The 57,250-nt window shown below is 67.4% G+C and carries 50 protein-coding genes (2 of these 50 only partly in view); 23 read left to right on the plus strand and 27 right to left on the minus strand.

What is annotated here, in order from left to right; genetic code table 11:
- Positions 1–294, minus strand: the 5' portion of a protein-coding gene (locus AB0M15_RS19510) for a DoxX family protein (protein ID WP_363820450.1). 165 nt of this gene lie to the left of the window's left edge; 294 of the gene's 459 nt are visible here — the first part of the coding sequence; it begins with the start codon at positions 292–294; its stop codon lies off the left edge, out of view.
- A 154-nt stretch (positions 295–448) separates the two neighbouring features.
- Between AB0M15_RS19510 and AB0M15_RS19515 the strand changes: the two genes are divergently transcribed.
- Both AB0M15_RS19515 and thrS read left to right on the plus strand, forming a co-directional pair.
- Positions 449–1,297, plus strand: a complete 849-nt coding sequence (locus tag AB0M15_RS19515; protein ID WP_363820453.1) for an acyl-CoA thioesterase II — start codon at positions 449–451, stop codon at positions 1,295–1,297.
- Between the two features lie 167 nt (positions 1,298–1,464).
- Complete coding sequence (thrS, locus tag AB0M15_RS19520; protein ID WP_363820456.1) at positions 1,465–2,709, plus strand: threonine--tRNA ligase; 1,245 nt, start codon at positions 1,465–1,467, stop codon at positions 2,707–2,709.
- A 106-nt stretch (positions 2,710–2,815) separates the two neighbouring features.
- Here the strand turns inward: thrS and AB0M15_RS19525 are convergent, their stop codons facing one another.
- From AB0M15_RS19525 to AB0M15_RS19540, 4 genes are read right to left on the minus strand one after another with little or no spacing between them, the layout of a single operon-like run.
- Positions 2,816–3,664 (minus strand): MaoC/PaaZ C-terminal domain-containing protein, encoded by an 849-nt coding sequence (locus AB0M15_RS19525; RefSeq protein WP_363820458.1) that lies wholly within the window; start codon positions 3,662–3,664, stop codon positions 2,816–2,818.
- Between the two features lies 1 nt (position 3,665).
- Positions 3,666–5,009, minus strand: a complete 1,344-nt coding sequence (locus tag AB0M15_RS19530; protein WP_363820460.1) for a 3-oxoacyl-ACP reductase — start codon at positions 5,007–5,009, stop codon at positions 3,666–3,668.
- Positions 5,010–5,022: 13 nt separating this feature from the next.
- A complete protein-coding gene (locus AB0M15_RS19535; RefSeq protein WP_363820462.1) occupies positions 5,023–6,303 on the minus strand; it encodes an acetyl-CoA C-acetyltransferase in 1,281 nt (426 codons plus the stop codon).
- A complete protein-coding gene (locus AB0M15_RS19540; RefSeq protein WP_363820465.1) occupies positions 6,300–7,073 on the minus strand; it encodes a TetR/AcrR family transcriptional regulator in 774 nt (257 codons plus the stop codon). The genes AB0M15_RS19535 and AB0M15_RS19540 overlap by 4 nt, the downstream gene beginning before the upstream one ends.
- A 111-nt stretch (positions 7,074–7,184) precedes the next feature.
- Here AB0M15_RS19540 and AB0M15_RS19545 point away from each other — a divergent pair, with 111 nt between their 5' ends.
- Together AB0M15_RS19545 and AB0M15_RS19550 are read left to right on the plus strand one after the other, a co-directional pair.
- Positions 7,185–8,519, plus strand: coding sequence for an acyl-CoA dehydrogenase family protein (locus AB0M15_RS19545; RefSeq protein WP_363820467.1), 1,335 nt, complete (start codon positions 7,185–7,187; stop codon positions 8,517–8,519).
- A 354-nt stretch (positions 8,520–8,873) separates the two neighbouring features.
- Positions 8,874–10,166 carry an ATP-binding protein gene (locus AB0M15_RS19550; protein WP_363820470.1) on the plus strand — a complete coding sequence of 431 codons (1,293 nt, stop codon included), beginning with the start codon at positions 8,874–8,876 and terminating at the stop codon, positions 10,164–10,166.
- On the opposite strand, the gene AB0M15_RS19555 is transcribed toward AB0M15_RS19550, so the two are convergent.
- The 3 genes from AB0M15_RS19555 to AB0M15_RS19565 form a co-directional block, all read right to left on the minus strand.
- Positions 10,163–10,300 carry a hypothetical protein gene (locus AB0M15_RS19555; RefSeq protein WP_363820473.1) on the minus strand — a complete coding sequence of 46 codons (138 nt, stop codon included), beginning with the start codon at positions 10,298–10,300 and terminating at the stop codon, positions 10,163–10,165. The two genes, AB0M15_RS19550 and AB0M15_RS19555, sit on opposite strands and share 4 nt — an antisense overlap.
- 161 nt (positions 10,301–10,461) lie before the next feature.
- Complete coding sequence (locus AB0M15_RS19560) at positions 10,462–10,734, minus strand: hypothetical protein (RefSeq protein WP_363820475.1); 273 nt, start codon at positions 10,732–10,734, stop codon at positions 10,462–10,464.
- A gap of 901 nt (positions 10,735–11,635) precedes the next feature.
- Positions 11,636–11,824, minus strand: coding sequence for a hypothetical protein (locus tag AB0M15_RS19565; protein WP_363820478.1), 189 nt, complete (start codon positions 11,822–11,824; stop codon positions 11,636–11,638).
- Positions 11,825–12,380: 556 nt separating this feature from the next.
- Between AB0M15_RS19565 and AB0M15_RS19570 the strand changes: the two genes are divergently transcribed.
- On the plus strand, positions 12,381–13,778 hold the full coding sequence (locus tag AB0M15_RS19570; protein ID WP_363820480.1) for an alkaline phosphatase D family protein: 1,398 nt from the start codon (positions 12,381–12,383) through the stop codon (positions 13,776–13,778).
- Positions 13,779–13,794: 16 nt separating this feature from the next.
- Positions 13,795–14,775: a hypothetical protein gene (locus AB0M15_RS19575; protein ID WP_363820482.1), complete on the plus strand. Its 981-nt coding sequence runs from the start codon at positions 13,795–13,797 to the stop codon at positions 14,773–14,775.
- Here the strand turns inward: AB0M15_RS19575 and AB0M15_RS19580 are convergent.
- Positions 14,747–15,583: a helix-turn-helix transcriptional regulator gene (locus tag AB0M15_RS19580; RefSeq protein WP_363820484.1), complete on the minus strand. Its 837-nt coding sequence runs from the start codon at positions 15,581–15,583 to the stop codon at positions 14,747–14,749. The genes AB0M15_RS19575 and AB0M15_RS19580 overlap by 29 nt on opposite strands.
- Before the next feature lie 10 nt (positions 15,584–15,593).
- Positions 15,594–16,370 carry a metalloregulator ArsR/SmtB family transcription factor gene (locus AB0M15_RS19585; RefSeq protein WP_363820487.1) on the minus strand — a complete coding sequence of 259 codons (777 nt, stop codon included), beginning with the start codon at positions 16,368–16,370 and terminating at the stop codon, positions 15,594–15,596.
- Positions 16,371–16,479: 109 nt separating this feature from the next.
- Here AB0M15_RS19585 and AB0M15_RS19590 point away from each other — a divergent pair, with 109 nt between their 5' ends.
- The 4 genes from AB0M15_RS19590 to AB0M15_RS19605 are packed head-to-tail and all read left to right on the plus strand — an operon-like array spanning position 16,480 to position 20,266.
- Positions 16,480–17,985, plus strand: a complete 1,506-nt coding sequence (locus AB0M15_RS19590; protein WP_363820491.1) for an SDR family oxidoreductase — start codon at positions 16,480–16,482, stop codon at positions 17,983–17,985.
- A 21-nt stretch (positions 17,986–18,006) separates the two neighbouring features.
- Positions 18,007–18,804: a GNAT family N-acetyltransferase gene (locus AB0M15_RS19595; RefSeq protein ID WP_363820494.1), complete on the plus strand. Its 798-nt coding sequence runs from the start codon at positions 18,007–18,009 to the stop codon at positions 18,802–18,804.
- Between the two features lie 13 nt (positions 18,805–18,817).
- Positions 18,818–19,558, plus strand: a complete 741-nt coding sequence (locus AB0M15_RS19600; protein ID WP_363820497.1) for an SDR family oxidoreductase — start codon at positions 18,818–18,820, stop codon at positions 19,556–19,558.
- Between the two features lie 3 nt (positions 19,559–19,561).
- Positions 19,562–20,266, plus strand: a complete 705-nt coding sequence (locus tag AB0M15_RS19605) for a MerR family transcriptional regulator (protein WP_363820500.1) — start codon at positions 19,562–19,564, stop codon at positions 20,264–20,266.
- Here the strand turns inward: AB0M15_RS19605 and AB0M15_RS19610 are convergent.
- Positions 20,249–21,802: an adenylate/guanylate cyclase domain-containing protein gene (locus AB0M15_RS19610; protein WP_363820502.1), complete on the minus strand. Its 1,554-nt coding sequence runs from the start codon at positions 21,800–21,802 to the stop codon at positions 20,249–20,251. The two genes, AB0M15_RS19605 and AB0M15_RS19610, sit on opposite strands and share 18 nt — an antisense overlap.
- 143 nt (positions 21,803–21,945) lie before the next feature.
- Between AB0M15_RS19610 and AB0M15_RS19615 the strand changes: the two genes are divergently transcribed.
- The 4 genes from AB0M15_RS19615 (at position 21,946) to AB0M15_RS19630 (ending at position 26,401) form a co-directional block, all read left to right on the plus strand.
- A complete protein-coding gene (locus AB0M15_RS19615; RefSeq protein WP_363820505.1) occupies positions 21,946–23,718 on the plus strand; it encodes a M1 family metallopeptidase in 1,773 nt (590 codons plus the stop codon).
- A gap of 25 nt (positions 23,719–23,743) precedes the next feature.
- Entirely contained in the window at positions 23,744–24,967 is a 1,224-nt protein-coding gene (locus AB0M15_RS19620) for a histidine kinase (RefSeq protein WP_363820508.1), read from the plus strand.
- Between the two features lie 5 nt (positions 24,968–24,972).
- Positions 24,973–25,635, plus strand: coding sequence for a response regulator transcription factor (locus tag AB0M15_RS19625; protein WP_363820511.1), 663 nt, complete (start codon positions 24,973–24,975; stop codon positions 25,633–25,635).
- A gap of 79 nt (positions 25,636–25,714) precedes the next feature.
- Complete coding sequence (locus AB0M15_RS19630; protein WP_363820514.1) at positions 25,715–26,401, plus strand: GntR family transcriptional regulator; 687 nt, start codon at positions 25,715–25,717, stop codon at positions 26,399–26,401.
- Here AB0M15_RS19630 and AB0M15_RS19635 read toward each other — a convergent pair.
- The 11 genes from AB0M15_RS19635 to AB0M15_RS19685 form a co-directional block, all read right to left on the minus strand.
- Entirely contained in the window at positions 26,398–28,167 is a 1,770-nt protein-coding gene (locus tag AB0M15_RS19635; protein ID WP_363820517.1) for a gamma-glutamyltransferase family protein, read from the minus strand. The genes AB0M15_RS19630 and AB0M15_RS19635 overlap by 4 nt on opposite strands.
- Positions 28,164–29,213 (minus strand): oligopeptide/dipeptide ABC transporter ATP-binding protein, encoded by a 1,050-nt coding sequence (locus AB0M15_RS19640; protein WP_363820520.1) that lies wholly within the window; start codon positions 29,211–29,213, stop codon positions 28,164–28,166. Before AB0M15_RS19640 ends, AB0M15_RS19635 begins: the two co-directional genes overlap by 4 nt.
- On the minus strand, positions 29,210–30,169 hold the full coding sequence (locus AB0M15_RS19645) for an ABC transporter ATP-binding protein (protein ID WP_363820523.1): 960 nt from the start codon (positions 30,167–30,169) through the stop codon (positions 29,210–29,212). The genes AB0M15_RS19640 and AB0M15_RS19645 overlap by 4 nt, the downstream gene beginning before the upstream one ends.
- Positions 30,166–31,047 (minus strand): ABC transporter permease, encoded by an 882-nt coding sequence (locus AB0M15_RS19650; protein ID WP_363820526.1) that lies wholly within the window; start codon positions 31,045–31,047, stop codon positions 30,166–30,168. Before AB0M15_RS19650 ends, AB0M15_RS19645 begins: the two co-directional genes overlap by 4 nt.
- Complete coding sequence (locus tag AB0M15_RS19655; protein ID WP_363820529.1) at positions 31,047–32,000, minus strand: ABC transporter permease; 954 nt, start codon at positions 31,998–32,000, stop codon at positions 31,047–31,049. Before AB0M15_RS19655 ends, AB0M15_RS19650 begins: the two co-directional genes overlap by 1 nt.
- 1 nt (position 32,001) lies before the next feature.
- The gene (locus AB0M15_RS19660) at positions 32,002–33,711 is read right to left on the minus strand and encodes an ABC transporter substrate-binding protein (RefSeq protein WP_363820531.1); all 1,710 of its coding nucleotides are present in this window, start codon (positions 33,709–33,711) and stop codon (positions 32,002–32,004) included.
- Positions 33,712–33,923: 212 nt separating this feature from the next.
- Positions 33,924–34,799 (minus strand): hypothetical protein, encoded by an 876-nt coding sequence (locus AB0M15_RS19665; protein ID WP_363820533.1) that lies wholly within the window; start codon positions 34,797–34,799, stop codon positions 33,924–33,926.
- Entirely contained in the window at positions 34,796–35,290 is a 495-nt protein-coding gene (locus tag AB0M15_RS19670; RefSeq protein WP_363820537.1) for a SigE family RNA polymerase sigma factor, read from the minus strand. The genes AB0M15_RS19665 and AB0M15_RS19670 overlap by 4 nt, the downstream gene beginning before the upstream one ends.
- Before the next feature lie 83 nt (positions 35,291–35,373).
- Positions 35,374–36,588 carry an SWIM zinc finger family protein gene (locus AB0M15_RS19675; RefSeq protein WP_363820539.1) on the minus strand — a complete coding sequence of 405 codons (1,215 nt, stop codon included), beginning with the start codon at positions 36,586–36,588 and terminating at the stop codon, positions 35,374–35,376.
- Positions 36,585–39,470: a DEAD/DEAH box helicase gene (locus tag AB0M15_RS19680; RefSeq protein WP_363820546.1), complete on the minus strand. Its 2,886-nt coding sequence runs from the start codon at positions 39,468–39,470 to the stop codon at positions 36,585–36,587. The genes AB0M15_RS19675 and AB0M15_RS19680 overlap by 4 nt, the downstream gene beginning before the upstream one ends.
- 33 nt (positions 39,471–39,503) lie before the next feature.
- Positions 39,504–41,378 (minus strand): ABC transporter ATP-binding protein, encoded by a 1,875-nt coding sequence (locus AB0M15_RS19685; RefSeq protein WP_363822276.1) that lies wholly within the window; start codon positions 41,376–41,378, stop codon positions 39,504–39,506.
- A 223-nt stretch (positions 41,379–41,601) separates the two neighbouring features.
- On the opposite strand from AB0M15_RS19685, the gene AB0M15_RS19690 reads away from it, so the two are divergent.
- Genes AB0M15_RS19690 through AB0M15_RS19700 form a run of 3 tightly spaced genes read left to right on the plus strand, consistent with a single transcriptional unit; the run spans position 41,602 to position 46,012 of the window.
- On the plus strand, positions 41,602–42,204 hold the full coding sequence (locus tag AB0M15_RS19690) for a helix-turn-helix domain-containing protein (RefSeq protein ID WP_363820549.1): 603 nt from the start codon (positions 41,602–41,604) through the stop codon (positions 42,202–42,204).
- On the plus strand, positions 42,204–43,937 hold the full coding sequence (locus tag AB0M15_RS19695; protein WP_363820553.1) for an ABC transporter ATP-binding protein: 1,734 nt from the start codon (positions 42,204–42,206) through the stop codon (positions 43,935–43,937). Before AB0M15_RS19690 ends, AB0M15_RS19695 begins: the two co-directional genes overlap by 1 nt.
- Positions 43,934–46,012, plus strand: coding sequence for an ABC transporter ATP-binding protein (locus AB0M15_RS19700; protein WP_363820555.1), 2,079 nt, complete (start codon positions 43,934–43,936; stop codon positions 46,010–46,012). The genes AB0M15_RS19695 and AB0M15_RS19700 overlap by 4 nt, the downstream gene beginning before the upstream one ends.
- 70 nt (positions 46,013–46,082) lie before the next feature.
- Here the strand turns inward: AB0M15_RS19700 and AB0M15_RS19705 are convergent, their stop codons facing one another.
- Positions 46,083–47,282: a M20 family metallopeptidase gene (locus AB0M15_RS19705; RefSeq protein WP_363820558.1), complete on the minus strand. Its 1,200-nt coding sequence runs from the start codon at positions 47,280–47,282 to the stop codon at positions 46,083–46,085.
- A complete protein-coding gene (locus AB0M15_RS19710) occupies positions 47,279–48,205 on the minus strand; it encodes a 5'-3' exonuclease H3TH domain-containing protein (protein ID WP_363822279.1) in 927 nt (308 codons plus the stop codon). The genes AB0M15_RS19705 and AB0M15_RS19710 overlap by 4 nt, the downstream gene beginning before the upstream one ends.
- A 103-nt stretch (positions 48,206–48,308) precedes the next feature.
- Here AB0M15_RS19710 and AB0M15_RS19715 point away from each other — a divergent pair, with 103 nt between their 5' ends.
- Complete coding sequence (locus AB0M15_RS19715; RefSeq protein WP_343971963.1) at positions 48,309–48,749, plus strand: Lrp/AsnC family transcriptional regulator; 441 nt, start codon at positions 48,309–48,311, stop codon at positions 48,747–48,749.
- Here AB0M15_RS19715 and AB0M15_RS19720 read toward each other — a convergent pair.
- Positions 48,746–49,375 (minus strand): methyltransferase domain-containing protein, encoded by a 630-nt coding sequence (locus AB0M15_RS19720; RefSeq protein ID WP_363820561.1) that lies wholly within the window; start codon positions 49,373–49,375, stop codon positions 48,746–48,748. The two genes, AB0M15_RS19715 and AB0M15_RS19720, sit on opposite strands and share 4 nt — an antisense overlap.
- 10 nt (positions 49,376–49,385) lie before the next feature.
- Positions 49,386–49,712 (minus strand): DUF4288 domain-containing protein, encoded by a 327-nt coding sequence (locus AB0M15_RS19725; RefSeq protein ID WP_363820564.1) that lies wholly within the window; start codon positions 49,710–49,712, stop codon positions 49,386–49,388.
- Positions 49,713–49,812: 100 nt separating this feature from the next.
- On the opposite strand from AB0M15_RS19725, the gene AB0M15_RS19730 reads away from it, so the two are divergent.
- Positions 49,813–50,838 carry an NAD(P)-dependent alcohol dehydrogenase gene (locus tag AB0M15_RS19730; protein ID WP_363820566.1) on the plus strand — a complete coding sequence of 342 codons (1,026 nt, stop codon included), beginning with the start codon at positions 49,813–49,815 and terminating at the stop codon, positions 50,836–50,838.
- A gap of 54 nt (positions 50,839–50,892) precedes the next feature.
- Here AB0M15_RS19730 and AB0M15_RS19735 read toward each other — a convergent pair whose 3' ends face one another.
- Positions 50,893–52,362, minus strand: coding sequence for a lysine 2,3-aminomutase (locus AB0M15_RS19735; RefSeq protein WP_363820568.1), 1,470 nt, complete (start codon positions 52,360–52,362; stop codon positions 50,893–50,895).
- Positions 52,363–52,506: 144 nt separating this feature from the next.
- Between AB0M15_RS19735 and AB0M15_RS19740 the strand changes: the two genes are divergently transcribed.
- The 4 genes in view from AB0M15_RS19740 to AB0M15_RS19755 are tightly spaced (at most 4 nt apart) and all read left to right on the plus strand, a layout consistent with a single transcriptional unit that may run on beyond the window.
- Complete coding sequence (locus AB0M15_RS19740) at positions 52,507–53,613, plus strand: L-erythro-3,5-diaminohexanoate dehydrogenase (RefSeq protein WP_363820570.1); 1,107 nt, start codon at positions 52,507–52,509, stop codon at positions 53,611–53,613.
- A 4-nt stretch (positions 53,614–53,617) separates the two neighbouring features.
- Positions 53,618–55,219, plus strand: a complete 1,602-nt coding sequence (locus AB0M15_RS19745) for an amidohydrolase (RefSeq protein ID WP_363820573.1) — start codon at positions 53,618–53,620, stop codon at positions 55,217–55,219.
- Positions 55,207–56,784, plus strand: a complete 1,578-nt coding sequence (locus AB0M15_RS19750; RefSeq protein ID WP_363820577.1) for a lysine 5,6-aminomutase subunit alpha — start codon at positions 55,207–55,209, stop codon at positions 56,782–56,784. Before AB0M15_RS19745 ends, AB0M15_RS19750 begins: the two co-directional genes overlap by 13 nt.
- On the plus strand, positions 56,781–57,250 hold the 5' portion of the coding sequence (locus tag AB0M15_RS19755; protein ID WP_363820582.1) for an OAM dimerization domain-containing protein. The gene runs 289 nt beyond the window's last position; 470 of the gene's 759 nt are visible here — the first part of the coding sequence; its start codon is at positions 56,781–56,783; the stop codon falls past the right edge of the window. The genes AB0M15_RS19750 and AB0M15_RS19755 overlap by 4 nt, the downstream gene beginning before the upstream one ends.

Consider the following 57,250-nt stretch of genomic DNA (forward strand, 5'->3'; position numbering starts at 1 on the left):
CAGGAACGCGCCGGCCATGTCGATTGCCAGCAGGACCCCGGCGACGGTCGTCAGTACGCCGAGCACCAGGGCTGCGCCGCCGATGAGTTCGACGGCGGCTGCGTAGTACGCGGAGAGCGTGGGAGCCGGTACACCCATCTGATCGAAGCCGGCCGCGGTGCCGTCGAGGCCGTTGGTGCGGAACTTCTGCCAGCCGTGGGCGATGAAGACGACGCCGAGGCCGACGCGGGCGATCAGCAGGACGAGGTCGCGGGCTGCGTGGACGGGCCGGGTCAGCGTGCGGAGGGGGCTCACAGCTACTCCTGTCAGTCGTACGTTTGATGGTTGAGTGCTCATCAACTTACAAGCAGCGACCGAAAGCTCACCGAAAACACCCGAGTGAGGGGCGACACACGACGCCAACCCAAGGGGCTGCCGGTACCTCCGGCAGAAGCTGTCAGGATGAGGCATGCCCGAGTCCCTGGAGGATCTGGTCGAGCTGCTCGACCTGGAGAAGATCGACGCCGACCTGTTCCGCGGCCGGCAGCCGCAGACGTCAGCCCAGCGGGTGTTCGGTGGGCAGGTGCTCGGCCAGGCACTCGCCGCCGCGAGCCGTACGGTCGGCGAGGACCGCATCGTGCACTCCCTGCACGGGTACTTCCTCCGCCCGGGCGACACGTCGGTACCGATCGAATACCACCCCGAGCTGATCCGCGACGGCCGCTCGTTCAGCAGCCGGCGGGTGGTCGCGACGCAGCGCGGCAAGACGATCTTCTACATGTCCGCGTCGTTCCAGGTGCCCGAGCCGGGGCTGGATCACGCCGACAAGATGCCGGACGACCTGGTACCACCGGAGGAGGCGCCGACGCTGGCGTCGGTCTTCGAGGCGGCGAGCGGGCGCAAGGCCGAGGACTGGAACAAGGAGTGGGCGGCGCTCGACGTCCGGCTGGCCGGTCTCACCGGGCGGCAGTTCTGGATCCGGGCCTCGGGCAAGCTGGCCGACGATCAGGCCTTGCATGCTTGCGTTCTGGCCTACGCGAGTGACCTGACGTTGCTCGGGGCAAGCTTGTTGCCGCACGGCATCATCATCGGCGACCGGCGGATCCAGCCGGCCTCGATCGACCATGCGCTGTGGTTCCACCGGCCGTTCCGCGCGGACGAGTGGCTGCTCTACGACCAGGCGTCACCGTCGGCGTCGGGTGCTCGTGGGTTCGCGACCGGGCGGCTGTTCAGCCAGGACGGACGGCTGGTCGCGTCGGTCGCGCAGGAGGGGCTGATCCGGCCGATCGGTCTCGAATTGGACGATGAAGAAGCTTGAGCCATCTGCTAGCGTTGTCGGTATGAATCAGCGCGCGGTGGTGACGACGACGCCGAGGTACGTCCCGGCGCGCTGACAGCTGACTGTCGATTTTCCGAAGCCCCGGGCGAGTGCCCGGGGCTTCGCCATGTGGACACTCGCCTCATCACCCGAGGAGTGCACATCCCATGAACAACCAAGCCAAGTACGACCACCGCAAGCTCGGCCGCGAACTCGGCCTGTTCGACTCCGACCCGCTGATCGGCGCAGGTCTGCCGTACTGGCTCCCGGCCGGCGCCGCGATCCGGCAGGCCTTGGAGCGGTACATCGCCGACGTCGAGCGAAGAGCCGGCTACCAGCAGGTCTACTCGCCTGTACTGGGCAAGCGCGAGCTCTACGAGATCTCCGGCCACTGGTCGAAGTACAGCGAGGACATGTACCCGCCGATGTCCATCGGCGACGAGGAGGTCGTACTCCGGCCGAGCCTCTGCCCGCATCACGCCCTGATGTTCAGATCCCGATCCCACAGCTACCGCGAGCTGCCGCTGCGGATGTCCGAGCTCGGCGGTCAGTACCGCTCCGAGCTGTCCGGCGTGCTCGGCGGGCTGACCAGAGTCCGGGCGATGCAACTCAACGACGGGCACATCTTCTGCATGCTGGAGCAGGTCGCCGACGAGGCGCTGGCAGCGCTCGAACTCATCAAGCAGGCGCATCACGACCTCGGCATCAGCGCGTCGGGCTATGTCCTCTCATTGCCCGCTTCGGATGCTCGGTTTGGCGACCCGTCCAGCAAGTACGTCGGCTCGGCGGAGAGCTGGGCGCTGGCGGCCGACCTGTTGCGTGATGTGCTGGACAAGTCCGGACTGGAGTACTCCGAGGAGCCGGGCGAGGCGGCCTTCTACGGGCCGAAGATCGACATCCAGATCGTCGATTCGGCCGGGCGGGAGTCGACCCTTTCGACCATTCAAGTCGACTTCCACCAGCCGGATGCGTTCGGGCTGGAGTACATCGGTGCCGACGGCAACAAGCATCGGCCGGTGATGGTGCATCGGGCGATCGTCGGCAGCATCGAGCGGGCCGTTGCGCATCTGATCGAGGTGCACGGCGGCGCGTTCCCCGCTAGGCTCGCGCCGGTGCAACTCGTGGTACTGCCGATCTCGGATGACGAGGAGAAGGCAGCTCTGGAGGTCGCACGGCGGGCGAGGGATCGCGGGCTCCGGGTGGAGGTCGCGCATGCCGACGAGGGGTCGCTGGGTGCGCGGATCCGGGAGAACCGGCTGGCGCCGTACCAGGCCGTGATCGGCGCGCGTGAGGTCGAGGCGGGTGCCCTCGCCATCCGTCTCCGAGACGGACAACAGTTGCCCCCAGCCCCGGCCGGCGAGGCTCTGGACCGGCTGGCTGCCGAGTGTGACCCACTCCGGCGTGAGGGATGACTGTCCCGACCGACAGGACATAGTCGCTAACTCGGCCGATCGCCGCGCTCACGGAGGCGGTGGCCGGCCGCTATTTGACCACTATGTCCTGTCGGTCGGGACACGCTCAGCGGGGTTGGAGCTGGCCGATCAGGTGGGTGGTGGTCTGCTCCTGGTTGTAGATGGCGAAGTCGCCCAAGCGGCTGTGGGCGAAGGTGACTCGGGACGGGAGCAGGAGCGGTTTGCGGAAGTCGACGCGGACTGTGTAGGCGTCGGGGAGCCCGCCGGACCGCTGGATGGAGGCCAGGGAAGCAGCCTTGGCCCACATCCCGTGCGCGATCTGGCGGGGGAACCCGAAGGCCTGTGCGGAGAGCTTGAAGAGGTGGATCGGATTACGGTCGCCGGACGCAGCGGCGTACCGGCGGCCGAGGTTCGCCCTGAGATCCCAGACCGCGGTCGGCTCCAGACCCGGATCGGGCAGCAGGTCGGCGTGGGCCGACGGCGTGCCGGACGAGCGGCTCAGCAACGTCGTCGTGTCGGTCCAGACGACCTCGTCGTCCACGCTGACCGAGCTGAGCACCTCGAAAACCGTGCCCTTCGGATGCGGGCGCTCGGGCCCGCTGTGCACAGTGATCGCGAACTCGGCGTGCATCGGCAGCGGCTTGAGCTGGGTGATCGTGTTGCCGAGGTGCACGATGCCCATCGGCTTGTACGGGAACGACGGGTCCGACATCAGATCCAGATGCAGCGGGAACGCCAGGATGTGCGGATAGGTGACCGGCAGCGCGGGGCCGGCGGCGAACCCGGTGACCTCCCGGTACGCCGTCAGGTGGTCCTGGTCGACTGTTGCCCGCGGCAACTCCAGGGTCAGCCCGTCGAGGTCCGGCTCGTACTCCGCCTTGCGCAGCGTCGCCTTGACCGTGCGGGCGTACAGCGAGCCGAAGCCCGGCGAATCGTCGTACCGGCGAGTGGGCATCTCAGGCGCCGAGCATGCTCTGGCCGCAGACGCGGACCACGTTGCCGGTGACTCCCGCGGAGGCCGGATCGGCGAACCAGGCGATTGTCTCGGCGACGTCGATCGGCAGCCCGCCCTGCTGCAGCGAGTTGACGCGGCGGCCGACCTCACGGATCGTGAACGGGATCTTCGCCGTCATCTCGGTCTCGATGAAGCCGGGGGCGACCGCGTTGATCCGCAGGTTGCGCTCGGCCAGCCGTGGCGCGAGCGCTTGGACGAGGCCGATCACGCCGGCCTTGGAGGTGGCATAGTTGGTCTGGCCGTTGTTGCCCGCGATGCCGGCGATCGAGGCGACGCCGATCACCGATGCGCTGTCGTTGAGGCTCTTTGCTTCCAGCAGATGGGCGGTGATCCGCTCGGGTGCGCGCAGGTTGACGTCGAGGACGGCGTCCCAGGTGTCGGTACGCATGTTCGCGAGCCGCTTGTCGCGGGTGATGCCGGCGTTGTGGACGACGACGTCGAGGCCGCCCAGCTCCGCGCCGGCCGCCGCGATCCGTTGCGGCGCGTCGATCGCGGTGACGTCGAGCAGGAGTTCGTGGCCGCCGATCTTGGTGATCACCTTGCGCAGGTCGTTGGCGTTCTGCGGTACGTCGACGCCGAGGACCGTCGCTCCGTCGCGGGCGAGGGTCTGCGCGATGGCCGCGCCGATGCCTCTCGCTGCTCCAGTGACGAGGGCGACCTTGCCGGCCAGGGGCGCTGTCGGGTCGTTGCCGACGAGGGGGCCGGTGCCGATCCGGGCGACCTGGCCGTCGACGTACGCCGACTTGGGGGAGAGGAAGAAGCGCAGGGTCGAGTCGAGCTGGTCGTGCGCGTCGGGGGCGACGTACACGAGGTTGACCGTGGCGCCTCGCTTGACCTCCTTGCCGAGCGACCTGGTGAAGCCTTCGAGGGCGCGTTGCGCGATCTGCTGCTCGGGGGTCGCGGACAGCTCCGGGGTGCGGCCGACGACGATCACACGGCCCGCCGGAGCGAGCTGGCGGATGACGGGCGAGAAGAAGCGCTGCAATGAGGTGAGATCGGCGGTCGAGGTCGCGCCGGTCGCGTCGAAGACGAGTGCCTTCGGGCGGAGGGTGCTGGAGGCGACGCCTTCGGCCGCAGTACTGAAGGAGGCGCCGATGTCGCGCAGGAGGGCCTGGATGGCCTTGCCTGTGTCGGTTTCGGTGATCGCGCCGAGGACGACCTGGCCGTCGATCACGGGTGATCCGTCGGTCCAGCGTGGCAGCGGGGTGGGGTCTGGCAGTCCCAGGTTTTTGACCAGCGTGCGGCCCAGCGGCGTACGGGTGAAAGTCTGGTAGCGATCCGTCATCTTCGGTCTGCTCCTACTTCTCGAGGATGGCGACGACGCCCTGGCCACCGGCGGCGCAGATCGAGATCAGGCCGCGGCCGCCGCCGTTCTCGTCGAGCTGCTTGGCCAGTGCGGCGACGATCCGGCCGCCGGTCGCTGCGAACGGGTGACCCGCCGCCAGCGAACTGCCGTTGACGTTGAGTTTGGCCCGGTCGATCTCGCCCAGTGGGGCGTCGAGGCCGAGGCGTTCCTTGCAGAAGATCGGGTCCTCCCAGGCCTTCAGGGTGGACAGTACTTGGGACGCGAACGCCTCGTGGATCTCGTAGTAGTCGAAGTCCTGGAGGAGGGTGAGGCCGGCTCGTTGGAGCATGCGCGGTACGGCGTACGCGGGGGCCATCAGCAGGCCCTCGGCGCCCTTCACGTAGTCGACCGCGGCGGTCTGCGAGTGGGTGAGGTAGGCGAGCGGCCTGAGTCCGTGGTCGGCGGCCCACTCGTCCGTGGACAGCAGCACCGTGGAGGCGCCGTCGGTCAGGGGAGTGGAGTTGCCCGCGGTCATCGTGGCCGTCTCGCCCTTGCCGTAGACGGTCTTGAGCTTGGCCAGCTTCTCCAGCGTGGTGTCGGCGCGGAGATTCTGGTCCTTCTCGAGGCCTAGGTACGGCGTGATGAGGCTTTCCTGGAAGCCGCGGTCGTACGCCTTGGCGAGGTTGATGTGCGAGTTGTAGGCCAGCTCGTCCTGCGCCTCGCGGGTGATGCCCCACTCGAGCGCGGTGAGGGCGGCGTGGTCGCCCATCGACTTGCCGGTGCGCGGCTCGGCGTTGCGCGGGATCTCCGGAACGATGTCCTTCGGCCTGAGGTGGGTGAGGATCTTGAGGCGTTCCTGGATCGACCTGGCCCGGTTGAGATCGAGGAGCACGTTGCGCAGCTCGTTGCTGACTGCGATCGGTGCGTCGGAGGCGGTGTCGACGCCACCCGCGATGCCGGCGTCGATCTGGCCGAGGGCGATCTTGTTGCCGACCAGGATCGCGGCCTCGAGTCCGGTGCCGCACGCCTGCTGGATGTCGTACGCCGGGGTCGTCGCCGCGAGCTTCGAGCCGAGGACGACCTCGCGGACCATGTTCCAGTCGCGGGCGTGCTTGAGGACCGCGCCCGCGACGACCTCACCGACCTCCTGGCCGCCGAGTCCGGTGCGGTCGACGAGACCGTTGAGGGCGGCGGTGAGCATGTCGGAGTTCGACGCGTGCCGGTAGGTCTTGTCCTGCCGGGCGAACGGGATGCGGTTGCCGGCGACGACGGCCACCTTGCGGGTCTCGGTCACTGGTTCTCTCCTGCGGTACTTGAGGGTGAGCGCCTGGCGGTGGCCTTTTTCGTACTGCGCGTGGTGGTACCGGTTAATGCTTTGCGGCCAACTGCTGTGGCGAGCGTTGCGGTGATGGCGGTCGCTCGTACTGTGCTGATGTCGGCGTGGTGGACCACCGGGTGGGCCTTGTCACCCGTTTGGCGGGACACGATCAGTCCCATCCGCGCCATGTGCATCGCCCCGAGCGTCTGCGTGTAGAGGTGGTTGGCGAGGTAGTCCGTGTCGACCTCGTCGAAGACGCCGCTCTTCTGACCCGCCTTGAGAATGGTCGAGATCCGATCGAGCGCCGCGGCCATCGCGTTGCCCAGCTTGATCATCACGGGCTCGGTGATCTCTCCGAAGAGTTCTTCGCCGGTCTTTCGGAGCAGACTCATTGCGCAGTCAGCAAAGGCCGGATACTCCAGGCAGAAGTCCACGAAGACCTCACTGAGGCTCCTGAGTCTGTTCATCGGTGCCTTGCGCGGGCCGTCTACTTCTTGGAGCCGCTCGTCGAGCTCGCCCAGATAGTCGACCAATGTGAGCGCGAACAGCTCTTCCTTGCCCGCGAAGTGCCGGTAGATGAGCGCCTTGTTGATCCCGACCCGCTTCGCGATGTCGTCGATCTGGGCGTCGATCGTGCCGCGCTCGTCGAAGAGTTCGCGAGTGGCCCGGATGATGTCCCGCTCGCGGTCGCGACGACGCTCCGCCGTGGTCCGGCGGCGTCCGATCGCGAGCAGCGCGGAGCTCATGGACCGATCTTAGTCATACTGCTACCCCTGGGTGCAAACGATAGTTACACTCGTGGGTAACATCACTCCCGTACGATCACCCTGCAGCTCGCTCCGGAGGAATCGATGACCATGACCGAGTCAACCAGTACGCCGCCCGCCGAGCCCTTGTCGGCCGACGTGATGGCACTGGCCGGCGAACTCGCGGCCGAGCGGTCCAAGCCGGAGTGGCAGACGTTCAACCTGAACCTGAACGACGAGCAGGTCGAGATCCGCGACTGGGCGCACACCTTCGCCGCCGACGTGATCCGCCCCGCTGCCTCCGAGTGGGACGAGCGCGAAGAGACCCCGTGGCCGGTGATCCAGGAAGCCGCGAAGATCGGCCTGTACTCCATGGACGGGTCGATCAACCTGTTCATCGACCCTTCCGGGCTGCTGATGCCGCTCGTCCAGGAGGAGCTCTTCTGGGGTGACGCCGGCATCGGCATGTCGCTCGTCGGCACCGGCCTGGCCAGTTCGGCCGTCTTCTCCAACGGCACCCCCGAGCAGTGGGGCCAGTGGCTCCCGCGCTGCTACGGCACGCCTGACGACGTACAGGTCGCCGCCTTCTGCTCGTCGGAGCCGGGAGCCGGGTCGGACGTGTCAGCGATCCGCACCAAGGCGACGTACGACGAAAAGACCGACGAGTGGGTCATCAACGGCCAGAAGGCGTGGGCGACCAACGGCGGCATCGCCGACATCCACGTCGTCGTGGCCACTGTCGACCCGTCTCTCGGCAGCCGCGGGCAGGCGGCTTTCGTAGTACCGAAGTCCGAGGTGAAGGGCCTAGAGCAGGGCACCAAACTCAAGAAGCACGGCCTCCGCGCCTCCCATACCGCCGACGTCTTCTTCGACAACGTACGAATCCCCGCCGCCAACGTCCTAGGCGGCAAGGAGAAGCTCGACGCCCGCCTGGCCAAGGCCCGCGAGAACAACGGCTCCGCCAACCGCACCAACGCCTCGATGGCCACCTTCGAAATGACCCGCCACATCGTCGGCTCCCAGGCCATCGGCATCGCCCGCGCCGCCTACGAGTTCGCCCTCGAGTACGCCAAGGGCCGCGAACAATTCGGCCGCCCCATCATCGACAACCAAGGCATCGCCTTCAAGTTGGCCGACATGGCCATGGAAATCGACGCCGCCCGCCTCCTCGTCTGGCGAGCCGGCTTCATGTCAGCCGCCCTCATGCGAGGCCAAACCCCCGACTACCGCCACGGCGAAGGCTCAATGGCCAAACTCAAGGCTAGCGAGGTAGCAGTCAAGGCCACCGAAGACGCCATCCAAATCCTGGGCGGCAACGGCTACACCCGCGAGTACCCCGTAGAACGCATGCACCGAGACTCAAAAATCTACACAATCTTCGAAGGCACCTCCGAAATCCAGCGCCTGGTAATCTCCCGAGCAATCTCAGGCATGCGCATCCGCTAACAAGAACAAGAACAAGAACAAGAACAAGAACAAGAACAAGAACAAGAACAAGAACAAGAACAAGAACAAGAACAAGAACAAGAACAAGAACAATCTTATATAGTAGTCGGTCGGCGGGGCGCCTGAAAGTAAGCCGCGCCGACCGCTAAAGAAATCACAAGATACACATACTTGATATTTGTGGTTGAGATTGCTGAGATACCTCGCCGTTGGCTTGTTCGATCCACCCGCGTGTTGTTGCGACCCCTTACGAGAAGGGCCCCATCAGGCTCGGCGCGAACTAGTTTGTTTCCGCATACCCCTTCTGTGGCGGGCCGCCGCGGTGCGGCACGCGATCTCACCGATACTGTGCTCATGCCGAGCAAAGACTTGTATTCGCTCCCCGCTGATCGGATCGACTTCGAGGTCGTACGACAGTTCGTGCTGGACGCCGAGGAGGCGGACATGCTGACCGAGTCGCTCACGCTGGAGCTCAAGTCGAGGCGTGACCGCAACAACGTCGCCGAGGCTGTTGGGGCTTTGAGCAACAGTGATGGTGGACTGGTGTTGGTCGGGGTAGCGGAGGATGCCACGGGTGACGCCCGTTTTGTTGGCGTCTCTCAGCGCGACTTCGACCACCTCATATCGTCCCTGCAAGGGCACCTGCCTAACGCGATGCCGGAGGTCATCGCGGTGCGATTGCCGCAGAAGGATCGCTTGGTAATAGTTGTCCGGGTCGATGCTGATGCTGTGCTCCATCCGGTGGCTGTAGCCGGCCGTGTCATGTTCAGGGTGCCGGGGCAGTCGGTCCCGGCTGATCGCGGGCGAATCGTCGATCTGGTGAATCGGGATCGAGTCCCTCAGCAGGAAGGCGGCCGCTTCGCCGGGCATGCGTATTCGATCGCCGCCCCGTCCGACTTTCCGCTGTGGCAGGGTGATGACGGCTCGATTGCCGCCCTTCGGCTGGCAGGCGGCCTACACCTTCCACAGCGTATCCTCAACAGCCCATGGCTCACGACTCCTTCCCGAGACGCTGCCCTCAATGCTCTTCAAGCATCGGCAGTGCCGAACATGTGCTGGGGTACGAGCCAGACAAGGACGGCTCCTACGTGGCGGATCATCGAGGCGCGGTCGACCACGCTGCGTCTTCGCACGCCGGTGGATAATGCGCGGGCGCTGTCGGCAGGCGACGTGCCGCTCGAGGCCTCCGCGTTTCTGCAACTCGCCGGCCGGAGGCTGTCAATGTTCATGGGGCTGCGCTGGTATGCCGTCGCGCAGACTGTACGAGAAGTCTCCATCGCCGATCTCTACGCTGCTGTCCTCGCCCAACTGGTGGCCGTATCGACAACCTGTGAGTCCGTGGCGAGAGCGCTAGGCGCGGATTCACCGACTGAGCTCCTGCCGTGGGAAGGCTGGCTCCAGTCCTCGACGTACCGTGTGCCGACCGTAGTCGCAGTCGATGAATTTCCCAGAGACGGAAACGATCATCCGCACGGTGCTACGTTCCCGCGCTCCACAACCGAGTCAGCCGACACCGAGGCTCTTGACGCATTGGCCCGAAGTTGGGTGACAGTCATGCTGCTGGACGCGGGAGTACGTGACTTTGAGACATGGTTCGACGCATTGCCAAAGCCGGATTGGTTAGCGACTTCACCCATCACGAGCTAACGGGCTTCGTCGGCCGTCGGGTTAGCGCCGGCGAGACCGTCGCGGATCATGACGAAGCCGAGATGATCAGCGAAGGCTGAGTGGGTCTTGTAGAGATACTTCGCCGCGTAGCTGGGGCGCGTGTACCTAGTCAACGCCTCGAAAAGAAGTAGTTCGAAGGCGAGGCTCTCGTACCATTCGACATCCTTCGTGAAGCCAGTGATGACCTTGACGCCGAGCGCTTTGCGGAGGGCCTGCTGTTCTTCTGGAGGCAGATCTAGTACCGAGCAGGAACCGAAGTGGAGAGCCTTTTTCGTCAGAGCGGCCCGAGGAAGTAGTTCGCCGAGTTGATGGAGGTCGACAGACCGCCTGCCGATGTGAACGGTGCCTGGGCTGCCGTGAGGGCGATGTAACCAATGTTGAAGCCGTCGTGTTGTCTTTGTCCCCACTGCTTGAGGCTCAGAGCCAAGTCATCTGGGTCGTTGATGTGGCGCCTGGCGTGATGGGCACGACGGCCGTCTTGCAGGGCCGACAGGACGGGGTCGACCGAGCGGACATCACGCACGGATGCTGACCAGTTGCCCTCCATGACCCACAATCCCGGCTTCCTACGTCCTGCCATGGAGTCGCTCCCTCTGGTCGCCAGGCGACCCCGCGTTGGCATTGTGTCCGGCAGCAGATCCAGCAGCGTAGTGGGTTCGCGCCCAGGTTTCGCGGAAACACCGTCGGTGGGCTCCCTATATTGACGTATCGCGAACCGCGAAACCGAACTGTCGCCCGCCGTCTTCCAGGGCGAGGCGTTCCGTGTCTACTCCTGGTGCCAGAATGTCGAAGTCTGGTGGTGGAGTCGGGACGAGAACATCAACTTGAACGCGCCGGACGGGTCGAGGGCTCAGGCACAAGACGGAACGGTGATCACGATCGGCCCGCGGGACCTGTGAGCAGAGGCCGAGGACGCACCCCGGCGATGACAGAGCGCAGGGGCAGCCTGAATCGTCGGAATTGACCGCGCGAGTGACGGCCGGACGCTGATGGGCCTCCCGCACTGGTCGGAGAGGCTCCGCGGAACGCCCCTTGGCTGTCCACGGATGGCTCTCGGGTATCTCGACCGCTGGGTACAGACTGTTGGGTGTGGCGTCCTTCGATGAGGTCTGGGCTCGCATTGAGCGGTGCGCTGGTGAGACGTTCTCGACGGCTACTGGGCGGGAGTTCGTGTATCGCGTGCCGGGGAACTACCTGCGTGTGTCGCGTGACGGGCGGGAGATAAATCGGTCGCTGTCGCGGGCGAACTTTGAGAAGGCGGCGTAGGTCATGCCTGTCGATAGGCCGGGTGAGGTGAGGGATCGGCAGGGGGCTTCCTACACCTGGGCGATCCTGATGGATCGCGCATACGTCGGGACGATTGGTGGGGGGCCACGTTCGGTAGGCCGTTGTGCGCGGGTGCCTTGTAGGTCGGTTCAAGGTACCCGCGGGCTGATGCTAAAGCGTGGTCAGGTGCAGAGGTTTATGTACCAGACCTTGTCCCAGTTGGTGATGAATTTGTAGTTGGTGAGGATGTAGCCGATGTGTTCGTGGCGGGAGCCTAGGGTTTCTACCTGGACGTTTTGGTGGTTGTAGAAGTTGGTGGTGCCCAGCCAGCCGCTCAGGGAGTAGGTGGTGCATTTGTAGAACTGGAACATGGTGTAGTACTCGCCTTTGCGGATCCAGGTGCAGAAGCGGGCGGCGGGGGCTGGGCTGCTGAGGCGGTGAGGGTGGTGGCGAAGAGCATCAGGGCGGCGGTGACGGCGGTGAGTTGATGACTTGCTTCGTCCGAAGGATTTCCTGAGCATGTCGGGTCTCCGATCAGGGGGAGCGGTATTCCTGTGTTGGGAACGTATTGACTGCGGAGAGATGCCTCGCACCTTGCCAGGGTGGGGTGGGGGCGGGATGCTGGGGAAAAGCAAGGGGGGCGGTTGAAATGGCTACTACGACCAAGCCGTACAAGGCGGTCGCGGCGGGGATCTTGAGTGGGCTCATTGCCTTTGGGGGGTCTTTGGTTACGGCGCTTCAGGGGCCGACTTCGACTTTCGGGTCGATGACTGATGGGCAATGGGTTTCGGCGGCGCTTGCAGCTTTGGTTGCTATCGGCGCCACTGGCGGAGTCACGTACGCCGTCCGCAATCCGCCGGCGTAGAGGTGTACCCGGTCGAGCTCCATGCGCTCGCCACAGCCCCGTCGGGGCGCCATCGCCTGTGGGTGGGTGTTTTCGATGCCGAGGAGCCGGAGCGGCTCGAGTGGTCGCTCAACGGAAATCCGATTCGAGCTGGGGATATCCGTGAGGTGAGGGCGCTGACCCGGGTGCCGCTGCCGGACGTGGTGAGCCAGATGGGTGTGTTCGAAGTACCGGTCTCGGAGGTACGCCTGGATCGTCCGCTGCCGGACACGGTCGAGGTGGCGGCGGTTTGGGCCGATGGCCGTCGGAAGAGTTATTCGCTGACGACTCGCCCGCTTCCCGGGCGGCTGCCCTTCGGGTTGGGGGAGACGTTCAACGTTCTGGCGGTTTCGTGTTTCTACGAGCCAGGCGACTCCAGCGGTCGGGCCGGCGAGCTGGTGGCCTCGTTGAGCCAGAACGAGGCGACGCGTCCGGACCTCGTGATCGCCATGGGGGATCAGGTGTATCTGGACAGTCCGTACTTCAAGTCGCAGACCCTCTACAGCCAGGCTGCGCTCGCGAAGGCGTTCGAGGTCAAATACCGGAGGAACTGGCAGGGCTTGGCGTACGCGCGGATCTTGCGGGCGGCCCCGGTGGCGTCGATCCCGGACGATCACGAGTACTGGAACAACTATCCGCAGTCGCAGATCTTCTGGCCGACGACGATGTTCGGCCCTGGCCGGGGGCATTGGGAGCTGGCGGCGCGCGAACTCTTCGACGGCTTCCAGCTCGCGGAGACCAACCAGTACTCCTATCGCATCGACGTACCGCCGTTGTCGTTCTTCATGCTCGACAATCGGACATTCCGCACGGTCAACGAGCGGCATGCCCCCGGGCAAAGCGCCCGCTCCGAAGATCTCGCCCTGTTCGACCGTTGGGTCTGCGACGTGATCGGGAGCAGCGAGTTGCTCCCGGTTCTGGTCACCGGGCCATCGCTGTTCCAGCCGGCCAAGACCAAGTTCGCGAAGTACAAGGATCAGAATCTGGCCAACCTGCGCGACTATCCGCGCATCATGGAGGGCCTGCTCAAGCTGTCGAGCCATGGGCGGCCACCGCTGGCACTGACCGGCGATGTGCACTACGGCCGCGTGATCTCGGCAGCGCACTGGACCGGCAACCGGGACCGGCCGTGGAGCAACCTGTACGAGGTGATCTCCTCGCCGGCGTCCGTGGTCGCGCTGCGGCCGAGGCCGGACGGCAAGCGGTCAGAGGCCGAGCCGCCGAAGCAGCGATTTCGGGTGGAAGGTACGGCAGAGGTGCTGGACTGCGTCATGCAGTGGCCGACCAAGGACGCGGACAAGATGGGGGACCACGTCACGTTGCTGCAGTTCAGCCGGACCCAGACCGGCGTCGACGTGGACACTCTCTACTGGATGATCAACGAACCCGGCAAGTCCATGAATCCGATCCGTGCGCCGCGCATGTCGCTGCGTCGCCTGTGATGCTAGGAGAGACCTCATGCTCACTGTTCGCGGCTCCTCAGCGCTCGACCCGGCGGAAAAGCACTTCCGGTGGGACGATCGCGCGGCCGGCGAGGACAACCTCGACTGGGTACGACGCCAGATGGATGCCCTGGGCCACGACTCGAAGGGGCCGAAGGCAACTTGGCTGCTACTGGTCGGCGGCACCAGTATCTACGACTTCCGGCTGAAGGTCGCCCAGTCGCACCTGCGGCACGACATGACGCCGAGCCACTGGTCCCATGCCGCGCTCATCTCCACCGTGCACCCGCGAACCGGCGACAGCCGGCTGCTGGAGACCTCGCTCGAGCCGCAGGAAGGGTTCCAGATGCCTTCGACCTACAACGGCGTCCAGGGCGCGACGCTCGACCGGTACGGCGATCCTGAGTTGTACCCGAATGTCGCCCTGATCAAGGTTCCGGTGGAACCCGACCTGTGGCGTGGCGACCTGGAGAACCAGAAGTCGATCCTCGGCCAGTTCGCCGAGCAGCGGGTCGCGATCGACGTACCGAGCCTGATCTTGGAGTGGCTCGCTTTCGTCTGGGGCGCGGGCGCTTCCGGGAACCCCATTCTGAGCGGGCACGGCATCCCGTCGGCAGCGGTGATCGAGTCCCTTGTCGGCGCCGCCGGCTACGACTTGTGTCCTGGGTTGGACAGCGCTGCCAGTTCGCCGGAGGCGTTCTGGCAGACCGCCAAGTGGTGGCAGGCCAGCGTCGTGGAACTGCATCTCGAACCTCTGCAGACCCGCTACTTCATCTACGGGCACGATCCTGCGCCAGCGGAGACGACGTCACCGACCCAGAAGCGCGCGGCGGCGAAGCGAGGGGCTACCGCCAAGAAGGCGGCGGCGAAGAAGGCACCGGCGAGCAAGAGGGCAACCCCTGGAACCGCCGACGTTTCCGACTTGATCCGTACTCCGGCCCCGCCGCTGTTCCGGCAGGCATCGCAACTCACCCGCGAGCTGTTCCGGCGGCAATGACGTCCAGCTGCGCGGCTAGGTCGGCCATCGCTTCTGCGGTGGGGGTGTGGTCGTCGGCGTGGAAGATGCAGAGAGTTAGGCCTTCTGGGGTGGAGAGCCGGAGCTTTTCGGCTCGTAGGGAGAGCGGGCCTACGGCGGGGTGGTTGAAGCGGTTGGTCGTGCTGAGTCTGGGGCTGATGTCGTGGCGGTTCCAGAGGGTGCGGAAGTGGGGGCTGCCGGTGGAGAGTTTGTCGACCAGGGCCAGTAGGTCTGGGTCGTCGAGGTTGGAGCCGATCTGGGCTCTCAGGGCGGCTACGCCGTTGGCGGTTACTTCGGGCCACTCGGGGCGGAAGGTTTGCTCGGCGGGGTCCAGGAAGACCTTGAGGAGGAGGTTGCTGCCGATCGTGTAGTCGGGGGAGAGGGCCGTGGCGATCGGGTTCGAGGCGAGGATGTTCAGGAGGCGGTCCTGGACGTACGCGGGCGTGGTGGGCCAGGTGTTGATCAGGCGGATCAGGCTTGGGGGGACGTCGTTGGGGGTGCCGGCCAGGCCGCGGGGATGAGTTGGGTGGGCTAGTTGGTGAAGGTGGGTCGTGGCGTCAGGGGAGAGTTGTAGGACCTTCGCCAGGGCGTCCAGGACCTGGTCTGAGGGGTGTTGGTCCCGGCCTTGTTCCAGGCGGATGTAGTAGTCGCTGCTGATGCCGGCCAGGAGGGCCAACTCCTCCCGGCGGAGGCCTTGGACGCGGCGTCTTCCGCCGGGGGGCAGGCCTACGTCTTCGGGGTGGACTTGTTCACGTCTTGCCCGGAGGTACTCGCCTAGACGATTTGGCACATCCTCAAAACTAGCTGACCTTCTCGACGAAGGTCTTGAGGTCGGAGATGAGTTTGGTCCAGCCGTCGTCGATCATGGCGCGGATGGCGCTGCCGGGTTCGAAGCCGGTGTGGATGACGGTGAGTTTCACCTGGTCGCCGTCGGGCTCGAGGTCGAAGCTTGCGCGGGAGAGGGGCTCGGCGCTGGTCTTGGCGAAGAGGGAGTCGTCCATCTCGGTCGCCTTGGCGAACTCGGGCGTGATGTGGTGCCAGGTGAAGGCGAAGCGGCGGTACGGGTCGTACTCGAGCACCTCCTGGCCGGGGCCGGACATGGTGACGTCGCCCATCACCCAGTCGATCGGGGAGCCGACCTTCCAGTCGGTGCGGTGCTGCACGCCCCAGTACTGCTGGGTGAAGGAAGGATTCGTCAGCGCCTGCCAGAGTCGCTCGGGGGTGGTCTTGATGTAGGTCGTGTAGACGAAGTCGTTGTCGCTCACTGGTTCTGTCTCCAATGCTGTCTTGAGGTCGGCGAACAGCTGAACCCGCCGCCGGTCGTACTGGTTGATCCAGCGATCGGCGATGGCGTTGATCGGCTCGGCGTTCAGGTGGTGCAACTTCTCCCGGCCGCGCCGGACGGTGGTGACGAGGTTCGCGCTCTCCAGTACTGCGAGGTGCTTGCTGACCGACTGCCGCGCCATCGAAAGTCCGGCGCACAACTCGCTCAGGGTCTGCCCGTTGCGCTCGTTCAGGCTGTCCAGCAACTGCCGCCGGCTCGGGTCGGCCAGCGCCCGGAACACCTCGTCGTCCATCACCACTCCATTCATGCAGCCAATTGGCTGCCTAACCACAATAGGCAGCCATGTGGCTGCATGTCAAAGACGCTTCAACCACCCATAAACAGGGCACCGGACGACCCACATGGATACGAACAAGCTCGTCCTCGTCACAGGCGTCACCGGCTACATCGGCGGCCGGCTCGTGCCCGAGTTGCTCAAAGCCGGCTACCGGGTCCGCGCGATGGCCCGCAATCCGCGCCGCCTGCGGGATCGCGACTGGTACGACGAGGTCGAGGTGGTCGAGGCCGATGCGGGGGATCGGGGCCAGTTGGACGCGGCGTTGGAGGGTGTCGACGTTGCGTATTACCTGATCCACGCTCTCGGGACCGGCAAGCGTTTCGAGTCTCGCGACCGTCATACCGCGCTGACCTTCGGCGCGGCCGCACGAGACGCCGGAGTGCAAAGGATCGTCTACCTCGGCGGGCTTTATCCGCAGGGCGAGGAGTTGTCGCCGCACCTTGATTCGCGCCGGGAGGTCGGCGAGATCCTGCTCGCGTCGGGCGTACCGACGACCGTCCTGCGCGCCGCGGTCATCCTCGGTTCGGGCTCGGCATCGTTCGAGATGCTCCGGTACCTCACCGACCGACTGCCCGTCATGGTCACCCCGCGCTGGCTGCACACCAGGATCCAGCCGATCGCAGTACGCGATGTCCTCCTGTACCTGGTCGGCAGCGCCGAGATGCCCACGACCGTCAGCCGAGGCTTCGACATCGGCGGCCCCGACGTCCTGACCTATCGCGAGATGATGCAGCGGTACGCCGCAGTCGCACACCTCACCAGCAGGCGGATCATCACCCTCCCGCTGCTCACCCCCTCACTGTCGAGCCACTGGGTCGGCCTGGTGACGCCCGTCCCGAACAGCATCGCCAGACCCCTGGTCGACAGCCTCATCCACGAGGTCGTCTGCAAGGAACACGACATCGAGCAGTACGTCGCCGACCCCGCGAGCGGCCTGATCGGCTTCGACCGTGCCGTCGAACTCGCGCTCAAGCGAGTCCAGGACCTCGACGTCACGACCAGCTGGGCCTCGGCGTCCATGCCCGGCGCACCGAGCGACCCGTTGCCGGGCGACCCGGACTGGTCCGGCGGTTCCCTGTACGTCGACGAGCGGGAGAGCGCGATCGCGACGACTCCCGAGCAACTCTGGTCGGTGATCGAGGGCATCGGCGGCGGCAACGGCTGGTACTCCTGGCGACTCGGCTGGTGGGCCAGAGGAGTCCTCGACCGGGTCTTCGGCGGCCCGGGCCTGCGCCGCGGCCGGCGAAATCCGAACGACCTGTCCGTCGGCGACCCGCTCGACTGGTGGCGGGTGGAGGAGATCGAGGACGTCAAGCTGCTCCGGCTGCGGGCCGAGATGCGGCTACCGGGTCTCGCCTGGCTGGAGCTGATCGTAGACACCGACGACAACGAGCGGACGATCTTCCGGCAGAGAGCGCTCTTCCATCCGCACGGACTGCCCGGACACCTGTACTGGTGGGCGATCAAGCCCTTCCACGGCATCGTCTTCGGCGGTATGCAACGCAACATCGCCGCCGCGGCCCAGCGCGGCGAGGACCCGAAGTGGCGGCCGTCGTACAAATCGTCTTGACGGTGCCCCGACGATGGTGGGGTGGACATTCCGATCAGCAATCTCGGCTATCGCACCGATCTGATGTTGCTCGAGTTGAGCGGTAGCGAGTTGACCGACCAGGGCGAGTATGTCGTCGTTCGGACGCCGGCCAACCCGGGCTTCTGGTGGGGCAACTATCTGCTCTTCCGGACCCCGTTCGCGCCTGGCGACCTCGCCAAGCGGCAGGAGATCTTCAAGGGCGAGTTCCCCGACGCAGAGCACCTCGCCCTCGGCGTGGACACGACCGATGGGACGGTCGGCAGCGTGGAGGAGATCACTGCCGCGGGCTTCAAGCTCGACCCCAGCACCGTGATGAGCGCGACGGCGGTCCGGCCGCCGGCCCGGCCGAACACGACTTCGCAGTTCCGGACCCTCAGCACCGACGACGACTGGGAGCAGCAGGTCGGGCTGTCGTTGACCGCCGCGACGATGGAGGTCGACGACGACTACCGGGTGTTCAACCGGCGTCGGGTCGAAGCAGAACGCGCTCTCTCGGCCGCCGGGCACGGGACCTGGTTCGGCGCCTTCGATGGAGATCGGTTGCAGGCTTCGCTGGGCCTGGCGACCGACGGCTCGGACGTGGCTCGGTTCCAGAATGTCCAGACGCACCCCGACGATCGGGGGCAGGGACTCGCGAGCACCCTGGTCCACCAGGCTTCGCGCTACGGGTTCGACGAACTGGGGGCGCACACGCTGGTGATGGTCGCCGATCCCGAGTACCTGGCCATCCGGATCTATCGCTCGTTGGGGTTCAGCGACAACGAAGTGCAGGTGCAGGTGTTCAGACCGCCCGCGTGAAAGGCTGAGCCGCATGACTGAGACACGTACGGCGTTGGTCACCGGTGGGAGCCGTGGGATCGGGGCGGCGGCGGCCGTCGCGTTGGCGTTGGACGGTTGGGATGTCGGGATCAGTTATCGCACCCAGGCGGATGACGCAGCGCGGGTGGTCGCGGCTTGTGAGAAGGCCGGGCGGCGCGCGTACGCCGTACAGGCTGATGTGGCCGAGGCCGACCAGATCGAGCGGCTCTTCGACGCAGTGACCGGTGAGCTCGGGGCGATCGGTGCCGTGGTCAACAATGCGGGCATCGTGTCGCCGAGTGGGCGGGTGGCCGACTACGACGTCGAGCGGTTGGAGCGAGTGTTCCGGATCAACACGATCGGGGCGTTCCTGGTCGCGGGAGCGGCGGTACGCCGGATGTCGACCGCCCGTGGCGGTGCCGGGGGAGTCATCGTCAACGTGTCGTCGCGCGGTGCCGTGCTGGGATCGGCGGGCGAGTACGTCGACTATGCGAGCAGCAAGGCGGCGGTCGACACGATGACGATCGGGCTGGCGAACGAGGTCGCGAAGGAAGGCATCCGCGTCCTCGGCGTCCGGCCCGGCCTGATCGAGACGGACATCCACGAGGAAGGCCGGCTCGAGCGGATCGGCGGTACGCCGCCGCTGGGCCGGCCGGGCAAGGTCGAGGAGGTCGCCGAGCTGATCGCGTTCCTGGCCTCGGATCGCGCGTCGTACATGACCGGCTCGATGGTCGACGTGGCGGGCGGGCGCTGACGGATGGCGTTGCGACCGGTCGATCTGGCACGCCGGGCCGGGATCTCGACGCAGTTGGTGCGGAACTACGAGACGGTCGGGATCCTGCCCGAGGTGCCGCGGAGTGAGTCGGGCTACCGGCAGTACGGCGAGGTCCATCTGCGGGCGATGCTGACGTTTCGGGCACTGGTGCCTGGCTTCGGCCACGAGACTTCTACGCGGATCATGCAGGCCGTTCATGAGGGGGATCTGGCGCTGGCATTCCGGTTGATCGATGCGAGTCATGCCGGGTTGCACGAGCAGCGGTTGGCGACGGATGTGGCGAGCGAGGCGCTGGGAGAGGCGGCTGAGGAGTTCCTGGACGGCGTACCGGTGGTGAATGGACCGGATCTGCTCGTGGGGGAGTTGGCCGCGCAGCTCGGTGTGCGGACGTCGACGTTGCGGGTGTGGGAGTCGGCGGAGTTGCTCGTGCCGGTGCGCGAGGCGGGGACGAAGTACCGGCGGTATGGACCGGTGCAGGTGCGGGATGCGCGGATCATCGCGATGCTGCGGCGCGGGCGGTACGGGTTCGATCAGATCCGACCGGTTCTGGACGGGCTGCGGAAGGCCGGGAGCGCCGAGGCGTTGCGGGCAGCGGTCGCGGAGAGACGAGCAGCGCACGACCGACGGACCCGCGCCATGCTGCACGGCGCGGCGCTGCTCCACGACTACTTAGGTGGGAATCGCTAGCTGGGTCGGGCGGTTGCGGCCTCTGACAGTCACTTCCTCGCCAGGCCTCCAGTGGCCGGCTTCTGCAGGCGCTGACTCGTTGACAGCGGCCATCGAGGCGAGCAGCCGGCCGGGGACAGCCTTGGCCAGTTCGGTGAGCCGGGACGCCTCGTTGACCGGGTCACCAATCACTGTGTACTCGTGTCGCCGCACATCTCCAACGGTGCCGGCGACGACCGTACCGGCGGTGACGCCGATCCCGGCCGTTGCCTCAGGCAACTCCTGAGCCAACCGCCGAGCAAGCGCGCGGCCTGCCTGGAGAGCGCTCCCTGCCGGATCGGGCAGTTCGGCGGGCGCACCGAAGACCGCCAGCACCGCATCGCCGGCGAACTTGTTGACGAAGCCGCCTTGGCGGTCCACCTCGTCGACCACGATCTCGAAGAACCTGTTCAGCAAAGCGACGACCTCACCGGGCGGCCGGATCGCCGCGAGCTCGGTAGAGCCCACCAGATCTACGAACAACACCGCGACGAAGCGCTCTTCGCCGCCGAGTGCATCACTGGCCAATGCTTCCCGCACCACGTCGGGACCGACGTAGCGGCCGAAGAGATCGCGGATCCGCTCCCGCTCACGCAGGCCGGCAGCCATCCGGTTGAACCCCGCCTGGAGTGAGCCCAGCTCCGTACCGTCGAAGACCGGGATGTGGACGTTCAGTTCCCCGTCGCCGGTCACCGTCAGCGCGTTCCGCACCGAACGAACCGGGGCAACCACCGACCGGGCGGAGAGCGCGGTCAGCAGCCACCCGCAGACCAGCACAACGGTGCCGAGGGCAAGGATGATCACCGACAACCGGGTCGGCGAGACGTCCTTCTCGATCAGCGCCAGCAGCGCCGTCAGCATCAGCCCGAGCACGGGCACCCCGGAGCCGACCGCCCAGAAGAACACCGTCCGCGCCTTCAGCCCGAACGCCAGCAACCGGCGCGGCGGCGCCTGGTCGGCGAGCGCTCGCGCGGCGACCGGCCGGAGCGCGAACTCGGTCAGCAGGTACGACGCCGCACACGTCACGATCCCGCCGTCGAACGTCGTGATCATGATCCGGAGCACGTTGTCGGGCTGGTAGATCAGGGCGAGCACACTGAACAGCACCGTGGCCAGCAGCCAGAGGAACACCTCGATCATGCTCAGCCGCAACGGCAGCTGCAACGTGGTGATCTGCTCCTTGCGGGTGGCCGGGCGCTCCGCCAGCACCCAGGACGTCGCGCGCAGGGCGTACCGGGTGCTCCAGACCGCGCCGACCACGAGCGCCAGCAGGAAGTACCCGGGGAAGGCGATCGCCCGGACCAGCTGGAGTTCGTGGTTCGGGGGCGGGCCGGGCAGCACGAACACGCTGAGCATGAAGACGACCGAGGCGCCGACGATGTTCGTGCCCAGCGAGAAGACGGTCAGCAGCAACTGGCCACGGATCCGCAGCTGCCGTGGCGACTGGCCGGCCGGGCCGAGCAGCCACGATCCGAACGGCTTCCGCTGCAGTACGAGCTCCGGCCGTCCCTGCGCCATCCTGTCCCCATTTCGCTGATCCAGCAGGGGTTCCCCGTCTGAACCGGTTTTGGCACGGTGCTGCCCATGGCCCTAATAGGCCGCGTCATCGGGCCTTTCCGTGGGTAATGTCCTGCGAACGACATTCTGCCTCGGGAGCCCCTGTGAGCCACGATCGCCACTCCTACGCCGAACCGGCGTTGGTGCGCACCACCCACCTCGCGCTGGACCTCGACCTGGACTTCACCGCCAAGGTGCTGTCCGGCACGGCCACGCACACGCTCGCCTGGAGTGGCCCGGGCGATCGGCTGGTCCTCGATACGCGGGATCTGACCGTGCTCGCCGTGGAGGGCGCGGTCGACGGGGACTGGGAGCCGCTCGAGTACAGCCTGGCGGTGCCGGACAAGGAGCTGGGCTCGGCGCTGACGATCCGGACCGGGCAGCACGGGCAGGTGCGGGTGAGCTACCGCACCGCTCCGACGGCGACGGGGCTGCAGTGGCTGGAGCCGGCGATGACCGCGGGCGGCGTGATGCCGTTCATGTTCAGCCAGTCCCAGCACATCCACGCCCGGAGCTGGGTTCCGGTCCAGGACACCCCGAGCGTGCGATTCAGCTACTCCGCGCACGTCACGGCCCCGCCTGAGCTGATGGTCCTGATGAGCGCCGACAACGGCACGGAGTCGCGCCGGATCGGCTCGTACGACGTGGTGATGCCCGAGCCGATTCCGTCGTACCTGCTGGCGATCGCCGCGGGCGACCTGGTGTTCGAGCCGATCGGCGCTCGGACGGGTGTCTGGGCCGAGCCCGAGATGGCCAAGCGGGCGGCGACCGAGTTCGCCGACATCGAGGAGATGATGCGCGTCACCGAGGCGGTCTTCGGGCCGTACCGGTGGGGCCGCTACGACATCCTGGTACTGCCGCCGTCCTTCCCGTACGGCGGGATGGAGAACCCGCGGATGACGTTTGCCACCCCGACCGTGGTGATCGGCGACAAGTCGCTGGTCAACGTGGTGGCGCACGAGTTGGCGCACAGCTGGTCGGGCAACCTGGTGACCCAGAACAGCTGGGACGACATCTGGCTCAACGAGGGCTTCACGGCCTACGTCGAGTACCGGATCGTCGAGGCCGTCTACGGCACCGAGCTGGCCGTGATGGAGACCGCGATCAAGCAGCACGCGACCGTGGTCAAGCTGGATCCGCTCTCAGCGGCGGAGCAGGCAGCCGAGCTGCCGGGGCTCAACCACCGGTCGCAGTACCACGGTACGACCGGGCTCGGGCCGTTGAAGGGCTGTTGGTTCCTGACCTGGCTGGAGGAGCGGTTCACGCGGGAGATCTTCGATCCTTTCCTGCGCGGGTACTTCGATCGCTTCGCGTTCCAGAGCATCAACTCGGAAGACTTCGTCGAGCACCTGCAGGAGCAGCTGCTGGACAAGCACCCAGGTGTGGTGACAGACGCGGAGCTCGCCGCCTGGCTGGACGAGCCGGGCATCCCCGCCTTCGCCGAGAGAGCGGTCTCTGCGCGTTTCGAGGTCGTCGACGAGTTGCGTGCGCGCTGGCTCTCGACCGGCGAGCTGCCTGAGGGTGCAAAGCACTGGACGACGCAGGAGTGGCTGCGCTTCCTCGACGCCGCGCCGGACGTACTGACGGCGGAGCAGTTGCAGCAGCTGGACCGGGAGTTCGACCTCACCGGTACCGCGAATGGCGAGATCGCGCGTCGGTGGTACTCGATCGTTGCCGCGAGCACCTACACGCCGGCGTACGAGGAGCTGGCGAGCTTCCTGACCCGGGTGGGCCGGATGAAGCTGGTGCTGCCCGTGTACAAGGCGCTGGTACGGACCGAGGACGGCCGGGAGTTCGCGAGTCAGGTGTTCGAGACCGCGCGGCCCGGTTATCACCCGATCACGACCGCGGCGGTGCTCAAGATCCTCAAGCGCTGACGCTTCGCGGGTTACCGTCTGAAGTATGTCGATCGAGCTGGACCGGCCCGGGCTGCTGACGGCGATGATCAGCCCGGGGTCGCGTGCTGCCCCGGGCGACGGCCGGCGTACGCCGCGGGACTGGGTCGTGGACGTGACGTTCGTCGTGCTCGGCATGGGGTTGAGCGTGATCGGGCTGGCGATTCCCGACGGGTCGAGGCTCGATCCGCCGGTCGGGTTGCATGTGACCATCGGCGTACTGGCCGCGCTCTCGCTGATGCTGCGGCGGAAGTGGCCGCTGCAGGTCGCGTTGGTGCTGATCGTGTTGTCCGCGTTCTTCCCGACCGTGGGGAGCTCGAGTGGGCTGGCGCTGTTCAGCCTGGCGGTGCATCGGCGGACCCTGGTGAGTGTGCTGGGCTGTGTCGCGGCGGCGCTGTCGTGCCTGGTGCAGTTCTGGATCTATCCGCCGGCGCGGTCGATCCCGTACGTCTACTGGATGGTGGTCAGCCTCACCAGCCTGCTCTGTGTGGCGGTCGTTGCCTGGGGCATCGTCGTACGGACGCGCCGGCAGCTGATGGTGTCGCTGGCGGAGCGTGCCCGGCGAGCTGAGGAGGAGCAGGAGTTGCGCGTCGAGCAAGGTCGGCGGCGCGAGCGGGAGCGGATCGCGCGCGAGATGCACGACGCGCTCGGACATCGGTTGTCGTTGCTGAGCGTGCATGCCGGGGCGCTGGAGTTCCGGCCGGGGATGCCGTCCGATGAGCTTGCGCAGGCAGCCGGGGTGATCCGTTCGAGTGCGCGCGAGTGCATGGAGGATCTGCGGGAGATCGTCGGCGTACTACGTGCGCCCGACTCCACCGTCCCAGGCGACCGGCGGCCGCAACCTGGCCTGGTGGACGTCGACGCCCTGGTGGAGGAGTCGCGTGCAGCGGGCATGACGGTGATCCTCACGCCGCTCCCGTCGCCTCCCGACTCGATCCCGCCGGCCACTGGGCGGCACGGCTACCGGATCATCCAGGAGGGGCTGACGAACGCGCGCAAACACGCACCCGGTCAGCCGGTCACCGTCGTCCTCTCGGGGGCCGCGGGCAATGGACTCTCCATCGAGATCCGTAATCCGTTGGTGGCAGGTGTGCCAGGCGACGGCTCGCGGGTAGGTCTGGTGGGTTTGGCCGAGCGGGCGAAACTGGCCGGCGGCACGCTCGACCACGGCCCGACCAGTACGAACTGCTTCCGCCTGCACGCGTGGTTGCCCTGGCCCGCTCTAGGATGACTGGCATGGTGGCGGCGGCTGTTCGGTTGCTTGTCGTGGACGACGATCCGCTCGTACGGGCTGGTCTGAAGAGCATGCTGGGCGGTGCCGCCGAGCTGGATGTCGTGGGGGAGGCGTCCGACGGACGCGCTGCGATCGACGCCGTCCGTGCGGCCGAGCCGGACGTCGTACTGATGGACATCACCATGCCGGTGATGGACGGGCTGACAGCAACCGAGGCCATCCGCGCGGTCGCGGACGCGCCTGAGGTGGTGATCCTGACGACCTTCGGTTCGGAGGAACACCTCGTGCACGCATTACGGGCCGGCGCCGCCGGCTTCCTGCTGAAGGATGCGGCGCCCCAGGAAATCGTCGACGCGGTGGTGAAGGTCGCCGGTGGAGACCCGATCCTGTCCGGCGCGGTCACCCGTCAGCTGATGGATTACGTCTCCGGGCCCGACGAGCAGAGCCGTCGCGACCAAGCTCTCGAAGTACTGGCGAAGCTCACCGACCGTGAACGCGAGGTCGCCGCAGCCGTTGCCCAGGGCAAGAGCAACGCCGAGATCGCCACCGACCTCGCGATGGGCGTTCCCACCGTCAAGACCCACCTCACCCGGGTCCTCCTCAAACTCGACCTCAACAACCGGGTCCAGGTAGCCCTCCTGGCCCACGACGCCGGCCTCGCCTGAGGTGCAGTCGTTGTGGGGTGCCGGCGCCATCGGCGGGTAGGGTGCTGCGGAACCAGGCAAGGCCAGAGGGGAGCTCGGGGTGGACCAGCGGTACGGGGGAGAGTCAAGTGGGGTGGCGCGGACGATCGGTGGCGATCATCTTGCGCTCAGGGATCAGGTGCTGGCCGAGTTGCGGCGACGGATCGTCGACGGTGACTACGCACAGGGTGAGCGGCTGACCGAGAACCGGCTGGCGGACGACTTCGGAGTGTCACGCAATCCGGTCCGTGAGGCGCTGCGGGTGGTCGAGACCGAGGGCTTCGTGGAGATCCTGCCGCGGCGTGGTGCTGTGGTGGCGACGCTGGACGAGACGGCGATCCGGGATCTGTTCGCCGTACGGGAGCAGCTCGAGACGCTCGCTGCGGGGTTGGCGGCTGAGCGGGCGACTGAGGACGACGTCGCCCGGCTCCGGAAGTTGCTGGACGACGCGAGTGCCGCCACGGAGGCTGAGGACTTCGACCAGGTCGCTGAGCTGAACAGTGCGCTGCACCTCGCGGTGATCGAGATCAGCGGCAACCGGTGGCTGGCGTCGCTGTCGGCGGCCATGTACCACCACGTGCACTGGGTCTTCCGCCTCGGCGCCGCCCAGCGCGCACCGCACTCGTGGAAAGAGCACATCCGCGTAGTAGACGCCATCGCCGCCGGCGACCGCGCTGCCGCAACCGCAGCAGCCCGCGACCACGTAGAAGCCGCAGCCCAAGCCGCCCTAGCCGGCCCGACCGCCTAGCGGCCGGTGGCGTAGCCCTGCATTCCTCGGGGGTTGGCTCCTGCGGCCAGTACGCCGTCTGGGGTGCGGGACACGGCGCAGAGGCGGCCTAGGCTCCAGGGATCTGACTCGACGACCTGATGGCCCTTGCTGATCAACGTGTCGCGCACTACCGGGCCGAGACGGCTCTCCAGCGTCAGGTTGCCCGGTACCGCGCCTCGCGGGTAGAACGACGACGGGAACGCAGTGGTGTGCCAAGCGGGCGCATCGATGGCCTCCTGCAACTCCTGGCCGCCCGCAAGATGCCGCAGGAGGAACAACAGCTGCCACTGGTCCTGCTGGTCGCCTCCAGGTGACCCACAGGCCAGTACGGGTGCGCCATCCCGTAGTACCAGCGTGGGCGTGAGCGTGGTCCGCGGCCGCAGCCCAGGGGCGAGCGACGACGCCAACCTCTCCTCCAGCCAGAACATCTGCAGCCGGCTCCCCAGGCAGAAGCCCAGCTCGGGAATCGTTGGCGACGACTGCAACCACCCACCGCTCGGGGTAGCGGAGATGACGTTGCCCCACTGGTCGATCACGTCGACATGGCACGTGTCCCCGCGCGTAGCCCCATCCGGTGCCACCGTGGGCTCCCCGGTGCTCGCATCGCCCTCAACCCCCCTCACGAGGGATGGCAACCGCGGCACCCGCCCATCCGGACTCCCCGGCCGCATCTCGTACGACGCGGCTGCGCCGACCGATGCCGCCCGCTCAGCCGCGTACCCCGGTGACAGCAGCGTCTTGAGCGGTACGTCGACGCCATCGCCGTACCAGGCCTCCCGATCCGCATAGGACAGCTTGGTGATCTCTGTCGTCGTGTGGACGGCCTCAGCACTCGTCAGATCAAGCGCCGTCGGGTCACCCAGCTCGGCGAGGACAGCCAGCGACTGCAGTAGCGCCGGCCCCTGACCCCACGGTCCCGTCTTGGCGACGGTGTGCCCGTGCCAGTCGAAGGTGGCCGGTTCCTCCCAGCTCGCCTCGTACGACGCGACGTCGTCACCCGTGATCAGCCCGGCATGGTCCTCACCGCTCGAATCGCGATGCGGCAACCGCGAGAACCGGTCGATCGCCTCGGCGACGAACCCTTGGCGCCACGTAATACGCGCCCTCTCGAGCTGCGCGACGCGGTCCGCGCCGGCCTCCTCGGCCGCGATCACGAGTCGCTCGAGCGTGTCGGCGTACGCCGGGTTGCGGAACAACTCGTTGGCCCGCGGCGCCCCGCCAGCCTGCAGCCACAGCTCGGCAGATGTCGGCCAGTGCTCAGTGAAGAGCTCCCGGACCGTATTGACGGTGTCGCCCACTCGAGGGAGCACTGGATGGCCGTTGCGCGCATACCCGATCGCTGGCTCCAGTACCGTCCGGAGCGGCAGCGAGCCGTGGTCACGCAGCAGTAGCAACCAGGCGTCGACAGCACCCGGTACTGCGGCCGCCAGCGGCCCGGAGCCCGGGATGAGCGACAGCCCCAGCCCCTTGAAGTGTTGGATCGTGGCACCCGCCGGAGCCACCCCCTGTCCGCACAGCACCCGCGGAGTCGGGTCGGCCGCGGTAGCGATGATCGCCGGTACCTCACCACCAGGACCGTTGAGGTGAGGCTCCACGACGTGCAGCACGAACCCGGCGGCCGCAGCGGCGTCGAAGGCGTTGCCACCGAGCTCCAGGAGCCGCATGGCGGACTGTGACGCCAGCCAGTGCGTGGACGAGACCATCCCGAACGTGCCGCGCAGGGTGGGCCGGGTGGTGAAGGTCATCGAGCAACTCCTCTAGTGGTGTCTGCTTGATCGCGTACGTCGGGTCCACTGCCATCGTCGCCTACTAGGTGGCAGGCGACTCGGTGTCCACCTTCCCCGATCACCCTGGACTCCGGTACGACCGTCCTGCACTTCTCGATCGCCACTGGACAGCGTGTGTGGAACCGGCAACCCGGTGGCGGGTCTATAGCCGACGGTAGGTCGTCCCCGAGCAGCACTGGTCGCCGCGCCCGCTGGGTGGACGGGTCGGGCACAGGAGCCGCCGACAGCAGCGCCTGCGTGTACGGATGAGCCGGTACGCCGAAGATGCGCTCCCGCGGGCCTTGCTCGACCAGTTGCCCCAGATACATCACGGCAACCTCATCAGCCAGATACTCGACGGCCGACAGATCATGCGTGATGAACAGGCACGCGAACCCCAGATCGCGCTGCAGATCGGCCAGCAGGTTGAGCACCGACGCCTGCACCGACACATCCAGCGCACTGGTCGGCTCATCCGCCACCAGCAACCGAGGCGACGAAATCAACGCCCGAGCAATACTCACCCGCTGCCGCTGCCCACCCGACAGCTCATGAGGCGCCCGCTGAGCCACCTCCGGTCTGAGACCGACCCGCCGAAGCGCATCGGCCACCGTGGAGGGGATCTCGCGCCGCGGGGCGCTGGCCGATCCGGTCTGGCTGGACCCGGCGGAGAGCGCCCCACGGCGGCGCATGAGTCGCAAGGGTTCGCCGACGATGTCGCCGACCGACAACCGTGGGTCGAGGGAGCCAGCGGGGTCTTGGAAGACTATTGAGACGTTGCGGCGGTGTGTACGGAGTTGGCGGCGGTTGAGGTGGGTGATGTCGGCGTCGGCCAGACGGACGGTGCCTTCGGTTGGTTCGAGTAGGCGGACGATGCAGCGGCCGACGGTGGACTTGCCGGAGCCGCTCTCTCCGACCAGGGCGACGACAGCGCCTTTCGGGATCCGCAGGGAGACACCGTCGACGGCACGGACGGGGCCGAAGTGCATGACCAGGTTCTCGAGTTCCAGCGCGTACTCGGTCATCTGCCCTCCGGATTCCAGCAGGCCACGCGAGCGGTCAGCACCGGCTCCTTCGTCCTGCAGATGTCGACGACGCGCGGGCACCGGTCGGCGAACGTACAGGCGTCGGGCTGCTCAGCAAGGACCGGTACCAGCCCTGGAATCTCGTTGAGCCGATCAGTCCCCGCGTGGCGCCCGGCCGATGGCGACGCACCCAGAAGGCCTGCTGTGTAAGGGTGTTGAGGCCGAGCGAACAGCTCGTGTACTTCGGCAGTCTCAACCACCCGTCCCGCGTACATCACCGCCACCCGGTCAGCCAGATCGGCAACCACCCCAAGGTCGTGGGTGATCAGCACGACGCTCGTGCCGAGTCGTTCGCGCAGTGCCCGCAGCACATCGAGAATGCCTGCCTGGATCGTCACGTCGAGCGCAGTAGTCGGCTCATCCGCGATCAGCACCTTCGGATCACACGCGACGGCCATCGCGATCATCACCCGCTGCCGCATCCCACCCGACAGTTGATGCGGATAGTCATCGACCCGCCGCTCCGCTGACGAGATGCCGACCAGCTTGAGCAACTCGACCGCCCGTTTGCGAGCCGCCTGCTTGGACAGACCGATGTGGATGCGCAGCACTTCGCTGATCTGGTAGCCGACCGTGAAGACCGGGTTCAGCGAGGTCATCGGCTCCTGGAAGATGTACGCCACCTCCCGCCCGCGGATCGACCGAAGAGTCCGCTTGTCAGCACCGATCAGCTCGACCCCATCCAGCCGGACCGAGCCGTCGACAGTCGCAGAGCGGGGGAGCAGCCCGGCCAGGCTCATCGCGGTCACGCTCTTGCCACAGCCCGACTCGCCGACAATGGCCAGTACTTCGCCATCGCTGACCTGCAGGTTGACGTGATCGACGGCCGACAGCGGACCGTCCTCGGTCCGGAAGGTGACCGAGAGATCCTTGACCTCGAGCACTGACCCGGTCATCGGCGACTCGCCTTCGGATCGAGAGCGTCGCGCAGACTGTCGCCCACGATGTTGAACGCCAGTGTCAGCAGCATGATCGCCACCCCAGGCATCACCGCCGCCCAGGGCGCCCGGGTCGCGAACTGCTGAGCGTCGGACAACATCGTGCCCAGACTCGGCGCCGGCGGCTGGATGCCGAGCCCCAGGAACGACAGCACAGCCTCACCCAGGATCGCCGCCGGGATCGCCACCGTCGCCTGGACGATGATCACCGACGCCGCATTCGGCAGGATGTGCCGCCCGAGCACCCAGAGATCGCCGGCACCATCGACGATCGCGGCAGAAACGAAGTCGAGAGACTTCAGCCGCAGAGTCTCCGAGCGGACGATCCTGATCACCCCGGGGATCTGAGCGATCCCGATCGCGATCGCCGCGTTTCCGAGACTCGCCCCGCGGATCGCGGCCAGCCCGACCGCGAGAATCAGGAACGGGAACGCGAGTACGAGATCGGTGAAACGCGAGATCAGCGCGTCGATCGCCCGGAAGTACCCAGCCATCAGCCCGAGCGGTACGCCGATCAGCAACGAGGTCGCGACCGCGAGCAACCCGACGTGCAGCGAAGCACGCAGCCCGAACATGATCCGCGACAACACGTCCCGGCCGAGATCGTCGGTGCCGAGCACGTATCCAGCCGTACCGGGCGGCGCGAAGGCACGGTCGAGATGGGTCAGCGTCGGCTCGTGCGGCGCGAGCCAGGGCGCGAAGGCAGCGGCCAGGGCAGCGATGGCGAGGACGGCGAGGCCGGCGATCGCGAGTGGATTGCGGAGCATCCGGCGGACCACCTTGCGGCGGCGGGAGGTGACCGGCGCGGTGGTGATGGTGGTGTCGGCGACGGCCATCAGGCCTCACCTCGCACGCGGATGCGCGGGTCGATCACGGAGTACAGGAGATCTACGAGCAGGTTGATGACGATGTACGCCGTAGCGGTGACCAGTACGACCGCCTGGATCACGGGGTAGTCGCGCTGGAAGACGGCATCGACGGTGAGTTTGCCGAAGCCGGGGAGCGCGAAGATGCGCTCTGTGACGACGGCGCCGGAGATCAGGGCGCCGAGTTGGAGGCCGACGATCGTGACGACGACGATCAGGCTGTTGCGGAGGGCGTGGCGGCCGATCACGGCTCGCGGCGGCAGCCCCTTGGCTTCGGCGGTGCGGATGTAGTCGGCGGAGAGCGCGTCCAGCATCGACGAGCGGGTCTGGCGCATGATCACCGCCGCCAGTCCGGTGCCGAGGATGAGTGCCGGCAGAACGAGGTGGTGGAGGTTGTCGATCGGGTTGTCGAAGAACGGTACGAAGCCGGAGGCGGGGAACAGGCCGAGCGCGACTGAGAGGTACAAGATCGCCATCAGCCCGAGCCAGAAGTTGGGGACCGACAGACCCAGCAGGGCAAGGGCGTTGGCGGCCCATTCGGCAGGACGGCCGCGGCGTACTGCGGCGACCACGCCGGCGCCGACTCCGAGCAGGGCGGCGACGAAGATCGCGAGAGCGGAAAGCTCGATCGTCACGGGGAGAGCGCTGGAGAGCATCGAAGTCACGCTCTCTCCCGTTCTGATCGAGCGGCCGAGATCGCCCCGCGCCGCGTGGCTGACGAACTGCCAGAACTGAACGAGCACGGAGTCGTCGAGGCCGTACTGCTCCCGGATCGCGCGCAACGACTCCGGATCACGATCTTCTCCGGCCAGCGCGAGCGCCGGATCTCCCGGCAACGCGCGCACCCCGAGAAACACCACGACAGTTGCTAGCAGCAACGTCACCAGCGATTGCCAGAGTCGTCCGAGGAGGTACCGCCTCATATCACTTGGCGTAGCCCGCGAAGGCGGTCCGGATGACGCCGTCGGGGTAGGTCTGGACGCCGAGGACCTTCTTGGTGACGCCGGTCAGGTTGCGCTGGCGGTAGAGGTAGATCAGCGGGTCGTCCTGCTGCAACTTGCTGACCACCTGGCCGTAGAGCTGCACCCGCTGCGCCTGGTCCTTCGACTGCCGCGCGTCCGTGAGCAGCTTGTCGACCTCCGGACTGTTGTACCCGGCAACGTTCTGGCTGCCCTCGGACCCGACGAAGTTGAAGATGTTCGCGTCCGGATCGACCCGCCCCGACCAGCCCAGCTGGAGCAGTTCGTAGTCACCCCGATCCTGCTGGTCCAGCAGAGACGCGTACTCGACCGGCTTGATCACCAGGTCGAATCCACCCTCCTTCACCATCGCCTGCAGCGCCTGCGCCAGCCGCAGACTGTCCGGGTTGTTCGACGTGATCATCGAGACCTTGTACGGCGTCGCGACCCCCGCCTGCTTCAGCAAGTCCTTCGCCTTCGCCGTGTCGTGCGCCGGGCACTTCTGCGCGGCGTCCGAGCTGAACTCGCTCTTCGGGGAGATCGGCGAACAGGCGACGGTGTTCAACCCGTTGAAGATCGACGTGACCAGCGCCTCCCGATCGATCGACGCCTCCAGCGCCTGCCGGACACGCGGGTCCTTGGCGATCGGGGTGTCGAGCTGCTTGACGGGGTTGCCGATGCCGTCGGCGTTCCCGATGTTGATCGTCAGCCCTTGGTAGCCGAGCGACTGGGACTGCAGGACGCTCAGGCTGCTGTCCTTCTGCAGGGTCGGCGCGTCCTGGCTCGACAAGGAGTCGGCGACCTGGGCGTCACCCGAGCGGAGGTTCGCGGAGCGGATGCTCGAGTCGGTGATGATCCGGTACTCGATCGCGTCCAGGTGCACCTTGGCGGCGTCGTAGTACAGGGGATCTTTGACGACCTTGATCGAGTTCTGCGCGACCCGGCTGGCGAACTTGAACGGGCCGACGCAGACCGGTGCCGTGGAGAAGTCGGCGCCGAGCTTGTTCACGGCGGCAGGGCTGAGGACCATACCGGCGCGGTCGGCGAGTGCTGCGGTGAGTGGGGCGAACGGCTTGGACAGCTTGATGACGACGGTCTTCGCGTCGGGGGTCTCGATGGAGCTGATCGGGCCGAGCTCGCTCTTGCGCCCCGAAGCGGGCAGCGTGAGGCCGCGGTTGATCGACAACTTCACCGCGGCGGAGTCGAGCGTGGTGCCGTCGGCGAACTTCACGCCCTCGCGCAACGGGATCGTCAGGCTGAGGCCGTCGGGGGAGACGGTCGGCAGGGCCGTGGCGAGCTGTGGCACGATCTTGGCGTCCGGGCCGAGGTCGTACAGCTTCTCGCACATGGTGTGGAAGACGTACCGCGAGTAGAGGCTGCGCGACAGGGTCGGGTCGAGCTTGTCCGGGTCGGCCGAGAGCGCGACGGTGAGCGTGCCGCCGTTCTTCACCGCGGCCGGATCGGCCGGGTCACCAAAGACGTCCTGACCCGAGGCGCCGGTCTGCCCGCTCGGCTGCTCGGCCGCCGGCTCCACCGGTGAACACGCGGCTCCGACGATGGCCAGCGCGACCACCCCGACCACGGCCCCCGAAAGCGAACGTCGCCTTCGGGCGGCGTGGGGAAGGCGGGCGAGCCAACTGGAGCGGTTCAGTGACGGCGGAGTTCGACGGGGCATTTCGTCCTCCCGGTAGGAGCGGTTCCGTCGACTGTTTCATGTATACAAGGTGCGCGCGCAAGTGATTCGGCGAGTTCAGGGAAAACCTTTAACCGCCAGTCGGGCACCTGCGTTGCCGGATAACTGACCGTGCCCGCCGGGCACCCGGAGTCACAACGGCGACAGTCCCGCCTCGGCCGGTGCGGTCGAGGCGGGGCTGTCTGCACCCTTGATCACTCGCTGATCTTGAACTCCGCCGAGGTCACCTTCTCGGCCAGGTGCTGGGTGGTGAAGACCGGCTGCGTCAGCGGCGACTTGCCCGGGAGGTCGGTCTTCTTGGCTTGGGCCAGGAACACGACCGTCCCGTCGTCGTACCGGTAGGCAGCGGTCTGGTCGTAGTCGCTTCCCTTCTTGGCGGTCACCACGCCAACCTTCTTGCCGTCGACATCCACGATGGCGCAGGTCCCGCTCGCGCCCCAGAACGTCAGTGCCAGCTTGCACGGGCTGGTCGCCGGCTTCCCGTCGGGCGTGGTCGACATGACCAGCAGCCGACCGACCCGATTGTCTTTCTGCACCGGGATGGTGGCCATGTACTCCCAGTAGTCCTGCTCCCCGTCGGCGGACGCATATTGGGCCTGGGGCCATCTCGCCGAGCGACCGTCCGGGTACCTCAGGTTCGGCGTGCTGAACCCCGCCGGTACCGATGAGCTCAGGTCTGCCATCAGTGCCCCGACCCGGACCGCGCGTGGACCCGCGCTCGCTGTGCGGTCGGTCTGACCCTCAGGCCATGGGTCGCCAGTCTTGCGGGTGGTCGGTGCTGACGGCACGACGGTGGAGCCTGACTTCGGCGTCGGCACTGCCTGCGAGGGGGTGCCGCCGCCTGCCACCATCGGGCCGGTCGACCCGTTGTCACCCAGGTTCGCGATCAGGGTGGGACCGGCCACGGCGCCAACAGTCAGCGTCACGGCGGCCGCCCCGACCCACGCCACCCTGCGCCGCTTCCGGACCCGGCGACCCTGGTGGAGAGCAACCGCGGGATCCATCGACGACGGTGGGCTGCTGCGCACCAGCACGTCGTGAAACGCCTCTTTGAGATCCTCTTCGTTCATCGAACCTTCTCCTCTTCCAGCAGTCCGCGCAGCGTCGCCAGCCCGCGGGCGGCCTGGCTCTTCACATTTCCGGTCGAGCAGTCGAGCAACGAGGCCGTCTGCTCGACGGACTGGTCCTCCCAGTACCGAAGGACCAGCACGGCGCGCTGCTTCGGCGGCACCTTCACGAGCGCCTCCATCAACACGAGCCGTTCCTCGGTGAGCTCGGCCGCCGGCGCGGCCCGGTCACTGGCCGGCGACCCGATCGACTCGTGCCGGAACCACGCCCGGCGCCGCTCGGACAGGAACGTCCGTACCAGCGTCTGTCTGGTGTAGTTGTCCATCGATTCGCGCTGCTCGATCCGGCGCCAGGCCAGATAGATCTTCGTGAACGTCTGCTGCACCAGGTCCTCGGCCCGGTGCCAGTCGCCACACAGCAGGAATGCCGTGCCGCGCATGGCGCCGGACCGCGCCGTGAAGTACGCCTCGAACGCGGCGTCCCGATCACTCATCTGTTTCCCCGATCCTTGATACCGGGTTAGACACGCCTACGGGGCCGAAGTTGGTTGCATCCCGATTCAGCCTGCTGCGGCGGTCACCAGTTGTCCGGTGGCGCGAGCGCGATGGTGGGGTCGCGGTCGGGTGGGCCGGCGGGGTGCCATTCATCATCGACGAGCCGGTAAGGGTGCCAGCGACCGCTGTGGTCGAGTCGGGTCTGGCAGCGGACAGAGCCGGAGGTGGTCAGTTGGTTGTGGTCGGCGGTGATGGCGAGGTCGTCGTCGGCAGCAGCCAGCAACTCGGTGCGCGCGCGGGCGAGCTCGCCCGGGTCGGGCGACCAAACGTGTTCCAGGACATCGAGCGCGGCGGCGCCACCGTACGACCAGGCCTGTACGCCGAGGCTGAGCGCGGCCGGCCGGTCCCACGCGGCGGACAGCCGCTCACGGAGTACCGGGTAGTCGGCGGCCAGCCGGACACTGTCTTGCCACTCGTCGAGGAGCCAGGGATCTGGCGCGCCGGACAGCAGCGCGTTGAGTTGGGCGCGGGCTCGCCTGGCGGCGTCGAGGACCAGCAACGGCAAGGTTGCCGGCTCGAGATCGGCGAGTGGGTCGATCCCGCTGACCGCGAGGTCCTCGATCGCGAGCTTGGGCGGGAGGGGCGGCAGGTCGGGGAGCTCACCAATCTGTCTGGCCGCCGCAACTGGGGGAACGCCGTCCTCTTCGGCCGGGTGCTCTGCAGGCGGAGTGGACGAGCGGCGTTGCAGGTCGTCCAGCAGCGTCTCACGGGAGCGGCCGCGGAGGAGCAGCAGGACGAACGGGTCTCCGTCGAGCAGCCAGCCGGCTTGATAACAGAGGCCGGCGGCGTGCTGGCAGGGGAGTTCCCAGCTGTCGCAGGTGCAGGAGGGGTCGAGATCACCGATGCCGGGAAGCAGCGCCACGCCGGCATCGGCCGCGGCGTCGACCAGATCGTGGGGCATCTCGCCGTCGAGCAACGCCGCGATGTGGCCCGCACGAGCGGCGACCTGGTCGAGGAATCGGTCCCATTCGGCGTCGTCGAGGCGGTCGATGTGCACGACGGCTTCGTAGGTGTCGTCGGGCGCATAGACAGTCGCCGCGAGCCGCCCCGGGCTGATCGTGATCGTGCCGACCTGCCCGGTATTCGCGGTACGCCGGCCCTTGCGGAGCTGGCCCAGATCCAGCGACGTGTCCTCGAGCGCCTGCACCCAGGTGCGCCCCCACCACGACTTCCCGCGCGTACTACGTCCCGCCTGCGCCGGGAAGGCCGGGAACCCGCGCGCCTCCTCGCCGCTCATCGGGCGGCTCGCAGCTCGACCAGGTCGGCGAGTTCGGAATCGGTGAGCTCGGTCAGGGCGGCCTCCCCAGCCGTCAGTACTGCGTCGGCGAGCGCGCGTTTGCTCTTCAGCATCGCCGCGATCCGGTCCTCGATGGTGCCCTCGGCAATCAACCGGTGAACCTGCACCGGCCGGGTCTGACCGATCCGGTACGCCCGGTCGGTCGCCTGATCCTCGACGGCCGGGTTCCACCAGCGGTCGTAGTGGACGACGTGATCGGCCCGGGTGAGGTTGAGCCCGGTGCCGGCCGCTTTGAGAGACAGCAGGAACACCGGTACTTCGCCTGCCTGGAAGCGCTCGACCATCTCCTCGCGTTTGCGGACCGGGGTGCCGCCGTGCAGCAACTGGGTGGCGATGCCGCGGTCGGCGAGGTGGCGTTCGAGCAGCCTTGCCATGGCGACGTACTGGGTGAAGACGAGCACGGCGCCGTCCTCGGCGATGATCGTCTCGAGCAGTTCGTCGAGCAGTTCGAGCTTGCCGGAGCGACCGGTGAGACGGGCGTCGTCGCCCTCCTTCAGGTACTGCACCGGGTGGTTGCAGATCTGCTTGAGCCCGGTGAGGAGTTTGACGATCAGGCCGCGACGGGCCATCTGGTCGCTCGCCGCGACCTCGTCGAGCAGTTCGCGCACGGTCGCTTCGTAGAGCACGACCTGCTCGCGGGTGAGGGAGACCGGCTGGTCGGTCTCGGTCTTCGGCGGGAGCTCGGGGGCGATGCCGGGGTCGGACTTGCGGCGTCTGAGCAGGAACGGTTTGACGAGTTTCGCGAGTCCCTCGGCGACGGCTTCGTCCTTGTCGGCCTCGATCGGTTGCGCCCATTGGGTGCGGAAGACGCTGAGCCGGCCGAGCAGTCCGGGGGTGGTCCAGTCGAGGATCGCCCAGAGTTCGGAGAGGTTGTTCTCCACCGGAGTACCGGTGAGGGCGACTCGGGCACGGGCTGGGACTGTGCGCAGGGCTTTCGCCGTACCGGAGGTGGGGTTCTTGACGTGCTGGGCTTCGTCGGCGACCAGGAGTGCCCAGCGGTGCTGGGAGAGCCGGGCAGCATCGCGGCGGAGAGTCCCGTACGTCGTGAGCACGAACCCGTCGTCGGCACCGTCCAGTGAGCGGCCGGAGCCGTGGAAGCGCAGTACCGGGGTGCCTGGCGCGAATCGCTGGACCTCGCGCTCCCAGTTGCCGAGCAGCGAGGCCGGGCAGACGACGAGGGTCGGACCGGACGTGTCGGGGGTGAGCTGGCGGTGGAGGTGGAGGGAGATCAGCATGATCGTCTTGCCGAGACCCATGTCGTCGGCGAGACAGCCGCCGAGGCCGAGGTCGGTCATCCGGGCGAGCCAGCGGAGGCCGCGCAACTGGTAGTCGCGTAAGGTCGCCTGCAGGGCTGCCGGTGGGTCGATCGGGTCCTGGGAGCGCTCGGGGTCGGCGATCTTGGCGCGGAGCTCGTCGAGCCAGCGGGTCGGAGTGATGGCGATCTGCCGGCCGTCGACCTCGGTGGTGCCGGTGAGGGCCGCGCCGAGGGCGTCGATCGCGGTGACCGGTTTGAGGATGCGTTCGCGGGCTTTGCGGGCGAGCTCGGGGTCGACCAGCATCCACTGGTCCCGGAGGCGAACCACCGGGCGGGTGGCCTCGGCGAGCTGGTCGAGTTCTTCCTGGGTCAGCGGGTCGTTGCCGAGAGCAACTTGCCAGCTGAAGTCGAGGGTCTTGCCGCCACCGAAGAAGCTCGGCATGTCGGACGGCGGGCCGTCGGTGGAGGTGATCGCGGCGCGGGCGGTCAGCTCGCGGCCGAGGCTGCGCGGCCAGTGCAACTCGATGCCGGCCGCCGCCAGTCGTTGTGCGCCGGTCGCCAGCAACCCGGCGACCTCTTCATCCGCCAGTTCCAGTCGATCCGGTACTGCGGAGTCGAGCAACCGGCTCAACGGCGACCAGACCCGGGCGGCTCGCCGGATCGCAAGCGTCGCGTCGATCCGGGCACGAGGGCCGAAGCCGCTCACATCCTCCGCCCAGACGTCCGCGGCGTCTCGTACCAGCGTCGGGTCCTTCAAGCTGTGCAGTTGCACCACAGCCCGGAACCCAAGCGACTCCGGCAACTCGATCCTGAGCGAGATCCGCACCCCGGTGTCGAGCCCCGCCGACACCTCATCGGCCCACCCCCGCAACCGAGAAGCCTGCTGAGGCTGCCTGGCCGCGAACAACCCACTCCCATGAGCCTTCACAGCCCCAGGCGACCGAGGCATCCCATCCGCAACAGCATCGATGAACTGCCGAACCAAGTCTTCTCCGACCGGCACCCGCAACTGCACTGCAACTGGGGAATGCGAAGTGGACTCCGTTGGCGCAGAAGGAGGGGCGGCGGCGCGGCGCCCCGGCTGGTCGGTGCCCACTGGTGACTCTGCGGTGCGGGGGAGCGGGAGGCAGCGAGCTTCGAACGGGATGGCTTCGGCGAGTTTGAGGATTCGGTCCACGTCGGTGGGGTCCAGGGGGCCGGCTCGCCAGGCGTCGTGGCCGGCGGGGGAGACGCCGGGGAGAAGGCGGCCGCGGGCTACGAGCTGGAGAGCGATCAGGGAGACGGCTCCCCAGAACGCTGATGCAGGATGGGCGCCTGGGGTGGTGCGAATGCGGCCGAGCACCGGTACTGCGCGATCGATCGGCAGGTGGATGGCTCGGACCGTACGGGTGGTGAAGGCGTCGCCGTCCTTCACCACCAGCTCGTGGGTCGTCTGCTCACCGACGCCGAGTGGCAGGTCGCCTCCTGAGGGATCCCAGAAGGCGACGCTGCTGTCGCGTGGTGGATCGGCCGGGACGAACACCGCTGCCAAACCTGCCAGCGCCCCCGCGTGCACATACCCGGCCAAGCCGCTCTCCCTCGTCTGTCGAAAGCTGTTGGATCAGACCGCGACGACCGGAACGTCCCCGGCTTGCTCGAATTGTGTCCGGTGCAACTCCTCATACCGCCCGCCGGCAGCGAGCAACTCGGTGTGCGTGCCCTGCTCGACGATCTGCCCCGCCTCGATCACCAGGATCTGATCGGCCGCCCGGATGGTGGAGAGCCGGTGCGCGATCACCACCGCCGTCCGCCCGTCGAGCGCCTCCGCCAAAGCAGCCTGTACTGCGGCCTCCGACGTCGAGTCCAGCGCGGCCGTCGCCTCATCCAGGATCACGACCCGCGGCTGCGCCAGCAGCAACCGCGCAATCGTCAACCGTTGCCGCTCACCGCCGGAGAACCGGTAGCCGCGCTCGCCCACGACAGTCTCCAGCTGGTCGGGCAACCCGTGGATCAAGTCGTAGAGCCGAGCCCGTCGCAACGCCTCCCACAGCTCCTCCTCGGACGCCTCGGGCTGGGCGAGCAGCAGGTTCTCCCGGAGGGTGTCGTGGAACAGGTGCCCGTCCTGCGTCACCATCCCGAGCGTGTCCCGCAGGGATTCCGCCGTCAGGTCGCGCACGTCCACTCCACCGAGCTTCACTGACCCCGAGTCCACGTCGTACAGCCGAGGGATCAGCTGGGCGATCGTCGACTTGCCCGCGCCGGACGACCCGACCAGCGCGACCATCTGCCCCGGCTCGGCCCGGAACGACACCTCATGCAGTACTTCCTCGCCACCGCGCGTGTCGAGCTTCGCCACCTCTTCCAGCGAAGCCAGCGACACCTTGTCCGCCGACGGATAGGCGAACCGCACCTTCGAGAACTCCACCGACACCGGCCCGGCAGGCACGACAACGGCATCCGGCTTGTCCTTGATCAACGGTTCCAGGTCGAGCACCTCGAAGACCCGGTCGAAGCTGACCAGCGCCGTCATCACCTCGAGCCGCGCACTCGCCAGCGCGGTCAAGGGGGAGTAGAGCCGGGTCAGCAGCAGCGCCATCGCCACCACATCACCCGCATCGAGCTGATTGCGCAGGGCGTAGAACCCGCCCAGTCCGTAGACGACCGCCAGCGCGAGCGCCGAGACCAGCGTCAACGACGTCACGAACACCCACTGCACCATCGCGGTCCGGACGCCGATGTCCCGCACCCGCCGGGCCCGTACCGCGAACTCGTGCGACTCCCGAACCGGCCGCCCGAACAGCTTCACCAGCGTCGCACCCGGCGCCGAGAACCGCTCGGTCATCTGGGTGCTCATCGTCGCGTTGTAGTCGGCCGCCTCGCGTTGCAGCCCGGCCAGCCGCGCTCCGATCCGGCGCGCCGGAATGACGAAGACCGGCAGGATGACGAGCGCGAGCAGGGTGATCTGCCAGGAGACCCCGAGCATGACGACCAGTGTCAGCACCAAGGTGACCACGTTGCTGACCACCCCCGACAGCGTGTCGCTGAAGGCGCGCTGGGCCCCGATCACGTCGTTGTTGAGCCGCGACACCAGGGCGCCCGTCCGGGTCCGGGTGAAGAAGGCGATCGGCATCTTCTGGATGTGGTCGAAGACAGCCGTCCGCAGGTCGAGGATCAGCCCTTCACCGATCCCGGCGGACAGCCACCGGGTCAGCAGCCCGACGCCCGCCTCGGCGACCGCGATCAGCGCGATCAGGATCGCGAGGCGGAGCACCAGACTGAACTCCTTGCCCTCGACGATCGCGTTGACCACCTTGCCGGCCAGCACCGGAGTGGCCACCGCGAGGAACGCCGCGCCGATGCTCAGCACCAGGAACAGGATCAGTTGCCGCCGATGCGGGCGGGCGAAGGCGAGGATCCGCCGCAGCGTGACCTTCGAGAACGGACGCTTCTCGTCCTGGGCGTGCATGGCGTGGTACATCGAGTTCCACGCGGTCATTTCCATACTCACGGTGTGGCTCCGGTGTCGAGGACTTGAGAAGGACGATGATCCTCCCGACCACCGACAGTTTCGAACCGTAGAACCTCAACATAGCTAGAGGTCAAGCTCCTCGCCTTGTAGATCTGGTATGGCATACGAGAATTGTAGCCAGCCAGGGCAAGGTCTGGACACCGGTTGAATGCAGTTGTGAGTGAGTGCTCACTCAGTTAGTGTCGATCGAGTGAGTCCACGAGCAACCCCGTTGCCACCCGACGAGCGCCGCGCGGCCATCGTCCAGGCGACCATGCCCTTGCTGGAGAAGTACGGCGTCGACGTCAGCACCCGGCAGATCGCCGAGGCGGCCGGCGTCGCGGAGGGCACCATCTTCCGCGCCTTCGGCAGCAAGGACGCGCTGATCGACGCCACCTTCAAGACCGCGTTCGACGTCGAGCCGTTCCTCGAGGAGCTGGCCGAGGTCGACCGGCTGCTGCCGCTGCGGGAGCGGATGATCGCCGCCGTCGAGATCGCCCAGGGCCGGCTGAGCAAGGTCTTCAAGCTCTTCATGGCCATGCGGATGCACCAACGGCCGGACTGGAAGGGCGCGCCCGAGGAGCGGGACAAGGCGCGCGCCGACGGTCTGCGCGCCGACGCGGCCTTCGCCGACATCCTGAAACCCGACGCCGACCAGTTGCGGCTGACGCCGGACGAGGTCGTCCACCGGCTGCGGCTGATGACGTTCGCCGCCACCCACCCACTGATTTCGGACGGTCGGACCATGACCGCCGAGGAGATCGTCGACTTCGCGCTCGACGGTGTCCGCCTCCACGAACCCGGGGACCGCTGATGCTTCTTCGCCTGTTGCGTACGCACTTACGGCCGTACGCCGGCAACCTGTCCATGGTGGTCGTCCTGCAGTTGATCGGGACGGTCGCCTCTCTCTACCTGCCCAGCCTGAACGGCAAGATCATCGACAACGGCGTCGCCAAGGGCGATACCGGCTACATCGTCCGCAACGGCGGCTGGATGCTGGGCATCAGCCTGGCGCAGATCGTCTGTACGGTCGCAGCGGTCTACTTTGGCGCGAAGACGGCCGCCCTGTTCGGCCGGGATGTCCGCGCGGCCGTGTTCCACCGGGTCGGTGAGTTCTCGGCCCGCGAGGTCAACCAGTTCGGTGCGCCGACGCTGATCTCCCGGAGTACGAACGACGTCACCCAGGTACAGATGCTGGTCGTGACGACCTGCACGATGCTGGTCGCGGCGCCGATCACGATGATCGGCGGCATCTTCATGGCGGTCCGCGAGGACGCCGGCCTGTCCTGGCTGGTGGCCGTCGCCGTGCCGCTGCTGGCCGCGTCGATCGGGCTGATCGCCAGCCGGATGGTGCCGCAGTTCCGCAAGATGCAGGTCAACATCGACGCGGTCAACCGGGTGCTGCGCGAGCAGATCTCCGGTATCCGGGTGGTCCGGGCCTTCGTCCGCGAGCCGCACGAGACGCAGCGCTTCGGTGAGGCCAACACCAACGTCACCAACACCGCCATCTCGGCGGGCCGGCTGATGGCGCTGGTCTTCCCGGTCGTGATGCTGATCCTGAACATGTCCACCGTCGCGGTGCTCTGGTTCGGCGCCTCCCGGGTGGAGAGCGGCGCGATGCTGGTCGGCCAGCTGACCGCGTTCATCAGCTACCTGATCCAGATCCTGTTCTCGGTGATGATGGCGACCTTCGTGCTGATCATGGTGCCGCGCGCCGCGGTCTGCGCGGACCGGATCAGCGAGGTACTGGACACGGAGTCCTCGGTCCGCCCGCCGGTCACGCCGATCAAGAACTTCATCGGCCACGGCGAGCTGGTCTTCGACGACGCGACCTTCCAGTACCCCGGTGCCGCCGAGCCCGTACTACGAGATGTCTCCTTCACCGCATCGCCCGGCCAGACGACGGCCATCATCGGTAGTACCGGCGCAGGCAAGACGACCCTGCTCTCGCTGGTACCGCGGCTCTTCGACGCCACCGATGGCCGCGTGCTGGTCGACGGTATCGACGTACGCGACATCGAGCCCGAAGCACTGTGGGAGCGGATCGGCCTGGTCCCGCAGCGTCCGTACCTGTTCTCGGGCACCGTCGCCAGCAACCTGCGTTACGGCAATCCCGAGGCCACCGACGAGGAGCTCTGGGAGGCGCTGGAGATTGCCCAGGGCAAGGACTTCGTCGAGTCGATGGCACTCGGCCTCGAGGCGCCGATCTCGCAGGGCGGGACGAACGTGTCCGGTGGTCAGCGGCAGCGGCTGGCGATCGCCCGGGCGCTGGTCCGCAAGCCGGAGATCTACCTGTTCGACGACTCGTTCTCCGCGCTCGACCTGTCCACCGACGCCCGGCTCCGGGCCGCGCTGAGACCGGTCACCGCGCAGGCGTGCGTGGTGATCGTCGCGCAGCGGGTGTCCACGATCATCGACGCCGACCAGATCATCGTGCTCGAGGACGGCGCGATCGTCGGCAAGGGCAGCCATCACGAACTACTCCAGAGTTGTCCGACGTACGTCGAGATCGTGGAGTCCCAGCGGTCCGCGGAGGAAGCAGCATGACCGATCAGACCGTGGTAGAAACCCCCGGCGAGGACCAGCCGGCCGAGACGGTCAAGGCGACCGAGCGCCCGACCACCGGGCGCGCCTTCGGCCCACCCGGTGGCATTCCGGGGGACAAGTCGATGAACTTCGTCCCGTCCGCCAAGCGGCTGCTCCGGCGGCTGCGGCCGCACCGGCTGCAGGTGGGCGGCGTGATCCTGCTCGCGATCGCCAGCGTCGGGCTGTCGGTGATCGGCCCGAAGATCCTCGGCCGCGCCACCGACATCATCTTCGCCGGCGCGATCGGCAAGCTGCTGCCCAAGGAGCAGACCAAGCAACAGCTGATCGACCAGCTCCGGGCCTCCGGCGACAACCGCAAGGCCGACCTGCTGGGCGGCATCGACCTGATCCCCGGTGTCGGCATCGACTTCGATGCCCTGCGCAACGTGTTGATGCTGGTGCTGGCCCTGTACGTCGGTTCGTTCCTGCTGTCGTGGATGCAGGGCTTCATCCTGAACGGCGTGGTCCAGCGGACCGTGTTCGAGCTGCGCTCCGAGGTGGAGGACAAGCTCAACCGGCTGCCGCTGAGCTACTTCGACGGAGCCCCCCGTGGTGAGCTGCTGAGCCGGGTCACCAACGACATCGACAACATCTCGACCAGCCTGCAGCAGACGCTGAGCCAGTTGCTCACCTCGCTGCTGACGGTGGTCGGCGTGATTACGCTGATGTTCGTGATCTCGCCGGTACTGGCCCTGATCGCCCTCGTCACGGTGCCGATCTCGATGATCCTGACCGCGGTGATCGCGAAGCGGTCACAAGGCCGGTTCGTCGCCCAGTGGCGGCACACCGGCGCGCTGAACGGCCAGATCGAGGAAGCCTTCACCGGCCACGAGCTGGTCAAGGTGTTCGGCCGGCAGAAGGAGATCGAGGCGAGCTTCGCGCAGAAGAACGAGGAGCTCTACCAGGCCTCGTTCGGGGCGCAGTTCATCTCCGGCCTGATCATGCCGACGATGATGTTCATCGGGAACCTGAACTACGTGGTGATCGCGGTGCTCGGCGGGCTGCGGGTCGCCAACGGCTCGATGTCGCTGGGTGACGTCCAGGCGTTCATCCAGTACTCCCGCCAGTTCACCCAGCCGCTCACCCAGGTGGCGTCGATGGCGAACCTGCTGCAGTCCGGCGTCGCCTCGGCCGAGCGGGTGTTCGAAGTACTGGACGCCGTGGAGCAGGTGCCGGAGGACAAGACGCCGGCCAAGCTGAACGACTCGCACGGGCGGGTCGAGTTCGAGCACGTGTCGTTCTCGTACACGGCGGACAAGCCGCTGATCACCGACCTGAGCCTGGTCGCCGAGCCGGGCCAGACGGTCGCGATCGTCGGCCCGACCGGGGCCGGCAAGACGACGCTGGTCAATCTGATCATGCGGTTCTACGAGCTGAACGGCGGCCGGATCACGCTGGACGGCGTCGACATCACCGAGCTGACCCGGCACGACCTGCGCCGGCGGATCGGGATGGTGCTGCAGGACACCTGGCTGTTCGGCGGCACGATCCGCGACAACATCCTGTACGGCAATCTGAACGCGACCGAACAGGACATGCTCGCCGCCGCCAAGGCGACGTACGTCGACCGCTTCGTGCACAGCCTGCCGGACGGCTACGACACGGTCATCGACGAGGAAGGCAGCAACGTCAGCGCCGGTGAGAAGCAGCTGCTCACCATCGCCCGGGCCTTCCTGTCCGACCCGCAACTGCTCATCCTCGACGAGGCCACCAGCTCGGTCGACACCCGCACGGAGGTCCTGGTCCAGCGGGCCATGGCCGCCCTGCGCTCCGACCGGACCAGCTTCGTCATCGCCCACCGCCTGTCCACGATCCGCGACGCGGACCTGATCCTGGTGATGGAGAACGGCTCCATCGTCGAACAGGGCAACCACGCCCAGCTCCTGGCAGTCGACGGCGCCTATGCCCGCCTGTACAACGCCCAGTTCAGCGGGGCGGTAGCCAACATCGACGAGGAGCTGGCGGCAATCCCAGCCCCGGTCCCGGCCGGGCCACCGGCCGCCTGGGACGAGGACGAAGACGACTTCACTCCCTAGAAAGTCCCTAGAAACTCCCTGGAACCGACGGAGGGGACCTCTCTTGCCGAGAGGTCCCCTCCGTCGGTTTCTACAGACCGCGGGCCAGGCGCCGTACTGCCAGCTCCGCGAGGAGGGCGGCGGCGTCGGGGAGGACGGAGTCGTCGAAGTCGGCCAAGGGGGAGTGGTTGTCGGCGGCGGCCTCGGGGTCGGGGGCGGCGCAGGCGCTGAGGTTGACGTAGGCGCCGGGGACCTCGTTGAGGACGAACGACATGTCTTCGGCGCCGCACTCGGCGTGGGCGCGTTCGCGGAAGCGGGTGGGGCCGAAGAGGTCGACGATCGCCTGGCGGGCGAAGGCGTACTCGGCGGCGTCGTTGACGGTGACCGGATAGCCGACGCGGTAGTCGGCCTCGACGGTCAGGCCGTGGGCGGCGGCGATGTGCTCGACCAGGCGGACGCTCGACTCCTGGACCTTCGCCTGCGACTCGACCGAGAAGCTGCGGATGGTCGCGTCGAAGAAGGCGTCGTCGGGGATGATGTTCTCCTTGGTGCCGCCGGCGATCTTGCCGACCGTCAGCACGATCGGGTCGAACACGTCGAACTGCCGGGTCACCATCGTCTGCAGCGCGCCGACGATCTCGCACAGCACCGGGATCGGGTCCTTGCCGCGATAAGGCTCCGAACCATGCGCACCGGCTCCGACCACGCGCACACTCAGTTGATCAGCGGCCGCCATCAACGGTCCCGCCTTGCTGCTCCAGACGCCAAGCGGGTCACCCGACGACTGGACATGCAGACAGTACGCCGAGTCGACGCGGCGCCCGGCAGCCTCGAGCAGGCCTTCGCGGATCATGATCGGCGCTCCGCCGGTCGTCTCCTCGCCGGGCTGGAACATGAACACGACATCGCCCGCGAGCTGATCGCGCAGCTCGTGCAGGATCTTCACCGCGCCGACCAGGCCGGCCACGTGCAGGTCGTGCCCGCAGGCGTGCATCAAGCCGACATGAGTCGACTTGAACGGCACGTCGACCCGTTCGGTCACCGGCAGCGCGTCCATGTCGCCACGCAACAGCACGACGGGGCCGGGGCCGGCGCCACCTCGTAGTACGGCGGTGACCGAGGACAGCTCCTTGCCCAGGGTGATCTCCAGGTCGAGGCCCTCGAGTGCCTGCAGGATCAGGCCCTGGGTCTTGGGGAGATCGAGGTCGTACTCCGGTACCTGGTGCAGGGCGCGGCGCAGGTCGATGATGCCCTCGCCGTACTTCCCGGCGAGCTCGAGCGTGCGAGTCATGCGGTTTCCTTCGGGCCGAGGTTGAGCGCGGACATCACGCGCTGGGCGCTGCCGCCGAGCTCGAGCAGTTCGACCAGGTCGAGCCACTTCTCGGGGTCGTGCACCTGGGTCGGCATCGCCGCGTCGAAGCTGCCCACCGGTGCGTCCTTGGCGACCGCGACGACCTTCGGCGCGACGTCGAGGTAGTCGCTCGCGTCGAGGATCTTGCGCTTGACCGACGGCGACATCGGCGTACTCGGGTCGGCGGCGGCCTTCCGGATGGAGGCGAGGTCACCGTACGCCGTGATCAGCGAGGCGGCCGTCTTGTCACCGACACCCTTGACACCGGGCAGCCCGTCCGACGCGTCGCCACGGAGGGTCGCGTAGTCGGCGTACCGGTTGGCGGGGATCTCGTACTTCGCGAGCAGCGCCTTCTCGTCGTACACGTCCGCGCGGCCAACGCCCTTGGCGGCCGTGTAGATGATCCGGATACCGCGCGAGTCGTCGATCAACTGGAACAGATCCCGGTCGCCGGTGACCACGTCGACCGGCATCGTCGCCTGGTGCGACAGCGTCCCGATCACGTCGTCGGCCTCATGGTCGGCCGCCCCGACGATCGCGATACCGAGCGCCTCCAGGCAGGCGCGGATGTACGGCACCTGCAGCTCGAGCCGGTCCGGCACGTCCTCGACCTGCTCACCACCCGTGGCGACGAACTCGACCCGCTGCGCCTTGTACGACGGAATCAGCGCGACCCGCCACGACGGCCGCCAGTTGTCGTCCCAGCAGGCGACGATATGCGTCGGCCGATGGTTCTCCACCAGCCGCGCGATGAAGTCGAGCAGCCCCCGGATCGCGTTCGTCGGCGTACCGTCCGCAGCCTTCATCGTGTCCGGCACCCCGAAGAACGCCCGGAAGTACAAGGACGCCGTATCCAGCAACATCAACCTCTCAGCCATGCCGCCGATGCTTTCACATCCCAGGCCCGCCCGGTCCAGCGCTGGGCGCCTGCTGCTGGGGAACGGTTTCTCAGAGTAAGGTCTGCGCATGGAGGACCTGGATCGGAAGATTGTCGCGTTGCTCGCTTCTGATGGGCGGATGAGCTTCACCGACCTGGGGAAGGCGACCGGGCTGTCGACGTCGGCGGTGCACCAGCGGGTGAAGCGGCTGGAGCAGCGCGGGATCATCCTGGGGTATGCGGCAACCATCGACCACACGGCGCTCGACCTGCCGTTGACCGCGCTGATCTCGATCCGGCCGATCGATCCCTCCCAGCCGGACGACTCGCCCGAGCGGTTGCGGGAGGTTCCCGAGATCGAGTCGTGCTACTCGGTGGCCGGCGACTCCAGCTACATCCTGATCGTCCGGGTCGCGACGCCGTACGCGTTGGAGCAGTTGCTGGCCGTCATCCGCGCCCGCGCGAACGTCTCCACCACGACCACGATCGTGCTCAGCACGCCGTACGAGCGGCGCCCACCCGCGCTCTAGTCTTTCTGCGCGAACAGCGACAGGTACTTCCGGCCCGGCTTGTCCCCAGGCTCGATCAGCTCAGCGGTAACCGTGAACCCGGCGGCCTGGACTGCGGCGACGATGCGCTCAGGTGGCTGGATGAACGACTCGTAGGAGACCGGTATGCCGCCGTAGCCCTCGGTCGGCTTCCGGTGCTCCTCCACGCCCGCGTGGCTCCCGATCAGCAACCGGCCGCCGGGCGACAGGATCCGGTGAAACCCGGCCAGGACCCCAGGCAGCTCAACCGGCGGCAGATGGTGAATCGAGTACCACGCGACGAGCCCGCCAAGCGAGCAGTCGCCCAGCTCGAGCGAGGTCATCGAGCCCACCTCGAACCGCAGCGTCGGGTACGCCGTACGCGCAATCTCAACCATCCGCGGCGACAGGTCAATCCCGTGGACGTCCATCCCCAGCGACGCGAGATAGCTCGTGATGTTGCCCGGCCCGCAGCCGATCTCGGCGGCCGGCCCGTTGACCAGCTCCGCGAACGCGCCGAGCACCGCCCGCATCATCGGCAGCCCTTCGAGCTTCCCCGCGATGAACTCCGCGTAGCTCTCGGCGACAGCGTCGTACGACGCCCTGGTGGCGGCAAGGAGGTCAGTCACGCCGAGGAGGTTAGTCCGTCTCCCGCTGATGCTCGGTGCCGGTGTCGAAGAACGTGTCCAGGTAGGGCTCGGGCGCCAGCGGGCTGCTGCGGATCAGCGAGTAGACCTCGGTGCCCTGCAGGATCTGGGTCACTTCGTCGCCGAGGTAGAAGCATTGAGCCAGCCCGAGGTAGGCCCAGTCGGTGTCCTCGATGTAGTCGAGCGCCTCGTTCTCCGCCAGCGCGATCGCCGCGTCGAAGTCGTCCGCCCGCCAGAGCGTGATCCGCTCCTCGTACGGCGAATCGTCCGCCCTGATCCCGTTCAGCTGGAAGATGCAGCGCACGCTGTACCACCCCATCGAACCCACCCCCCATTCCCCTGTCCGACGACATTAGCGCCTCCGGCCTATTCCCTGCCGGGAATTGCCGCACCGATCGCCGCGTCGAAGGATTGCGAGCATGAACGAGACGATGAAGAGCTACCACGTGACCGCCGGCCAGGGGATCGGCGAGCTCGAGACCAGGCAACGGCCCGTACCCGAGCCCGGCCCCGGCCAGATCCTCGTCCGGATGCGCGCGAGCGCGCTCAGCATGCGTGAACTGAAGGTCCTCGAAGGCGACTACCCGCTGCCGATCACCCCAGGCGTCGTCGCCGGCTGCGAAGGCGTCGGCGAGGTCGTCGCGCTCGGCGACGCGGTCCGCCGCATCAAGATCGGTGAGCGCGTCGCGGCCGCGGTCTTCCCGCAATGGATCGACGGCCCGTTCCAGTTCGAGTACGCAGCCCAGCTCGGCTCATCACTCGACGGCGTGTTCACCGAGTACGCCGTACTGCCCGAGTCCGGCGTCGTCCCCATCCCCGAGCACCTCTCGTACGACGAAGCCGCCGCCCTCCCACTGATCGGCCTGACCGCCTGGAACGCATTGACCGGCGGCCAAGGGCTGATCGCGGGGGAGACCGTCCTGACCCTGGGCTCCGGCGCCGTCAGCCTGTTCGCGCTGCAACTGGCGAAGCTCGCCGGCGCCGACGTGATCGCGACGTCATCCAGCCCGGCGAAGGCTGACCGCCTGAAGGCGCTCGGCGCGAACGCCGTCGTCGACTACAGCAAGAACCCGCACTGGTACGAGGAGGTCCGCGCCCTCACCGGCGGGCGAGGCGTCGACCATGTGATCGACATCGCAGGCGTACTCGACCAGTCCGTCAGAGCGGTCGCCCAAGGCGGCGAGGTCACTCTGGTCGGCGCCAGCCAAGGCAAGGCCGCGAACGCAGAACCGTTGTCGGCAGCAACGATCTTCCGCTCCGGCGCCACCCTCCGCCCGATGGCGGTCGGCAGCCGCCGCCAGTTCCTGGAGCTCAACCGCTTGGTCGCGGCGACCACCATGCGCCCGGTGATCGACCGCGTCATCGGCTTCGACGATCTCGCCGAGGCCATCGCCTACTACCGCACCGGCAACCCGTTCGGCCGCGTCATCATCAGCCACGGGTAGGTAGTGCCTCCGCTGGTGCCGTCATCCCCTGTCGAACGACACCAGCGGAAAACGTCAGTTGATCTGGAGGAGCTTCTGGGCCTCGGCGGCGTCGCGGGAGGCGGCGGCCTGCTTCTCGGCCTGGGCCAGGGAGTCGCCGGCGTGCTGCTTCCACCAGTTCTGGCCCTCGACCGGGAGAGTGTCGATCGGGTCGTAGTACTCGTAGGTGCGGTTCAACGCCTCCGGGTCCTGCTGCTCGATCCCGGTGCGGTAGTTCTTCTTCCAGTACGAGATGCCGCGGACCTCGTCGTACTCCGACAACTGGTGCACCCAGCGCTTGCCGACGTACGGGACGTCGCAGACGATGCGGGGAGTCGCGAAGCCGGGCAGATAGCCGAGGATGCCGTGCTGCAGGTGCTGGGCGTCCTTGACGGAGACCCGCCAGTGCTCCGAGAACGGGATCATGTCGCACATGTAGAAGTAGTACGGCGTGATGGTCGCGCCGTCGAGGAGTGCGAAACACAGGTCGAGCAGCTGCGGCACGGAGTCGTTGACGCCGCGCATCAGCACGCCCTGGTTGCGGACGTCACGCAGACCGGCCTCGAACATCGCCTTCGTCGCCTCGGCCACCAGCGGCGTCACCGACTGGGCGGCGTTCACGTGGGTGTGCATCGCGATCATCACGCCACGCTTGCGGCCGAGCTGCGCGACCCGCTCGACGCCGGCCCGGACGTCGTCCGACAGCCAGTGCTGCGGCATCCCCATCAGCGCCTTGGTGGCGAGCCGGATGTCGCGGATGTTCTCGATCTCCAGCAGGCTGGTCAGGAAGGACTCCAGCCGCGGCCAGGGCATGTTCGCCACGTCGCCACCGGACACCACGACGTCGCGGACGCCGGGGGAGCGGCGCAGGTAGTCGAGCATGTCGTCGAGGCGCTGCTGCGGCTTGATGGTGAACTTCAGCTTGTCGATCACCGGGGTCGAGTTCCCGACCAGGTCCATCCGCGTGCAGTGCCCGCAGTACTGCGGGCACGTCGGCAGGATCTCCGCCAGAACCTTGGTCGGGTACCGGTGGGTCAACCCCTCCGTGGCCCACATCTCGTGCTCATGCAGTGAGTCCCTCGTCGCGTGCGGGTGGGACGGCCAGTCAGCGCGGCGGTCGCTGAACATCGGCAGCATGTAGCGGCGAACCGGATCGGCGTAGAACGCCTCGGTGTAGTCGTGCCCGGCGGCGGCGCCGTCGGGCACGATCGTGTTGAGCATCTGCGGCGGCAGCAGCATCGACATCGTCGCGCGCTCGGCCTGGTCGCGGCTCAGGTCCTCGTAGGCGCGCTCCTCGAGCAGGTCGCCCATCACGTCACGCAACTGCTTCACGTTCTTCACGCAGTGCGAGCGCTGCCACTGCACCGAGCGCCACTCCTCGGCGGTGGTGTCCTTGAAGCCCGGCATCCGGGTCCAGTCAGGCTCGACGAGGTCGGCCCGGCGGTACGCGTACGGCTGCCCGTTCTGTTCGGCAACTGCAAGCTCCGGGCTGATCAGATCGGTCACGAGTCCTCCTGGGGGCTCCACGACGGTGTCGGTCTCATGTGAGGATAGCGATAGAAGTTACGGTAGATCCAATAGAACACCGCAATATTTCCGCCACATACTCGCAACACTGCTATTTTGCCCGTCGCCACCCAAGGAGTTCCCGTGCCCGACAGCACCGGTTCGCCGGTCGGACTGCATCGTGTGATCGCACCCGCCGGAGTGTTACCGCAGGCCGCCCAGCAGCTGGATGCCCGTCCCGAGCTGTGGCCCGACGAGGTGCGGATCTCGGTCGAGCGGCTGAATCTGGACGCCGCGTCCTACCGGCAGCTGGCCGAGGCACACGACGGCGACGGCGAGGCGGTCAAACAGTCCGTACTCCGGATCGTCGCCGAGCGCGGCAAGATGCAGAACCCGGTCACCGGCTCGGGCGGCATGCTCGTCGGTACCGTCGACGAGGTCGGCCCGGATTCGCCGCTCGGCGTCGCGAAGGGTGACCGAGTCGCCACGCTGGTGTCGCTGACACTGACCCCGCTGCAGATCACCGACGGTCTGGCCGACTGGGACGGTCGCAGCGAGCAGGTGCCGGCCAAGGGGCACGCGATCCTCTTCGCCCGGTCGATCGTGGCGAAGCTCCCGGACGACCTCGTCCCGGAGCTCTCGCTGGCGGTGATGGATGTCTGTGGAGCACCGGCGCTGACGGCTCGCGTGGTGCGCTCATATGTCGACAAAGGCATAAAGCCTGTCGTGTCAGTAATTGGCGGCGCAGGTAAATCCGGCTCACTCTCGCTGGCCGCGGCCCGTGACGCCGGGGCAGCGCGGACGATCGGCATCATCCCGTTCCAGGCCGAGGCCGACAAGCTCGACAAGTCCGGCCTGGCCGACGCGGTCGCCCTCGCCGACGCCCGCGACCCGGTGGCACTCGCGAAGGCGGTGGCCGGCGCGCTGGAGGCTGTCGAATCCGCTGGCGGCGGGGCCGCGGGAGCGGCCGACGGTTCCGCGGGGACCGCTGACATCACGGTCGTTTGCGTCGATGTCCCCGGTTGCGAGCACGGTGCTGTGTTGTCGACGAAGGCTGGTGGGACGGTCATCTTCTTCTCGATGGCGACCTCCTTCTCCGCCGCCGCGCTCGGCGCCGAGGGACTGGCGGCCGACGTGACGATGCTGGTCGGCAACGGATACGTGCCAGGCCACGCGGAGTACGCGCTGAAGCTGTTGCGGGACGAGCCGGGTGTCCGTGAATTGTTCGAGGGCAGGCTGGCGGAGGATTAACCCCGTGCGCACACTTCTGACGAACGGTTCCGTCTACTCACCCGCCGACCCCCACGCCACCGCGATCGCCTTCGACGACGGTGTGGTCACCTGGCTCGGCGACGACATCAGCGCCGCGTCCTACGCGAACGGTGCCGACGAGGTCATCGACCTGCAGGGCAAGCTCGTCGCGCCCGCCTTCGTCGACGCGCACATCCACACCGCGCAGACCGGCGCCCTGCTCACCGGCCTCGACCTCACCGGCACGACGAACCTCGCCGCAGCCCTCGACCGCCTCGCCACCTTCGCCGCCAAACTTTCAGCCGACGCCGTGATCGACGGCTCCGGCTGGGACGAGACGAAGTGGCCTGAGCACCGTCCGCCGACCTCCGAGGAACTGGACCGAGCGGCAGGCGGCCGCCGCGTCTACCTCTCCCGCGTCGACGGCCACTCCGGCGTCATCTCGTCCTCGCTCGCCGCAGCAGTCCCCAACCTGACGAACCAGGCCGGCTACGACGCCACCGGCCGGGTAGAACGCGACGCCCACCACGACGTCCGCGACGCCCTGAGCGAATTGGTCGGCCCCGAGCAACGCCTGGCCGATTCGCGAGCAGCAGTGAGGGCAATGGCCGAGCGCGGCGTCGGCGCCTTCCACGAAATGGCCGCGCCGCACATCGGCCCGCTCTGGGAGTTGCCGCTCGTCCGCCAGGCCGCCGACGAATTGGGGCTCTCGGCAACCTTGTACTGGGGTGAGCCCGGCGTCTTCGACAACGTCACCACCTACGGCCTGGCCGGATTGGCAGGCGACCTGAACGCCGACGGCGCCCTCGGCTCCCGCACGGCCGCCCTGCGAGCGCCGTACGAGGATCTGGCCGATCACCGCGGTCACGCCTACCTGACGGCCGAGCAGATCGCCGAGCACGTGATCGCGTGCACCGAGAAGAACATCCAGGCGGGCTTCCACTGCATCGGTGACCTGGCGCTCGACAACATCGCGCGCGGCTTCGAGCTGGCCGCCGAGAAGGTCGGCGTGCAGGCACTTGTGGCCGCACGGCACCGGCTCGAACATGTCGAAATGGTCGACGACGCCGCCATCGCGACGCTCGCTCGTTGCGGCGTGGTCGCCAGCGTCCAGCCGATGTTCGATCGCCTCTGGGGCGGACCGAGCGACATGTACGCCGAACGCGTAGGCGACCGTTGGTCGGGCATGAACCCGTTCGGGTCGCTGGCCCGCTCGGGCGTAGTACTGGCGTTCGGATCAGACTCCCCCGTGACCGAGGTCGGCCCCTGGGAAGCGGTGCGGGCGGCCGCCTTCCACCATGAGGCCGGCCAGCGCATCACCGTGCGAGCCGCCTTCGCCGCCCACACCCGTGGCGGCTGGCGAGCGGCTGGGATCGACGACGCCGGCGTGCTCGCGCCGGGAACCGCCGCGACGTACGCGATCTGGGAGAGCGACGCCGACCTGGTCGTGCAGACCCCGGACGACCGGGTTGCCGCCTGGTCGACCGACCCGCGCGCCGGCGTACCGGTTCTGCCGGATCTGAGTGACGACGCACCCGTACCGACCTGCCGGCGGACCGTAGTAGGCGGTCGTGTCGTGTATGAATCCGAAGGATGGTCATCGTGACCCGTGCAGTGAAGAAGCTCGACCTCGACCCGGTCACCGTGCGCAAGGCGCGCAGCCTGGCCCGCAAGGCGGGGCGGCCGATCGTGAACATCGCCAAGCAGCACACCACGGTCTCGGTCGAGCGGGCCGTACTCCGGCTGGCAGGCCTGGCGGGAGCCGACACCGAGGGCATCCCCTGGGTGAACCGGCTCGCCGACACCGTCCGGGCCGATGTCGGCCTGGAGCACGGACTCGCGTTGCCGGTCTGGGACGCGTTGCTCCGAGGCGAGGCCGAGGACCTGTCCGTCCTGGCGCAGAAGGCGGCGTCCGGGTCGGTCACCTTCCGGCTGCCCGAGGGGCGCGACGCAGTACGCGCAAAGGCAGCGTCGCGGAAGGCAGCGGCCGCGGGGCTCAAGCTGGTGGACGGCCGGCGCCGTGAGCGAGACCGGCTGATCAAGAAGCACGGCGATCCGGAGCAGCGGCCGTGGATCTACCTGATCGTCGCCACCGGCGACATCTATGAAGACATCCCGCAGGCGCAGGCGGCGGCGAGGGCGGGCGCGGACATCATCGCGGTGATCCGCTCGACCGGACAGTCCCTGCTCGACTACGTACCCGAAGGCGCGACCCGCGAAGGCTTCGCCGGTACCTACGCGACGCAGGAGAACTTCCGCCTGATGCGAGCGGCGCTGGACGAGTCGTCGCGCGAACTCGGCCGGTACATCCGGCTCACCAACTACGCGTCCGGCCTGTGCATGCCGGAGATCGCCACGCTGGCCGGCCTGCAGCGGCTGGACATGATGCTGAACGACTCGATGTACGGGATCCTGTTCCGCGACATCAACCCGATCCGTACCTTCGTGGACCAGCGGTTCAGCCGGCAGATCCACGCCCGCGCCGGGATCATCATCAACACCGGCGAGGACAACTACCTGACCACCGCCGACGCGGTCGACGCCGCGCACACGGTGACGGTGTCGCAGTTGCTGAACGAGTACTTCGCCAAGGAGGCGGGGCTCGAGGACTGGCAGCTCGGGCTGGGCCACGCCTTCGAGATCACCCCGGAGATCCCGGACTCGTTCCGGCTCGAGCTTGCGCACGCGATGCTTGCCCGGCAACTCTTCCCGGACGCGCCGCTGAAGTGGATGCCGCCGACCCGGCACATGACCGGCGACGTCTTCCGCGGCTACCTGCTCGACGGCTTCTTCAACCTGGTCGGTGCGATGACCGGGCAGGGCATCCTGCTGGTCGGGATGATGACCGAGGCGGTCGTCACCCCGTGGATCTCGGACCGCGACCTGGCCCTGCAGAACGTCCGCTACGTATTGGGTGCCGCAGGCAACCTTCATGAGGACTTCCATCCGGCGCCGAACGGCTTCATCGCGAACCGGGCCCGGCAGGTGCTGGGGGAGTCGGTCGAGCTGCTGGAGCGGATCGTCGACGACGGCCTGCTGAACGCGATCGGCGACGGCACCTTCGGCCTGATGAAGCGGCCGCAGGACGCCGGTCGCGGACTCGACGGCGTGGCACGACGTTCGTCGGAGTACTACAACCCAGCCATCGAGCTTCTCGAGGAGGCGCAGTGAGCATCATCCGGCCGTACGGAGACACCACCGGGGACGGGATGGTGCAGATGTCGTTCACGCTGCCGATCCCGCACGACAAGCGCGCCGAGGGTGCGGCGATCCAGCTCGCCAACAAGATGGGGATGGATCCCGCGCTGGTCGTGCACGCCAAGCCGATGGGACCGGACTTCACCTTCTTCGTCGTGTACGGGCCGGTGAACCACCTGGTCGACACCGACAAGGTCGAGGTGATCGAGCGCGACTACCCACTGCTCTCCCCGAAGGACGCGAACCTGGCGATCCGCAAGGGCCTGCGACGCCGGCTCACCGTCGTGGGCGCGTGTATCGGCACCGACGCGCACACCGTCGGCATCGACGCGATCATGAACATCAAGGGGTTCGCGGGGGAGAAGGGGCTGGAGTACTACCGGGAGCTGAAGGTGGTCAACCTCGGCGCCCAGGTCGCGGTACCGGAGCTGGTCCGCCG

The organism is Kribbella sp. NPDC051718 (assembly GCF_040681515.1).
GTDB lineage: Bacteria > Actinomycetota > Actinomycetes > Propionibacteriales > Kribbellaceae > Kribbella.

Coding starts and splice junctions, on each gene's coding strand:
- AB0M15_RS19660 (WP_363820531.1), bottom strand. CDS start 33,711: ATGCCCCGTCGAACTCCGCCGTCACTGAACCGCTCCAGTTGGCTCGCC.
- AB0M15_RS19665 (WP_363820533.1), bottom strand. CDS start 34,799: ATGAACGAAGAGGATCTCAAAGAGGCGTTTCACGACGTGCTGGTGCGC.
- AB0M15_RS19750 (WP_363820577.1), top strand. CDS start 55,207: ATGGTCATCGTGACCCGTGCAGTGAAGAAGCTCGACCTCGACCCGGTC.
- AB0M15_RS19650 (WP_363820526.1), bottom strand. CDS start 31,047: ATGGCCGTCGCCGACACCACCATCACCACCGCGCCGGTCACCTCCCGC.
- AB0M15_RS19645 (WP_363820523.1), bottom strand. CDS start 30,169: ATGACCGGGTCAGTGCTCGAGGTCAAGGATCTCTCGGTCACCTTCCGG.
- AB0M15_RS19675 (WP_363820539.1), bottom strand. CDS start 36,588: ATGAGCGGCGAGGAGGCGCGCGGGTTCCCGGCCTTCCCGGCGCAGGCG.
- AB0M15_RS19605 (WP_363820500.1), top strand. CDS start 19,562: ATGGCGTTGCGACCGGTCGATCTGGCACGCCGGGCCGGGATCTCGACG.
- AB0M15_RS19635 (WP_363820517.1), bottom strand. CDS start 28,167: ATGACCTTCACCACCCGGCCCACCCTGCGCGGCACGTTCGGGATGGTC.
- AB0M15_RS19560 (WP_363820475.1), bottom strand. CDS start 10,734: ATGGAGGGCAACTGGTCAGCATCCGTGCGTGATGTCCGCTCGGTCGAC.
- AB0M15_RS19700 (WP_363820555.1), top strand. CDS start 43,934: ATGACCGATCAGACCGTGGTAGAAACCCCCGGCGAGGACCAGCCGGCC.
- AB0M15_RS19725 (WP_363820564.1), bottom strand. CDS start 49,712: ATGGGGTGGTACAGCGTGCGCTGCATCTTCCAGCTGAACGGGATCAGG.
- AB0M15_RS19705 (WP_363820558.1), bottom strand. CDS start 47,282: ATGACTCGCACGCTCGAGCTCGCCGGGAAGTACGGCGAGGGCATCATC.
- AB0M15_RS19710 (WP_363822279.1), bottom strand. CDS start 48,205: ATGTTGCTGGATACGGCGTCCTTGTACTTCCGGGCGTTCTTCGGGGTG.
- AB0M15_RS19655 (WP_363820529.1), bottom strand. CDS start 32,000: ATGAGGCGGTACCTCCTCGGACGACTCTGGCAATCGCTGGTGACGTTG.
- AB0M15_RS19600 (WP_363820497.1), top strand. CDS start 18,818: ATGACTGAGACACGTACGGCGTTGGTCACCGGTGGGAGCCGTGGGATC.
- AB0M15_RS19550 (WP_363820470.1), top strand. CDS start 8,874: ATGCCGAGCAAAGACTTGTATTCGCTCCCCGCTGATCGGATCGACTTC.
- AB0M15_RS19620 (WP_363820508.1), top strand. CDS start 23,744: ATGTCGATCGAGCTGGACCGGCCCGGGCTGCTGACGGCGATGATCAGC.
- AB0M15_RS19565 (WP_363820478.1), bottom strand. CDS start 11,824: ATGTTCCAGTTCTACAAATGCACCACCTACTCCCTGAGCGGCTGGCTG.
- AB0M15_RS19530 (WP_363820460.1), bottom strand. CDS start 5,009: ATGACGGATCGCTACCAGACTTTCACCCGTACGCCGCTGGGCCGCACG.
- AB0M15_RS19515 (WP_363820453.1), top strand. CDS start 449: ATGCCCGAGTCCCTGGAGGATCTGGTCGAGCTGCTCGACCTGGAGAAG.
- AB0M15_RS19695 (WP_363820553.1), top strand. CDS start 42,204: ATGCTTCTTCGCCTGTTGCGTACGCACTTACGGCCGTACGCCGGCAAC.
- AB0M15_RS19575 (WP_363820482.1), top strand. CDS start 13,795: ATGCTCACTGTTCGCGGCTCCTCAGCGCTCGACCCGGCGGAAAAGCAC.
- AB0M15_RS19585 (WP_363820487.1), bottom strand. CDS start 16,370: ATGGACGACGAGGTGTTCCGGGCGCTGGCCGACCCGAGCCGGCGGCAG.
- AB0M15_RS19625 (WP_363820511.1), top strand. CDS start 24,973: ATGGTGGCGGCGGCTGTTCGGTTGCTTGTCGTGGACGACGATCCGCTC.
- AB0M15_RS19685 (WP_363822276.1), bottom strand. CDS start 41,378: ATGACCGCGTGGAACTCGATGTACCACGCCATGCACGCCCAGGACGAG.
- AB0M15_RS19545 (WP_363820467.1), top strand. CDS start 7,185: ATGACCGAGTCAACCAGTACGCCGCCCGCCGAGCCCTTGTCGGCCGAC.
- thrS (WP_363820456.1), top strand. CDS start 1,465: ATGAACAACCAAGCCAAGTACGACCACCGCAAGCTCGGCCGCGAACTC.
- AB0M15_RS19610 (WP_363820502.1), bottom strand. CDS start 21,802: ATGGCGCAGGGACGGCCGGAGCTCGTACTGCAGCGGAAGCCGTTCGGA.
- AB0M15_RS19715 (WP_343971963.1), top strand. CDS start 48,309: ATGGAGGACCTGGATCGGAAGATTGTCGCGTTGCTCGCTTCTGATGGG.
- AB0M15_RS19670 (WP_363820537.1), bottom strand. CDS start 35,290: ATGAGTGATCGGGACGCCGCGTTCGAGGCGTACTTCACGGCGCGGTCC.
- AB0M15_RS19640 (WP_363820520.1), bottom strand. CDS start 29,213: ATGACCGAGTACGCGCTGGAACTCGAGAACCTGGTCATGCACTTCGGC.
- AB0M15_RS19730 (WP_363820566.1), top strand. CDS start 49,813: ATGAACGAGACGATGAAGAGCTACCACGTGACCGCCGGCCAGGGGATC.
- AB0M15_RS19590 (WP_363820491.1), top strand. CDS start 16,480: ATGGATACGAACAAGCTCGTCCTCGTCACAGGCGTCACCGGCTACATC.
- AB0M15_RS19525 (WP_363820458.1), bottom strand. CDS start 3,664: ATGCCCACTCGCCGGTACGACGATTCGCCGGGCTTCGGCTCGCTGTAC.
- AB0M15_RS19540 (WP_363820465.1), bottom strand. CDS start 7,073: ATGAGCTCCGCGCTGCTCGCGATCGGACGCCGCCGGACCACGGCGGAG.